The 53332-nt window shown below is 56.7% G+C and carries 48 protein-coding genes; 30 read left to right on the top strand and 18 right to left on the bottom strand.

The annotated features are described in order from the left end of the window. Positions 1 to 104: 104 nt before the first annotated feature. The 4 genes from NTD80_RS25305 to NTD80_RS25290 all read right to left on the bottom strand — a co-directional run bounded on the left by NTD80_RS25305 (position 105) and on the right by NTD80_RS25290 (position 3786). Positions 105 to 845 carry a YciK family oxidoreductase gene (locus tag NTD80_RS25305; protein WP_065901843.1) on the bottom strand — a complete coding sequence of 247 codons (741 nt, stop codon included), beginning with the start codon at positions 843 to 845 and terminating at the stop codon, positions 105 to 107. Positions 846 to 1015: 170 nt separating this feature from the next. Further along, entirely contained in the window at positions 1016 to 1687 is a 672-nt protein-coding gene (gene mupP / locus NTD80_RS25300) for an N-acetylmuramic acid 6-phosphate phosphatase MupP (RefSeq protein WP_201143765.1), read from the bottom strand. Between the two features lie 4 nt (positions 1688 to 1691). Beyond that, the gene (gene ubiG, locus NTD80_RS25295; RefSeq protein ID WP_003172645.1) at positions 1692 to 2390 is read right to left on the bottom strand and encodes a bifunctional 2-polyprenyl-6-hydroxyphenol methylase/3-demethylubiquinol 3-O-methyltransferase UbiG; all 699 of its coding nucleotides are present in this window, start codon (positions 2388 to 2390) and stop codon (positions 1692 to 1694) included. 64 nt (positions 2391 to 2454) lie between these two features. Next, positions 2455 to 3786, bottom strand: coding sequence for a TRZ/ATZ family hydrolase (locus tag NTD80_RS25290; protein ID WP_106804784.1), 1332 nt, complete (start codon positions 3784 to 3786; stop codon positions 2455 to 2457). A 109-nt stretch (positions 3787 to 3895) separates the two neighbouring features. On the opposite strand from NTD80_RS25290, the gene mtnA reads away from it, so the two are divergent. The 18 genes from mtnA (at position 3896) to NTD80_RS25200 (ending at position 26758) form a co-directional block, all read left to right on the top strand. Beyond that, positions 3896 to 4966, top strand: coding sequence for an S-methyl-5-thioribose-1-phosphate isomerase (gene mtnA, locus NTD80_RS25285; protein WP_262135379.1), 1071 nt, complete (start codon positions 3896 to 3898; stop codon positions 4964 to 4966). Between the two features lie 424 nt (positions 4967 to 5390). Then, positions 5391 to 8045, top strand: a complete 2655-nt coding sequence (gyrA, locus tag NTD80_RS25280; protein WP_201143768.1) for a DNA gyrase subunit A — start codon at positions 5391 to 5393, stop codon at positions 8043 to 8045. Between the two features lie 243 nt (positions 8046 to 8288). Further along, the gene (gene serC, locus NTD80_RS25275) at positions 8289 to 9374 is read left to right on the top strand and encodes a 3-phosphoserine/phosphohydroxythreonine transaminase (RefSeq protein ID WP_262135378.1); all 1086 of its coding nucleotides are present in this window, start codon (positions 8289 to 8291) and stop codon (positions 9372 to 9374) included. Beyond that, positions 9374 to 10468: a prephenate dehydratase gene (gene pheA / locus NTD80_RS25270; protein ID WP_034096534.1), complete on the top strand. Its 1095-nt coding sequence runs from the start codon at positions 9374 to 9376 to the stop codon at positions 10466 to 10468. Before serC ends, pheA begins: the two co-directional genes overlap by 1 nt. A 9-nt stretch (positions 10469 to 10477) precedes the next feature. Further along, positions 10478 to 11590 carry a histidinol-phosphate transaminase gene (gene hisC, locus NTD80_RS25265; protein WP_262135377.1) on the top strand — a complete coding sequence of 371 codons (1113 nt, stop codon included), beginning with the start codon at positions 10478 to 10480 and terminating at the stop codon, positions 11588 to 11590. 28 nt (positions 11591 to 11618) lie between these two features. Next, complete coding sequence (locus NTD80_RS25260; protein ID WP_262135376.1) at positions 11619 to 13829, top strand: bifunctional prephenate dehydrogenase/3-phosphoshikimate 1-carboxyvinyltransferase; 2211 nt, start codon at positions 11619 to 11621, stop codon at positions 13827 to 13829. Then, positions 13826 to 14515: a (d)CMP kinase gene (gene cmk / locus NTD80_RS25255; RefSeq protein ID WP_003172653.1), complete on the top strand. Its 690-nt coding sequence runs from the start codon at positions 13826 to 13828 to the stop codon at positions 14513 to 14515. Before NTD80_RS25260 ends, cmk begins: the two co-directional genes overlap by 4 nt. Before the next feature lie 119 nt (positions 14516 to 14634). Beyond that, positions 14635 to 16326 (top strand): 30S ribosomal protein S1, encoded by a 1692-nt coding sequence (gene rpsA / locus NTD80_RS25250; protein WP_065901832.1) that lies wholly within the window; start codon positions 14635 to 14637, stop codon positions 16324 to 16326. Positions 16327 to 16486: 160 nt separating this feature from the next. Then, complete coding sequence (locus tag NTD80_RS25245; protein WP_065901830.1) at positions 16487 to 16774, top strand: hypothetical protein; 288 nt, start codon at positions 16487 to 16489, stop codon at positions 16772 to 16774. 132 nt (positions 16775 to 16906) lie between these two features. Next, the gene (gene ihfB, locus NTD80_RS25240; RefSeq protein ID WP_262135375.1) at positions 16907 to 17203 is read left to right on the top strand and encodes an integration host factor subunit beta; all 297 of its coding nucleotides are present in this window, start codon (positions 16907 to 16909) and stop codon (positions 17201 to 17203) included. A gap of 24 nt (positions 17204 to 17227) precedes the next feature. Then, a complete protein-coding gene (locus NTD80_RS25235; protein ID WP_262135374.1) occupies positions 17228 to 17458 on the top strand; it encodes a lipopolysaccharide assembly protein LapA domain-containing protein in 231 nt (76 codons plus the stop codon). 517 nt (positions 17459 to 17975) lie between these two features. Further along, on the top strand, positions 17976 to 19010 hold the full coding sequence (locus NTD80_RS25230; protein WP_262135380.1) for a polysaccharide biosynthesis protein: 1035 nt from the start codon (positions 17976 to 17978) through the stop codon (positions 19008 to 19010). A 3-nt stretch (positions 19011 to 19013) separates the two neighbouring features. Next, positions 19014 to 20126, top strand: a complete 1113-nt coding sequence (gene wbjC, locus NTD80_RS25225; RefSeq protein WP_262135373.1) for a UDP-2-acetamido-2,6-beta-L-arabino-hexul-4-ose reductase — start codon at positions 19014 to 19016, stop codon at positions 20124 to 20126. 66 nt (positions 20127 to 20192) lie between these two features. Further along, positions 20193 to 21323, top strand: a complete 1131-nt coding sequence (gene wecB / locus NTD80_RS25220; RefSeq protein WP_262135372.1) for a non-hydrolyzing UDP-N-acetylglucosamine 2-epimerase — start codon at positions 20193 to 20195, stop codon at positions 21321 to 21323. Positions 21324 to 21392: 69 nt separating this feature from the next. Further along, positions 21393 to 22592: a glycosyltransferase family 4 protein gene (locus NTD80_RS25215; protein WP_410017436.1), complete on the top strand. Its 1200-nt coding sequence runs from the start codon at positions 21393 to 21395 to the stop codon at positions 22590 to 22592. Next, positions 22589 to 23551: a UDP-glucose 4-epimerase family protein gene (locus tag NTD80_RS25210; protein WP_262135369.1), complete on the top strand. Its 963-nt coding sequence runs from the start codon at positions 22589 to 22591 to the stop codon at positions 23549 to 23551. The genes NTD80_RS25215 and NTD80_RS25210 overlap by 4 nt, the downstream gene beginning before the upstream one ends. 113 nt (positions 23552 to 23664) lie before the next feature. After that, positions 23665 to 24681 carry an MraY family glycosyltransferase gene (locus NTD80_RS25205; protein ID WP_262135368.1) on the top strand — a complete coding sequence of 339 codons (1017 nt, stop codon included), beginning with the start codon at positions 23665 to 23667 and terminating at the stop codon, positions 24679 to 24681. 82 nt (positions 24682 to 24763) lie between these two features. Then, positions 24764 to 26758, top strand: a complete 1995-nt coding sequence (locus tag NTD80_RS25200; RefSeq protein ID WP_262135367.1) for a polysaccharide biosynthesis protein — start codon at positions 24764 to 24766, stop codon at positions 26756 to 26758. Between the two features lie 560 nt (positions 26759 to 27318). On the opposite strand, the gene NTD80_RS25195 is transcribed toward NTD80_RS25200, so the two are convergent. From NTD80_RS25195 to NTD80_RS25165, 7 genes are all read right to left on the bottom strand, one after another. After that, a complete protein-coding gene (locus tag NTD80_RS25195; protein WP_262135366.1) occupies positions 27319 to 28668 on the bottom strand; it encodes a hypothetical protein in 1350 nt (449 codons plus the stop codon). Positions 28669 to 28756: 88 nt separating this feature from the next. Next, positions 28757 to 29767 (bottom strand): glycosyltransferase family A protein, encoded by a 1011-nt coding sequence (locus NTD80_RS25190; RefSeq protein ID WP_262135365.1) that lies wholly within the window; start codon positions 29765 to 29767, stop codon positions 28757 to 28759. Then, positions 29764 to 30630, bottom strand: a complete 867-nt coding sequence (locus NTD80_RS25185) for a hypothetical protein (protein ID WP_262135364.1) — start codon at positions 30628 to 30630, stop codon at positions 29764 to 29766. The genes NTD80_RS25190 and NTD80_RS25185 overlap by 4 nt, the downstream gene beginning before the upstream one ends. A gap of 38 nt (positions 30631 to 30668) precedes the next feature. Beyond that, positions 30669 to 32429 (bottom strand): ABC transporter ATP-binding protein, encoded by a 1761-nt coding sequence (locus NTD80_RS25180; RefSeq protein ID WP_262135363.1) that lies wholly within the window; start codon positions 32427 to 32429, stop codon positions 30669 to 30671. Positions 32430 to 32433: 4 nt separating this feature from the next. Continuing rightward, positions 32434 to 33558 (bottom strand): DegT/DnrJ/EryC1/StrS family aminotransferase, encoded by a 1125-nt coding sequence (locus tag NTD80_RS25175; protein ID WP_262135362.1) that lies wholly within the window; start codon positions 33556 to 33558, stop codon positions 32434 to 32436. After that, positions 33555 to 34019: an acyltransferase gene (locus NTD80_RS25170; RefSeq protein WP_262135361.1), complete on the bottom strand. Its 465-nt coding sequence runs from the start codon at positions 34017 to 34019 to the stop codon at positions 33555 to 33557. The genes NTD80_RS25175 and NTD80_RS25170 overlap by 4 nt, the downstream gene beginning before the upstream one ends. Continuing rightward, the gene (locus NTD80_RS25165; protein ID WP_262135360.1) at positions 34012 to 34422 is read right to left on the bottom strand and encodes a sugar 3,4-ketoisomerase; all 411 of its coding nucleotides are present in this window, start codon (positions 34420 to 34422) and stop codon (positions 34012 to 34014) included. The genes NTD80_RS25170 and NTD80_RS25165 overlap by 8 nt, the downstream gene beginning before the upstream one ends. Before the next feature lie 724 nt (positions 34423 to 35146). Here NTD80_RS25165 and NTD80_RS25160 point away from each other — a divergent pair. Further along, complete coding sequence (locus NTD80_RS25160) at positions 35147 to 35479, top strand: ComEA family DNA-binding protein (protein WP_262135359.1); 333 nt, start codon at positions 35147 to 35149, stop codon at positions 35477 to 35479. Between the two features lie 18 nt (positions 35480 to 35497). Here NTD80_RS25160 and NTD80_RS25155 read toward each other — a convergent pair whose 3' ends face one another. Further along, positions 35498 to 35698, bottom strand: coding sequence for a hypothetical protein (locus NTD80_RS25155; protein ID WP_262135358.1), 201 nt, complete (start codon positions 35696 to 35698; stop codon positions 35498 to 35500). Between the two features lie 256 nt (positions 35699 to 35954). On the opposite strand from NTD80_RS25155, the gene NTD80_RS25150 reads away from it, so the two are divergent. Next, positions 35955 to 36599 (top strand): GntR family transcriptional regulator, encoded by a 645-nt coding sequence (locus tag NTD80_RS25150; protein WP_262135357.1) that lies wholly within the window; start codon positions 35955 to 35957, stop codon positions 36597 to 36599. Between the two features lie 15 nt (positions 36600 to 36614). After that, positions 36615 to 37463, top strand: a complete 849-nt coding sequence (locus NTD80_RS25145; RefSeq protein WP_201143790.1) for an urea carboxylase-associated family protein — start codon at positions 36615 to 36617, stop codon at positions 37461 to 37463. 9 nt (positions 37464 to 37472) lie between these two features. On the opposite strand, the gene NTD80_RS25140 is transcribed toward NTD80_RS25145, so the two are convergent. Both NTD80_RS25140 and eat read right to left on the bottom strand, forming a co-directional pair. After that, a complete protein-coding gene (locus NTD80_RS25140) occupies positions 37473 to 37640 on the bottom strand; it encodes a DUF2897 family protein (protein WP_012722955.1) in 168 nt (55 codons plus the stop codon). A 111-nt stretch (positions 37641 to 37751) separates the two neighbouring features. Next, positions 37752 to 39116, bottom strand: coding sequence for an ethanolamine permease (gene eat, locus NTD80_RS25135; RefSeq protein WP_065901771.1), 1365 nt, complete (start codon positions 39114 to 39116; stop codon positions 37752 to 37754). A gap of 442 nt (positions 39117 to 39558) precedes the next feature. On the opposite strand from eat, the gene kdpF reads away from it, so the two are divergent. From kdpF to NTD80_RS25105, 6 genes are all read left to right on the top strand, one after another. Then, positions 39559 to 39648, top strand: a complete 90-nt coding sequence (gene kdpF, locus NTD80_RS25130; protein WP_003218754.1) for a K(+)-transporting ATPase subunit F — start codon at positions 39559 to 39561, stop codon at positions 39646 to 39648. Between the two features lie 10 nt (positions 39649 to 39658). Then, a complete protein-coding gene (gene kdpA, locus NTD80_RS25125) occupies positions 39659 to 41353 on the top strand; it encodes a potassium-transporting ATPase subunit KdpA (RefSeq protein ID WP_262135356.1) in 1695 nt (564 codons plus the stop codon). Positions 41354 to 41365: 12 nt separating this feature from the next. Beyond that, the gene (gene kdpB / locus NTD80_RS25120; RefSeq protein ID WP_410017435.1) at positions 41366 to 43423 is read left to right on the top strand and encodes a potassium-transporting ATPase subunit KdpB; all 2058 of its coding nucleotides are present in this window, start codon (positions 41366 to 41368) and stop codon (positions 43421 to 43423) included. A gap of 133 nt (positions 43424 to 43556) precedes the next feature. After that, positions 43557 to 44102, top strand: coding sequence for a potassium-transporting ATPase subunit KdpC (kdpC, locus tag NTD80_RS25115; protein WP_065901764.1), 546 nt, complete (start codon positions 43557 to 43559; stop codon positions 44100 to 44102). A gap of 125 nt (positions 44103 to 44227) precedes the next feature. Further along, positions 44228 to 46879, top strand: coding sequence for a sensor histidine kinase (locus NTD80_RS25110; RefSeq protein WP_262135354.1), 2652 nt, complete (start codon positions 44228 to 44230; stop codon positions 46877 to 46879). Between the two features lie 37 nt (positions 46880 to 46916). Continuing rightward, positions 46917 to 47606, top strand: a complete 690-nt coding sequence (locus NTD80_RS25105) for a response regulator (protein ID WP_106805704.1) — start codon at positions 46917 to 46919, stop codon at positions 47604 to 47606. A 231-nt stretch (positions 47607 to 47837) separates the two neighbouring features. On the opposite strand, the gene NTD80_RS25100 is transcribed toward NTD80_RS25105, so the two are convergent. Then, complete coding sequence (locus NTD80_RS25100; protein ID WP_065901760.1) at positions 47838 to 48875, bottom strand: patatin-like phospholipase family protein; 1038 nt, start codon at positions 48873 to 48875, stop codon at positions 47838 to 47840. A 217-nt stretch (positions 48876 to 49092) separates the two neighbouring features. On the opposite strand from NTD80_RS25100, the gene NTD80_RS25095 reads away from it, so the two are divergent. The 3 genes from NTD80_RS25095 to NTD80_RS25085 all read left to right on the top strand — a co-directional run bounded on the left by NTD80_RS25095 (position 49093) and on the right by NTD80_RS25085 (position 51074). Further along, positions 49093 to 49371 (top strand): hypothetical protein, encoded by a 279-nt coding sequence (locus NTD80_RS25095; RefSeq protein ID WP_010176194.1) that lies wholly within the window; start codon positions 49093 to 49095, stop codon positions 49369 to 49371. Positions 49372 to 49424: 53 nt separating this feature from the next. Next, positions 49425 to 50186 carry a CHAD domain-containing protein gene (locus NTD80_RS25090; RefSeq protein WP_262135353.1) on the top strand — a complete coding sequence of 254 codons (762 nt, stop codon included), beginning with the start codon at positions 49425 to 49427 and terminating at the stop codon, positions 50184 to 50186. Positions 50187 to 50276: 90 nt separating this feature from the next. After that, positions 50277 to 51074: an acyl-CoA thioesterase gene (locus NTD80_RS25085; protein WP_262135352.1), complete on the top strand. Its 798-nt coding sequence runs from the start codon at positions 50277 to 50279 to the stop codon at positions 51072 to 51074. Positions 51075 to 51076: 2 nt separating this feature from the next. On the opposite strand, the gene NTD80_RS25080 is transcribed toward NTD80_RS25085, so the two are convergent. The 3 genes from NTD80_RS25080 to NTD80_RS25070 all read right to left on the bottom strand — a co-directional run. Next, positions 51077 to 51439, bottom strand: a complete 363-nt coding sequence (locus NTD80_RS25080) for an Mpo1-like protein (RefSeq protein WP_065901754.1) — start codon at positions 51437 to 51439, stop codon at positions 51077 to 51079. Positions 51440 to 51751: 312 nt separating this feature from the next. Next, on the bottom strand, positions 51752 to 52156 hold the full coding sequence (locus NTD80_RS25075) for an immunity 50 family protein (protein WP_262135351.1): 405 nt from the start codon (positions 52154 to 52156) through the stop codon (positions 51752 to 51754). Positions 52157 to 52158: 2 nt separating this feature from the next. Further along, a partial coding sequence (locus NTD80_RS25070) for an RHS repeat-associated core domain-containing protein (protein ID WP_262135350.1) occupies positions 52159 to 53332 on the bottom strand: 1174 nt, incomplete at its 5' end.

Genomic DNA, 53332 nt, shown 5'->3' with positions numbered 1-53332 from the left:
GCGCCCCCCCCCGCCCCCCCCCCCCCCCCCCCCCCCCCCCCCCCCCCCCCCCCCCCCCCCCCCCCCCCCCGCTCCCACATTAGGTTCTGCTGTGTTCCCGATATTTATTGCGCGTCAAACGCCTGCCCGTTGATCCCGGCACTGTCCGGCCCCATCAGGTACAGGTACACCGGCATGATCTCTTCCGGCGCCGGCCGCTCCATCGGGTTTTCACCCGGATACGCCTGGGCGCGCATGCTGGTGCGTGTGCCGCCGGGGTTGATGCTGTTGGAGCGTACCGCCGCCACATCCTCGAGTTCGTCGGCCAGGGTTTGCATCAAACCTTCGGTTGCAAACTTCGACACCCCATACGCCCCCCAATACGCCCGGCCCTTGCGCCCGACGCTGCTGGAGGTGAACACCACCGACGCATCCTGGGACAGCTTGAGCAGCGGCAGCAAGGTGCTGGTCAGCATGAACATCGCGTTGACGTTCACGTGCATCACGCGCATGAAGTTTTCACCGGACAACTGCTCGATCGGTGTCCGTGGGCCGATGATCGAGGCGTTGTGCAGCAACCCGTCGAGGTGGCCGAAGGCCTTTTCGATCATCGCCGCCAGCTCATCGTATTGATGCGGCAGGGCTGTCTCCAGGTTGAACGGGATCACCACCGGCTGCGGGTGGCCTGCGGCTTCGATCTCGTCGTAGACCTGGGCCAGGTTGGCTTCGGTCTTGCCCAGCAGCAGCACCGTGGCGCCATGGGCCGCGTAGGTTTTCGCCGCCGCCGCACCAATCCCGCGACCGGCACCGGTCACCAGGATGACGCGGTCTTTGAGCAGTTCTGGACGTGCGGAGTAATCAAACATAAATAGCCTCGACAAAATTCAACAGATTGCTAACACCACGCTTGAGAATAGTGAAGATCCCCTGTGGGAGCGGGCGTGCTCGCGAAGGCGGCGGGTCAGTTGACACGTTCATTGACTGACACGCTGCCTTCGCGAGCACGCCCGCTCCCACATTTATATCTCCATTGGCCTCAGCAGCTGCACAGCGCGTTATCCAACACCTTGCGCAGCTCCAGCGGGTGATCCACCACCACATCGGCGCCCCAGTGACGCGGGTTGTCATCCGGGTGGATGTAGCCGTAGGTCACCGCCGCCGTGCGCGTGCCGGCGTCGCGGCCGGACTCGATGTCGCGCAGGTCATCGCCCACGAACAGCACGCTGGCCGGGTCCAGGTCGAGCATCTTGCAGGCCAGGATCAGCGGCTCCGGGTCCGGCTTGCTGTTCTTCACATGGTCCGGGCAGATCAACAGCGCCGAACGTTCGGCCAGGCCCAGTTGCTGCATGATCGGCTCGGCAAAGCGCACCGGCTTGTTGGTGACCACGCCCCAGATCAGCTTGGCTTTCTCGATGTCTTCGAGCAGTTCTTCCATGCCATCGAACAGCTTGCTGTGGATCGCGCAGCCCTTGAGGTAGCGCTCCAGGAACTCCTGGCGCAACGCTTCAAAACCTGGCGATTCGGGGTCCATGGAAAAGGTCACGGCGACCATGGCGCGGGCGCCACCGGAGATTTCATCGCGGATGTGCTGGTCGTTGATCGGCGCCAGGCCGCGATCGGCACGCATCGCCTGGCAGATGGCGATAAAGTCCGGCGCGGTGTCCAGCAGGGTACCGTCCATATCGAAGAGAACCGCTCGCAACTTCACAGGCTTACTCCTCGCGCAGGGTCTGGATCATGTAGTTGACGTCAACGTCGCTGGCCAGCTTGTAGTGCTTGGTCAACGGGTTGTAGGTCAGGCCGATGATGTCCTTGACGGTCAGCCCGGCCTGGCGGCTCCAGGCACCCAGCTCGGAAGGGCGGATGAATTTCTTGAAGTCGTGGGTGCCGCGCGGCAGCAGCTTCATGATGTATTCGGCGCCGATGATCGCGAACAGGTAGGCCTTGGGGTTGCGGTTGATGGTGGAGAAGAACACCTGGCCGCCCGGCTTGACCATGCGGAAGCAGGCGCGGATCACCGAGGACGGGTCTGGCACGTGCTCGAGCATTTCCAGGCAGGTGACCACGTCGAACTGCTCGGGCATTTCCTCGGCCAGGGCTTCGGCGGTGATCTGGCGGTATTCCACGCTCACACCGGATTCCAGCTGGTGCAACTGGGCTACGGCGAGTGGCGCTTCGCCCATGTCGATCCCCATCACGGTGGCGCCGCGCTGGGCCATGGCTTCGCTGAGGATGCCGCCGCCGCAACCGACGTCCAGCACCTTCTTGCCGGCCAGGTTGACGCGTTCGTCAATCCAGTTGACCCGCAGCGGGTTGATGTCGTGCAGGGGCTTGAACTCGCTCTCGCGGTCCCACCAGCGGTGGGCGAGGGCTTCGAATTTGGCGATTTCGGCGTGGTCGACGTTGCTCATGGTGAATCCTCTAAACCTGATAAATCGTGTGGTCGGTGCCCGGCGCGCACGCCCGGCACCGGCGTTATTCGTGGTGTCCGCTGATGCGTTGGCCCCAGGCAATGGCCGTGGCGGTCAACTGTTGTTCATCCATGCGGGTCAATTGCCGGTCGTCGAGCAACTGCTTGCCGGCGACCCAAAGGTGTTTCACGCAATCGCGTCCGGTGGCATATATAAGCTGTGAGACCGGATCGTAGATCGGTTGTTGCGCCAGCCCGGAAAGATCGAAGGCCACCATGTCCGCGGCCTTGCCGACTTCCAGCGAGCCGATTTCGTTCTCCAGGCCCATGGCGCGCGCGCCGTTGAGCGTCGCCATGCGCAGTGCACGGTGGGCATCCAGGGCGGTGGCCGAGCCGGCGACAGCCTTGGCCAGCATCGCCGCTGTACGGGTTTCGCCCAGCAGGTCGAGGTCATTGTTGCTGGCGGCGCCGTCGGTGCCGATGGCCACATTGACCCCAGCCTGCCACAGGCGCTCCACCGGGCAGAAGCCACTGGCCAGTTTCAGGTTCGACTCCGGGCAATGGATGATGCTGGTGTTGCTTTCTACCAGCAAAGCCAGGTCGTCCTCGCTGATTTGGGTCATATGAACGGCCTGGAAGCGCGGGCCGAGCAGCCCGAGGCGGCCCAGGCGTGCCAGCGGCCGTTCGCCGGTCTGCTCGACGGCCTGTTGGACCTCGAAGGCGGTTTCGTGCACATGCATATGGATCGCGGCGTCCAGCTCCTCGGCGATCACGCGGATCTTTTCCAGGTTGGCATCGCACACGGTGTAGGGCGCGTGGGGGCCGAAGGTGATCTTGATGCGCGGGTGGTGCTTGAGGTCGCCGAACAGCTCGATGCCCTGGCGGATCGCCTCATCGGCGCTGCTGGCGCCGGGAATCGGGAAGTCGAGGATCGGAATAGCGATCTGCGCGCGCATGCCGCTGTTGTGCACGCAATCGCTGGCGACCTTGGGGTAGAAATACATGTCGGAGAAGCAGGTGATGCCGCCCTTGAGTTGCTCGGCGATCGCCAGGTCGGTGCCGTCCCGCACAAAGGCCTCATCGACCCATTTGGCTTCGGCGGGCCAGATGTGTTTTTCCAGCCACGTCATCAGCGGCAGGTCATCGGCCAGGCCGCGAAACAGGCTCATCGCCGCGTGCCCGTGGGCGTTGATCAGGCCCGGGCTGAGCAGCATGCCCGGCAGCTCGCGGACCTCGGTAGCCGCCAGTTTCAGCGCGGCAGCCCGTGGGCCGATAAAGGCAATGCGCCCATCGCGGATCCCCAGGGCATGCTCCTTGAGCACCACGCCGGCAGGTTCGACAGGCACCAGCCAGGTCGGCAGGAGTAATAAGTCGAGCGGGGCGGCAGTGGCGGTCATCGCAGGCTTCTTCCGGGGCAGCTATAAAAGAAGGGCGAAGTATACCCGAGCGTCCAGGCTGGCGGATCGCTATAATCGGCGGCTTTTGTTGATGAGTACGGGGTGAGGGATGCGCGATCGACTGTTGGCAGCGGAGAAAGTGAAGGCCATCGATTGGCGTGATGGCGCACTGCACCTGCTCGATCAGCGTGTTTTACCCTCCCGCGAAAGCTGGGTGGTGTGTTCGACGGTCGAAGACGTCGCCGCTGCCATCCGCTCGATGACCGTGCGTGGTGCGCCGGCCATCGGCATCAGCGCAGCCTACGGCCTGGTGCTCGCCGCCCGTCAACGCATTGCCGAAGGCGGTGACTGGCAGGCGGCATGGGAAGAGGACTACGCGTTGCTGGCCGATTCGCGTCCGACAGGGTCGAATCTGTTCTGGGCCCTCAAGCGCATGCGTGACCGCCTCGACCGTCTCAAGAAGCACGCCGACCCGGCGGCGGTGCTGGAAGCCGAAGCCATCGCGATCCACGAAAGTGACCGTGAAGCCAACCTGAGCATGGCGCAGCTGGGCCTTGAGCGGATTCGCAAGCACCAGGGCAATGCCCAGGCGATCCTCACCCATGGCAATGCTGGCGCCCTGGCCACCGGGGGTGTCGGCACGGCCCTCGGGGTGATCCGCGCTGCCTTCCTGGAGGGGTTGGTCGAGCATGTCTACGTCAACGAAACGCGCCCCTGGCTGCAGGGCTCGCGGTTGACGGCCTGGGAGCTGGCGGGCGAGGGGATTGCGACCACCGTCAATGCAGACTCGGCCGGCGCGCATATTCTCAAGACCAAAGGGGTGACCTGGGTGGTCGTCGGCGCCGACTGCATCGCGGCCAATGGCGATGTGATCGGCACGATCGGCACTTATCAGTTGGCAGTGTGTGCCATGCACCATGGCGTGCGCTTCATGGTGGTGGCGCCGAGTTCGACGCTGGACCTGATGATGGCCACTGGCGAGGACGTCGCTCTGGAAGAGCGCGACGCGGGCGAGTTGCTGGAAGTCGCCGAGCAGCGTTTGGACGTGGCGGCTTTCAACCCCGTGTTCGACGTGACTCCCGCCGACCTGATCGATGTGATCGTGACTGAGAAAGGCATCGTCGAACGGCCGGACACCGCCAAGCTGGCCAAGTTGATGTGCCGTAAACGATTGCATTGAGGGCGTTGCGGTCTTCGAGATTGCTATCGCTGGCAAGCCAGTTCCTGCAGTGGCGGTGCGCACTGTGCAACATTGTAGGAACTGGCTTGCCGGCGAACCCCCTCAAATGTCAACAAAACCATTGGATCCATACGCAAAAAATAGCACCAAGGCATCTCTGAGCCCCTCTCGTCGCCCTCAAGCCTGTCATCCGTCAACTTACTATGCTCCATGCGCATCAGGGGGATAGGTGCGTGGCGGCGATTGTGATAACATCCGGCGGTTTCCAGGGCTGCCCCGAGGGGTGGCCTATAACGTGCAGATCCGTGTCATAACTCGTTGATTTGTCGTAAGTCGTTGTCAGGCACTGTGCCGGCAGCGGCGAGCTTCGTTCGTCCCATATGGATGTGACGAAGTTTCACCCGAAAAAGGAATCAGGCTTCTCATGGGCGAACTGGCCAAAGAAATCCTCCCGGTCAATATCGAAGACGAGCTGAAACAGTCCTACCTCGACTACGCGATGAGCGTAATTGTCGGTCGGGCACTGCCTGATGCGCGCGATGGCTTGAAGCCCGTGCACCGGCGTGTGCTGTTCGCGATGAGCGAGCTGGGTAACGACTGGAACAAGCCGTACAAGAAATCTGCCCGTGTTGTCGGTGACGTGATCGGTAAGTATCACCCTCACGGCGACACTGCGGTGTACGACACCATCGTTCGGATGGCCCAGCCGTTTTCCCTGCGCTACCTGCTGGTAGACGGCCAGGGCAACTTCGGTTCGGTCGACGGCGACAATGCCGCGGCCATGCGATATACCGAAGTGCGCATGACCAAGCTGGCGCACGAGCTGCTGGCCGACCTGCATAAAGAAACCGTGGACTGGGTGCCGAACTACGACGGCACCGAAATGATCCCGGCCGTCATGCCGACCAAGATTCCAAACCTGCTGGTCAACGGCTCCAGCGGTATCGCCGTGGGCATGGCCACCAACATCCCGCCACACAACCTCGGTGAAGTCATCGACGGTTGCCTGGCCCTTATCGACAATCCTGAGCTGACTGTCGATGAGCTGATGCAATACATCCCCGGTCCGGACTTCCCGACCGCTGCGATCATCAACGGTCGCGCCGGTATCATCGAAGCCTACCGCACCGGTCGCGGGCGCATTTACATGCGCGCCCGCTCGATCATCGAAGACATCGACAAGGTCGGTGGCCGCCAGCAGATCGTCATCACCGAACTGCCGTACCAGCTGAACAAGGCGCGTCTGATCGAGAAGATCGCCGAGCTGGTCAAAGAGAAGAAGCTCGAAGGCATCACCGAGCTGCGCGACGAGTCCGACAAAGACGGTATGCGCGTGGTGATCGAGCTGCGTCGTGGCGAAGTGCCTGAGGTGATCCTCAACAATCTCTACGCCCAGACCCAGCTGCAAAGCGTGTTTGGTATCAACGTGGTAGCACTGATCGACGGCCGCCCGCGCATCCTGAACCTCAAGGATCTGCTCGAAGCCTTCGTTCGTCACCGCCGTGAAGTGGTCACCCGCCGCACCGTGTTCGAACTGCGCAAGGCCCGCGAGCGCGGCCACATCCTGGAAGGCCAGGCAGTTGCGCTGTCGAACATCGACCCGGTGATCGCCCTGATCAAGGCCTCGCCAACCCCGTCGGAAGCCAAGGAAGCGCTGATCAGCACCCCTTGGGAATCCAGCGCCGTGGTGGCCATGGTTGAACGCGCCGGCGCCGACTCGTGCCGTCCGGAGACCCTGGACCCGCAATACGGTCTGCGCGAAGGCAAGTACTTCCTGTCGCCGGAACAGGCCCAGGCCATCCTGGAGCTGCGCCTGCACCGCCTGACCGGCCTGGAGCACGAGAAGCTGCTGGCCGAGTACCAGGAGATCCTCAACCAGATCGGCGAGTTGATCCGCATCCTCAGCAGCGCCGTGCGCCTGATGGAAGTGATCCGCGAAGAACTGGAAGTGATCCGCGCCGAATACGGCGACGTGCGCCGCACCGAAATCCTCGATGCGCGTCTCGATCTGACCCTGGGTGACATGATCCCGGAAGAAGAGCGCGTCGTGACCATTTCCCACGGTGGTTATGCCAAGACCCAGCCCCTGGCTGCGTACCAGGCCCAGCGCCGTGGTGGTAAAGGTAAATCGGCTACCGGCGTGAAGGATGAGGACTACATCGCTCACCTGCTGGTCGCCAACAGCCACACCACGCTGCTGCTGTTCTCCAGCAAGGGCAAGGTGTACTGGCTCAAGACCTACGAGATCCCGGAAGCCTCGCGTGCCGCCCGTGGTCGTCCGTTGGTCAACCTGCTGCCGCTGGACAGTGATGAGTACATCACCACCATGCTGCCGGTCGAGGAATACACCGAAGGTCACTTCATCTTCATGGCGACCGCCAAAGGCACCGTGAAGAAGACCCCGCTGGAATCCTTCAGCCGTCAACGCAGCGTGGGCCTGATCGCGCTGGAGCTGGACGAAGGCGACGTGCTGATCTCCGCCGCCATTACTGATGGCGAGCGTGAAGTCATGCTGTTCTCCGACGGCGGCAAGGTCACGCGCTTCAAGGAATCCGACGTCCGCGCCATGGGCCGTACCGCCCGCGGTGTGCGTGGCATGCGTCTGCCGGAAGGGCAGAAGCTGATTTCGATGCTGATCCCGGAAGAAGGCAGCCAGATCCTCACGGCTTCCGAGCGTGGTTATGGCAAGCGCACCGCCATCAGCGAGTTCCCGGAGTACAAGCGTGGCGGCCAGGGCGTGATCGCCATGGTCAGCAACGATCGCAACGGCCGTCTGGTCGGCGCGGTCCAGGTGCTCGACGGCGAGGAGATCATGCTGATTTCCGACCAGGGCACGCTGGTACGTACCCGTGTGGCCGAAGTGTCGAGCCTGGGCCGTAACACCCAGGGCGTGACGCTGATCAAGCTGGCCAAAGACGAAAAACTGGTGGGCCTGGAGCGTGTGCAGGAGCCATCGGAAGTCGAAGGCGAAGAGTTGGAAGGTGAGGAATTCGACGGCGAGGTGATCCCGGCAGGCGATGACAACGTCGACGAGCCAACCCTCGACGCTGCCGCAGACGAAGAAGAACCGCAGGAATAAGCGGACACACAGGGGGCGGATGAAGATTCGCCCCCTTGTTGTTTGTCCCTTGTGAAATAACACGTCCTTTGGCTGGACGCGCTCAATGTGGGAGCTGGCTTGCCCGCGATGGCAGCGCCACGGTATCACTGCGCTACCGAGGTGCCCTTATCGCAGGCAAGCCAGCTCCCACAAGGGTTCGCCCCAGAGAAAGGTTGTTGCCGAACATGATTGCAGCCCCACCAGATCAGAGTGAGATTGGATGTGAGCAAGAGAGCCTATAACTTCTGTGCCGGTCCCGCGGCGCTTCCTGAAGCAGTCCTGCAGCGTGCGCAGGGTGAACTCCTCGACTGGCATGGAAAAGGCCTCTCCGTGATGGAAATGAGCCATCGCAGCGATGAGTTCGTGTCCATTGCCACCAAGGCCGAGCAGGATCTGCGCGACTTGCTGGACATCCCATCCAACTACAAAGTGTTGTTCCTGCAGGGCGGCGCCAGCCAGCAGTTCGCCCAGCTGCCCCTGAACCTGCTGCCGGAAGACGGCACCGCCGACTACATCGACACCGGTATCTGGGGTCAGAAGGCCATTGAAGAGGCTTCGCGCTACGGTCAGGTCAACGTTGCCGGTACCGCCAAGCCCTACGACTATTTCGCCATTCCCGGCCAGAACGAGTGGAAGCTGTCGAAGGACGCGGCCTACGTGCACTACGTAGCGAACGAGACCATCGGCGGCCTGGAATTCGACTGGGTACCGGAAGTAGGCGACGTCCCACTGGTGTGCGACATGTCCTCGGACATCCTCTCGCGCCCGATCGATGTCTCCAGGTACGGCATGATCTACGCCGGCGCGCAGAAGAACATCGGCCCGAGCGGCATCCTGGTCAACATCATCCGCGAAGACCTGCTGGGGCGTGCCCGTTCGCTGTGCCCGACCATGCTCAACTACAAGGTCGCGGCCGATAACGGCTCGATGTACAACACCCCGCCGGCGTTCGCCTGGTACCTGTCCGGCCTGGTCTTCGAGTGGCTCAAGGAGCAGGGCGGCGTGGCTGCCATGGGCAAGCTGAACGAAGAGAAGAAGCGCACCCTCTACGACTTCATCGACGCCAGCGGCCTGTACAGCAACCCGATCAACCTGACCGACCGCTCGTGGATGAACGTGCCGTTCCGCCTGGCCGATGACCGCCTGGACAAGCCGTTCCTGGCCGGTGCCGACGCGCGCGGCCTGCTGAACCTCAAGGGCCACCGTTCGGTCGGTGGCATGCGCGCCTCCATCTACAACGCTGTCGACATCCACGCCATCAACGCGTTGGTGGCCTACATGGCAGAGTTCGAAAAGGAACACGGCTAATGTCTGAGCAAGAACTCAAGGCCCTGCGCGTGCGCATTGACAGCCTGGACGAGAAAGTCCTGGAGCTGATCAGTGAGCGCGCGCGGTGCGCCCAGGAAGTGGCACGGGTAAAGATGGCCTCCCTGGCCGAAGGCGAAGTGCCAGTGTTCTACCGGCCTGAGCGTGAAGCCCAGGTGCTCAAGCGCGTGATGGAGCGCAACAAGGGCCCATTGGGCAATGAAGAGATGGCGCGGTTGTTCCGTGAAATCATGTCTTCCTGCCTGGCGCTGGAGCAGCCGCTGAAAGTGGCTTACCTCGGGCCTGAAGGCACCTTCACCCAGGCGGCGGCCATGAAGCACTTCGGCCACGCGGTGATCAGCAAGCCAATGGCGGCGATCGACGAAGTGTTTCGTGAAGTGGCGGCTGGTGCGGTGAACTTTGGCGTGGTGCCGGTGGAAAACTCCACCGAAGGCGCGGTCAACCACACGCTGGACAGCTTCCTCGAGCACGACATGGTGATCTGTGGCGAAGTCGAGCTGCGCATCCACCACCACCTGCTGGTGGGCGAGAACACCAAGACCGACAGCATCAGCCGTATCTACTCCCATGCCCAGTCGCTGGCCCAGTGCCGCAAGTGGCTGGACGCGCATTACCCGAATGTCGAGCGCGTGGCGGTGTCCAGCAACGCCGAGGCAGCCAAGCGGGTCAAGGGTGAGTGGAATTCGGCGGCCATTGCCGGTGACATGGCTGCAGGCCTGTATGGCCTGACGCGCCTGGCCGAGAAAATCGAGGATCGCCCGGACAACTCCACGCGGTTCCTGATGATCGGCAACCAGGAAGTACCGCCGACCGGCGACGACAAGACGTCGATCATCGTCTCCATGAGCAACAAGCCCGGCGCGCTGCATGAGCTGCTGGTGCCGTTCCACGACAACGGGATTGACCTGACGCGTATCGAGACTCGTCCTTCGCGCAGCGGTAAATGGACTTACGTGTTCTTTATCGACTTCGTCGGCCATCACCGCGACCCACTGGTCAAGGGTGTGCTCGAGAAAATCAGTCAGGAAGCCGTGGCACTCAAAGTGCTGGGCTCTTACCCGAAAGCGGTTTTGTGAGGCTTTAACATGAGTGGCAACTTCCTCGCCCTGGCTCAGCCGGGCGTGCAACAACTGTCGCCTTACGTTCCAGGCAAGCCTGTGGACGAGCTGGCGCGTGAGTTGAACCTGGATCCTTCGAAGATCGTCAAGTTGGCCAGTAACGAAAACCCGCTGGGCCCGAGCCCCAAGGTGTTGGCGGCCATTCGTGAGGAGCTGGCCGAGCTGACCCGTTACCCCGATGGCAACGGCTTTGCGCTCAAGTCCCTGCTGGCGCAAAAGTGCCGGGTCGAGCTGAGCCAGGTGACCTTGGGCAACGGTTCCAACGACATTCTCGAGCTGGTCGGCCGTGCCTACCTGGCGCCGGGCCTCAACGCGGTGTTCAGCGAACACGCGTTTGCGGTCTATCCGATCGTGACCCAGGCGGTCGGCGCTGATGCGCGCATCATTCCTGCGAAGGAGTGGGGCCACGACCTGCCGGCCATGCTGGCAGCCATCGACGCGCAGACCCGTGTGGTGTTCATCGCCAACCCGAACAACCCGACTGGCACCTGGTTCGACGCGCAGGCGCTGAACGACTTCCTGCAGGATGTGCCGGAGCACGTGCTGGTGGTGCTGGACGAGGCCTACATCGAGTACGCCGAAGGCAGCGACCTGCCGGACGGCCTCGACTTCCTGGCCGCCTACCCGAACCTGCTGGTCTCGCGCACCTTTTCCAAGGCCTATGGCCTGGCGTCGCTGCGAGTGGGCTACGGCCTGTCCACGGCGGTCGTCGCGGACGTGCTGAACCGCGTGCGCCAACCGTTCAACGTCAACAGCCTCGCGCTGGCGGCGGCCTGTGCTGCCGTGCAGGATGCCGAATACCTGCAAGAGGGTCGGCGCATCAACGAAAGCGGCATGCTGCAGTTGCAGGCAGGCTTTCGCGAACTGGGCCTGGGCTGGATTCCGTCCAAGGGCAACTTCATCTGTGTCGACCTCGGCCAAGTGGCTGCTCCGGTATTCCAGGGCCTGCTGCGCGAAGGTGTGATCGTGCGTCCGGTGGCTAACTACGGTATGCCGAACCACCTGCGTATCACCATTGGCTTGCCGGCAGAAAACAGCCGCTTCCTGGAGGCGTTGGCCAAGGTTCTGGCTCGTGGTTGATGTCACTGCATTGCAACCTGTTGTGCCTATGATCGGTCGCCTGGTGGTGGTCGGTCTGGGGTTGATCGGCGGCTCCTTCGCCAAAGGCCTGCGTGAGAGTGGGTTGTGTGGCGAAGTGGTCGGGGTGGACCTGGACCCGCAATCGCGCAAGCTGGCGGTCGAGTTGGGCGTGGTGGATCGCTGCGAAGCGGACCTGGCACTCGCATGCCAGGGCGCTGACGTGATCCAGTTGGCGGTGCCGATCCTGGCCATGGAGAAATTGCTGGCGGTATTGGCGGGCATGGACCTGGGGCAGGCGATCCTGACGGACGTCGGCAGTGCCAAGGGCAACGTAGTGCGCGCGGCGCAACAGGCGTTTGGCGGCATGCCCGCGCGCTTCGTGCCGGGGCATCCGATTGCTGGGTCCGAGCAGAGCGGGGTGGAGGCATCGAATGCGCAGCTGTTCCGGCGCCATAAGGTGATCCTGACGCCGCTTGAGCAGACCGATCCTGCGGCGTTGGCCGTGGTTGACCGGCTGTGGCGCGAACTGGGCGCTGACGTGGAGCATATGCAGGTCGAGCGCCACGACGAAGTGCTGGCGGCGACCAGTCATTTGCCGCACCTGCTCGCATTTGGCCTGGTGGACTCGCTGGCCAAGCGCAATGAAAACCTCGAGATTTTCCGTTACGCCGCCGGTGGCTTTCGCGATTTCACGCGGATTGCCGGCAGCGACCCCGTGATGTGGCACGACATCTTCCTCGCTAACCGCGAAGCGGTGTTGCGCACCCTGGACACCTTTCGCAGCGACCTCGACGCCCTGCGCGACGCGGTTGATGCCGGGGATGGCCACCAGTTGTTGGGCGTGTTCACCCGTGCGCGGGTGGCGCGTGAGCATTTCAGCAAGATCCTGGCGCGCCGGGCCTATATGGAAACTGCCGTGAACGCCGATGACCTGACCTTCCTCGCCAACCCGGGCGGCCGCTTGAGCGGACGTATCCGGGTGCCGGGTGACAAGTCGATCTCGCATCGCTCGATCATGCTCGGCTCGTTGGCCGAGGGTGTGACAGAGGTTGAAGGTTTCCTCGAGGGTGAAGACGCCCTGGCGACCTTGCAGGCTTTTCGCGACATGGGGGTCGTCATCGAAGGTCCGCACCATGGGCGCGTGACCATTCATGGCGTGGGCTTGCATGGCTTGAAAGCCGCGCCGGGGCCGATCTACCTGGGTAACTCCGGCACATCCATGCGGCTGCTGTCGGGGTTGCTGGCGGCGCAAAGCTTCGACAGCGTGTTGACCGGCGATGCGTCCTTGTCCAAGCGCCCGATGAGCCGCGTGGCCAAGCCGCTGCGGGAAATGGGCGCGGTAATCGAGACCGGTCCGGAAGGGCGTCCGCCATTGACCATCCGCGGCGGCCAGGTGTTGAAAGGCCTGGCCTATTCGATGCCGATGGCCAGTGCACAGGTCAAATCCTGCCTGTTACTGGCCGGGTTGTACGCCGAGGGCGAGACTTCGGTGACCGAGCCCGCGCCGACCCGTGACCATACCGAGCGCATGTTGCGCGGTTTTGGCTACCCGGTGGCGGTGAGTGGCGCGACCGCGTCGGTGCAATCGGGTCATGCACTGACCGCTACCCATATAGAAGTGCCGGGGGATATTTCCTCGTCGGCGTTTTTCCTGGTGGCGGCGTCGATTGCCGAGGGTTCCGAGTTGTTGCTGGAGCATGTCGGCGTCAACCCGACGCGGACCGGGGTGATCGATATCCTGCGGCTCATGGGCGCAGATATCACCTTGGAAAACCCGCGTGAAGTAGGCGGCGAGCCTGTCGCGGACTTGCGTGTGCGTGCTGCGGCCCTGAACGGTATCGAGATCCCCGAGGCTTTGGTGCCGTTGGCGATCGACGAGTTTCCGGTGCTGTTTGTTGCGGCGGCCTGTGCCAAGGGCCGCACTGTGTTGCGCGGGGCGCAGGAGCTGCGCGTGAAGGAATCCGACCGTATCCAGGTCATGGCCGACGGTCTGTTGGCGCTGGGCGTGAAGTGTGAACCGACTCCCGATGGGATTATCATTGACGGTGGCCTGATGGGCGGTGGCGAGGTGCACGCCCAGGGTGATCACCGGATTGCCATGGCGTTCAGTGTGGCTTCCCTGCGGGCGACGGCACCTATTCGTATCCGTGACTGCGCCAATGTTGCTACGTCTTTTCCGAACTTTCTTACACTGTGTGCCCACGTCGGCATCCGTGTTGCCCAAGAGGCTCAATTGTGAATATCAAAGCACCGGTGATTACCATCGACGGGCCAAGTGGCTCGGGCAAAGGCACGATCGCCGGCATCCTGGCCAAGCGCCTGGGCTGGTGTCTGCTCGATTCCGGCGCGCTGTACCGCCTGCTGGCGTTTGCCGCACGCAACCATGGCGTCGACCTGACCAACGAAGAATCGCTGAAGCTGCTGGCGGCGCATCTTGATGTGCAGTTTGTCGGGGCGACGGAAGGTCATCCCCAGCGCATCATCCTTGAAGGCGATGATGTGACCGATGACCTGCGCAATGAACAAGTCGGTTCGTGGGCCTCCCAGGTTGCCGCGCTGCCGGCCGTGCGCGATGCCTTGCTGCAGCGTCAGCGCGCGTTTCAGGAGCCGCCGGGCCTGGTCGCCGATGGTCGCGACATGGGCACGGTGGTGTTTCCGGAGGCGCCGCTGAAGATTTTCCTGACCGCCAGTGCCGAGGAGCGTGCGCGCCGCCGCTACTTGCAGTTGAAGGGCAAAGTCGATGGTGTTAGTCTGTCGAGTCTGCTAGATGAGATCCGTGCACGCGATGAGCGTGATACCCAGCGCGCAGTAGCCCCGCTAAAGCCGGCGGCTGATGCCATACAGCTGGATTCCACGGAGTTGTCCATCGAGCAGGTGCTGGAACGCATCTTGAGCGAAATCGCCATTCGCGATATCGCCGGGTGACCAAGAAGGCCGCAGGGGACCAGTCATAGTCCTGGGGCGCTTCTTCTAATTGAAACTAACCCACACCGTCTGGGGTGTGGAGATGGGCGTATTCTTCGCCCTTATCAACAGGAATTAAAATGAGCGAAAGCTTTGCGGAACTCTTTGAAGAAAGCCTAAAAACCCTGAACCTTCAGGCAGGCTCCATCATCACCGGTGTTATCGTTGATATCGATTACCAAGCTCGCTGGGTAACCGTTCACGCTGGTCTGAAGTCTGAAGCTCTGATCCCGCTGGAACAGTTCTACAACGATGCTGGCGACCTGACTATCAATGTCGGTGACGAAGTTCACGTTGCTCTGGACTCGGTTGAAGACGGTTTCGGTGAAACCAAGCTGTCCCGTGAAAAAGCCAAGCGCGCTGAATGCTGGATTGTTCTCGAAGCAGCCTTCGCAGCTGAAGAAGTGGTCAAGGGCGTTATCAACGGTAAGGTTAAAGGCGGCTTCACTGTCGACGTTAACGGCATCCGTGCGTTCCTGCCAGGTTCTTTGGTCGACGTTCGTCCAGTGCGCGACACCACGCACCTGGAAGGCAAAGAACTCGAATTCAAGGTCATCAAACTCGACCAGAAACGCAACAACGTTGTCGTTTCCCGTCGCAGCGTCCTGGAAGCAGAAAACTCCGCCGAGCGTGAAGCTCTGCTGGAATCCCTGCAGGAAGGCCAACAAGTCAAAGGTATCGTCAAGAACCTCACCGATTACGGCGCATTCGTCGATCTGGGTGGCGTCGATGGCCTGCTGCACATTACCGACATGGCTTGGAAGCGTATCAAGCATCCTTCCGAAATCGTCAACGTTGGCGACGAGATCGATGTCAAGGTTCTGAAATACGATCGCGAGCGCAACCGTGTTTCCCTGGGTCTGAAGCAACTGGGTGAAGATCCATGGGTTGCTATCAAAGCCCGTTACCCAGAAAGCACTCGCGTGACCGCGCGTGTTACCAACCTGACCGACTACGGCTGCTTCGCAGAGCTGGAAGAAGGCGTGGAAGGCCTGGTACACGTTTCCGAAATGGACTGGACCAACAAGAACATCCACCCTTCGAAAGTCGTACAAGTCGGCGACGAAGTGGAAGTTATGGTTCTGGACATCGACGAAGAGCGTCGTCGTATCTCCCTGGGCATCAAGCAGTGCAAATCTAACCCATGGGAAGATTTCTCTGGCCAGTTCAACAAGGGCGATAAAATCTCCGGCACCATCAAGTCGATCACCGATTTCGGTATCTTCATTGGTCTGGACGGCGGCATCGACGGCCTGGTTCACCTGTCCGACATCTCCTGGAACGAAGTGGGCGAAGAAGCTGTTCGTCGTTTCAAGAAGGGCGACGAGCTGGACACCGTTATCCTGTCGGTTGACCCAGAGCGCGAGCGTATTTCCCTGGGTATCAAGCAGCTGGAAAGCGATCCGTTCTCCGAGTACGTTCAAGAGAACGACAAAGGCGCAATCGTTAAGGGCACTGTGAAAGAAGTTGACGCTAAAGGCGCCATCATCACTCTGGCCGACGATATCGAAGCGACTCTGAAAGCCTCCGAAATCAGCCGTGACCGCGTTGAAGACGCGCGCAACGTTCTGAAAGAAGGTCAGGAAGTAGAAGCCAAGATCATCAGCGTTGACCGCAAGAGCCGCGTAATCCAGCTCTCCATCAAGTCGAAAGACGAGATCGAAGAGAAAGAAGCCATCCAGAGCCTGCGCGACAAGCCAGCCTCGTCGGATGCTCCAGTTGACACCACTCTTGGTGCTCTGCTGCGTGCGCAAATGGAAAAACAGAACTAAGTTCTGTCAGACCATAGAAAAAGGGCGACTTCGGTCGCCCTTTTTTGTGCCTGAAATTCGTTGAATCAACATCGAGAACCAAGACGCTCGGCTTACTGTCAGAACTGACTATAGTCTTCATGAAAGTTGTTCCAGCGTCGTTGTTTTGATAAGGATATAAATGAACAGGCTTATCGTGCTATTTGCAGTGCTAGTAGTGCTCGCAGGTTGCTCCAGTACCAGCGCCAAGACCCATGCCAAGCGTGGAGTGAGCGGCATTGAGATCGATTGCTCGGGCTTGGGCAACAAATGGGAGAAGTGCGAGAAGCGCGCCGCCCGCGAGTGCAAGATGCAGGGCTACAAGGTGATCACCCGCTCCAGTGATGCCAAGGACGAAGAGGGCGACTACCTGTTCGGCTGGAACCCTGCTGGCGCCGTAACCCGTACCATGCTGGTGATCTGCAATTGATGGCGTCGCGCCGGCCATACAGGCTTCCATCTATCCCGCAGATAAGTTGCCGCGCGGGCTGTTCAAATTCATCAAGTCATGCTAAAACCTTCGAAGCGCTTTTCCTAGCTGCTTGAAAAAGAAGGGAAAAATATGACGAAGTCGGAGTTGATCGAACGAATTGTCACCCATCAAGGGCTGCTGTCATCCAAGGATGTCGAGCTGGCCATCAAGACCATGCTCGAGCAAATGTCCCAGTGTCTGGCGACTGGTGATCGGATTGAGATCCGTGGGTTTGGCAGCTTCTCCTTGCACTACCGCGCGCCAAGGGTAGGGCGGAATCCCAAGACTGGGCAGTCAGTGAGTCTGGATGGGAAATTTGTGCCTCATTTCAAGCCGGGGAAGGAATTGCGGGATCGGGTGAATGAGGATGAAGATGAAGGCGGCTGAGTTGCTTCGGAGTGGGAGAAAATTATGCATAAGGCTAAGCGCTTTTTGTCGGGGGTAATAGTTTTATTCTTGGTGCTTGTGATTTTGGCGTTTGTCTTAGAGAATCAGGAGATTTTAGCGCTTTCGTTTTTTGGTTGGTCTACTGCTGAGGTTCCTGTTTCTGTGATTCTGGTGCTTACATTAATTGCCGGTATGATTGTCGGGGCGGCGCTAGGGTGGCTATTAAGCCGTAAAAACACTCATCCAAAACGCTAATCAACCTTCCTTGTCAAATTAATCATCTGATTGATATTTTGACAGCTCTTCGTTAGGTGCGTTGATTTTATTGCTATCTTCTCTTCTTGGGGGGGGGCTAATAAATTGCGCCTATGATGTCAGCGGGTGACCAAATTTTGAGCCTTTTATGCGCTCGCTCACGAAGCTTTCATACAGTGGTGACCTGAAGTCAATGCTGTCCGTGCGAGGTTTTGTGGTTGATTACTTTCCCACCTTAGCACGCTAAAAACTGTGCTTGCGCTTACCGTATCTGCGTTGGCTTTTGACATTGAGAATGCAGGCCTTAAAATAGCCAGCAATTCCAAATCATTCATCGTTCACCGCACCACACAATGCTAATTTTCTAGCTGTTGCTAGTGAATTTCGACGTTTCCCCTGAGTATCTTCTCCGCTGATCATTCCAGGGGGGCATGTTGGCCTTGCTGGTCAGCAGGTATAGAGGGTGAGTCGCCGGCTAGAAAGTTGTCGTGTAATGCGCGTTGCTTTAGGACTCATTATGTTCAGTGGAAAAACGCTTCTGATCACTGGTGGCACCGGCTCGTTCGGTAATGCGGTACTCAAACGTTTCCTTGGGAGCGATATTGCCGAAATCCGCATTTTCAGTCGTGACGAGAAGAAGCAGGATGACATGCGCAAGCGGTATGCCGACGCCAAGCTGAAATTTTACATCGGTGATGTGCGCGACTATCAGAGCGTGCTCAACGCTACTCGTGGCGTAGACTACATTTTTCACGCGGCGGCACTTAAACAAGTGCCTTCCTGTGAGTTTCATCCAATGGAAGCTGTAAAAACCAACGTTATCGGTACCGAAAACGTGCTGGAAGCTGCTATCCAGAACGACGTACAGCGTGTGGTTTGTCTCAGCACCGACAAGGCTGTGTATCCGATCAACGCCATGGGCATTTCCAAGGCGATGATGGAAAAGGTCATGGTAGCCAAATCCCGCAACCTGGACGATTCCGGGACGGTTATCTGCGGTACTCGCTACGGCAATGTGATGGCTTCTCGCGGCTCCGTGATTCCGTTGTTTATCGAACAGATCCGCGCCGGGCGGGCGTTGACTCTGACTGATCCGAATATGACGCGTTTCATGATGACGCTCGCGGATGCGGTCGATTTAGTGTTGTACGCCTTTGAGCACGGCAGGAATGGTGATCTTTTTGTTCAGAAGGCACCTGCCGCGACCGTTGAAACCCTGGCCAAGGCCCTCACCGCAATGGTCGGTAAACCAGATCATTCCATTCAGGTAATCGGTACTCGCCACGGTGAAAAGTTGTTTGAGGCACTGTTGAGCCGTGAAGAGATGGCATGTGCTGAAGATAAGGGCGACTACTACCGAATTCCTCCTGATCTGCGTGACTTGAATTACTCCAAATTTGTAGAACAGGGCGAGGAGAAGATCTCTCGTACTGAAGACTACAACTCCCATAATACCGAACGGCTGGATGTGGCTGGCATGCAGCGCTTACTGCTGAAGCTCGAATTTATGCAGGCTATTCAGCGTGGCGAGACCGCTACACCGGAGGAGTGAGGGATGAAGGTACTTATCACGGGCGCCAATGGTTTTGTCGGGAAAAACCTGATCGCTCACTTGAGCGAGCGCAAGGATGTCGAAATCGTCACCTTCACTCGGCACAACACCGTCGCCCAGTTACCTTCTCTATTGGCCGGTGTGGATTTTGTTTTTCATTTGGCGGGCGTCAATCGGCCCCAATCGCCGGAGGAGTTCAAAGAGGGTAATACTGACTTGACTCTGGCGCTTTGTGATGCGATTAAAGCGAGTGGCAAGCCCATTCCGGTGCTTTACACGTCATCGACTCAAGTCGACCGCGATAATCCCTATGGTGCCAGCAAGCTGGCAGCTGAGCAGGTGCTGCAGGCATTGCAGCTAAACCATGGCTCAAAGGTTCAAGTCTTGCGTTTGCCAAACGTATTTGGTAAGTGGGCGCGCCCCGATTACAACTCTGCGGTGGCGACTTTCTGCCATAACATCACGCGCGGACTTCCGATTCAGGTCAATGATCGTCAGGCCCTGATCAACCTTGTCTATATCGATGACGTGATCGAGTGTTTTATCCGGGCGATGGAGGTAGACTCCGACTCCCATGCTCAGGTGCATCCGGTATACAGCATCACAGTGGGGGCGCTGGCTGACCAGTTGCACGCCTTTCGCGACAGTCGTGAGACTATGATCAGCGAGGCCGTGGGTACGGGGTTAGTGCGCGCACTTTATTCTACTTATGTCAGTTATTTGCCTGTCGAGCAGTTCACGTACGAGCTCGTGAAGCACGGCGATCCGCGTGGCGTTTTCGTCGAGATGCTGAAAACCAAAGACAGTGGACAGTTTTCTTATTTTACCGCCCACCCTGGTGTCACGCGTGGCGGTCATTATCATCACAGCAAAACCGAAAAGTTTCTGGTGATCAAAGGCAAGGCCTGTTTTCGTTTTCGCCATATCGTATCTGGCGAGTTTTATGAACTCTTTACCGATGGCGAGCAACCTCGGGTAGTGGAAACGGTGCCGGGTTGGACCCACGACATCACCAATGTTGGCGGAGACGAGATGATTGTCATGCTCTGGGCTAACGAGATTTTTGACCGCGAGCGGCCGGATACTTTTGCGATGCCGGTTGGTACTCAAGCTTGAGCCTAGGGTGTCAGGCAATACACTGTGGGGCTATCTCAGTGTTAATGATTCTGGAAGAGTGTTGAGATGAAAAAACTGAAAGTTGTCACGGTTGTGGGCACACGTCCGGAAATTATCCGTTTGTCACGAGTGATCGCCAAGTTGGACGAGCATTGTGAACACGTTCTGGTGCATACCGGGCAAAACTACGATTACGAACTGAACGAGATTTTTTTCCAAGATCTCGGTATTCGCAAGCCAGATCACTTTCTCAACTCCGCAGGTGCCAGTGGAGCCCAGACAATCGGTAATGTGATCATCGCTGTAGATCGCGTTCTCGAAGAGGAAAACCCTGACGCGTTGTTGGTCCTGGGTGACACGAACAGCTGCATGGCGGTCATTCCCGCCAAGCGGCGCAAGATTCCCACATTCCATATGGAAGCCGGTAATCGCTGCTTTGACATGCGTGTGCCTGAAGAGATCAACCGGCGCATTGTCGACCACACCGCTGACATCAACCTGACCTATAGCAGCATTGCGCGCGATTATCTGTTGCGCGAAGGCCTGCCACCCGACATGGTGATCAAAACCGGCAGCCCGATGTTTGAAGTACTCAATTGCTATCGTGAGGGTATCGAGGCTTCAGACGTCTTGACACGTCTGGGGTTGAACGCAGGCGAGTTTTTTGTCGTGAGTGCACACCGCGAAGAAAACATCGACTCCGACAAGAATTTCCTCAAATTGGTCGAAGTTCTGAATACCGTGGCGGTTCACTATGATCTCCCCGTTATCGTCACGACGCACCCTCGTACACAAAAGCGTGTGGATGCCATGGGTGTTACCTTCCACTCAAATGTACAACTGCTCAAACCGCTAGGCTTCAAGGATTACAACAAGCTGCAGCTCACCGCAAAGGCAGTGCTGTCGGACAGTGGCACGGTCAACGAAGAATCATCAATCCTCAACTTTCCTGCGCTGAACCTGCGAGAGGCTCATGAGCGTCCGGAAGGAATGGAGGAAGCGGCGGTCATGATGGTCGGATTGGAGGCTCAGCGTGTCATGCAGGGCTTGCAGCTTCTGGAAAGCCAGGCTTCAGGGCAAGAGCGAACGTTGCGCCTCGTCGCGGATTACAGCATGCCCAATGTTGCCGAAAAGGTTGTGCGAATCATCCATAGCTACCGTGACTACGTCATGCGCACAGTATGGAAGCAATACTGATTGGAAAGTTTCAACCAGGATAAGCCACTCAGGATTTTGGTGGTGACCCAATATTTCTGGCCGGAAAACATGCGCATCAACAACCTCGTCGAAGGATTTGTTGCCAGAGGCCATGAGGTGACAGTGCTTACGGGGCAGCCCAACTATCCGGAGGGGCAGGTCTACGGTGATTACCTGCGTGATCCCGACCGGTTTTCGAATTATTACGGGGCAAAGGTAGTTAGGGTTCCGATGTTGGCACGGGGTAAGCGTAGCGCCACGCTTGCCTTGAACTACCTTTCATTTTTCACAAGTGCTTCAACTATTGGCAGCTGCAAGCTTCGCGGCCAGTCATTTGATTCAATCTTTGTATATGCCGTATCACCGATCATGGTGGCGATACCTGCATTGGTGCTTGGTCGATTGAAAAAGACACCGGTGTTTGTCTGGGTGCTGGACCTTTGGCCTGACACCCTCAGCGCAGTTGGCGTTATCAGGAATCCGAAATTACTCAGGCTTGTGGGTAAGGTTGTGTCGTGGATCTATAATCGCACCGACTATCTATTGTTGCAGTCGCTTTCCTTCGATGAGAACGTCAGGAAGTACTGTACCCAATCTATATCGTCGGAGCGGTTAGTGTACTTTCCCAGTTGGGCGGAAGACGACTTTTCCAGTGAAGTGCAGGCAGAGTCTGATCTTCTGCAGCGTGATGATTCGGTGTTTACGGTTCTGTTTGCCGGTAATTTGGGTGATGCGCAAGACTTCCCTTCCATCATGGCCGCAGCCAAAGCTGTTACCGTAGATCTTCCTGTACGTTGGGTAATTGTAGGGGATGGGCGAGCGAGCGAATGGTTGGCTCAGCATGTCGCGCATCAACAGATGGATAATGTCTTGTTGCTGGGAAGGCACCCTCTGGAAAAAATGCCAGCGTTGTTTGCCGCCGCAGATGCGCTATTAGTGTCCTTGAAGACGAATGAAGTTTTTGAGAAAACGATTCCGGGTAAGGTCCAGGCCTATTTAGCTTCGGGAAAACCCGTTATTGCGATGATCGACGGTGAGGCGGCCAAAGTTGTTATCGAGTCTGGGGCTGGCATGACTTGTTCTTCTGGCGATGTTGAGGGGCTGGCGCGCATCGTACGAGCAATGGGCTCGTTGTCCGCCTCCGAGCGCGACCAGATGGGGCTTGCCGGACGACGTTATTACCTAAAACATTTTTCCAAGGAGAATCTGTTCCAACGCCTTGAGTTGCTCTTCAGAAAAGCCACCTTTAGACGGACGGACAAGCGATGAGCAAGCTATTGCTGACCGGGGCTTCTGGGTTTGTCGGGAGAGCTGTACTGGATCGTTTGCTTGAGGACGGGCGTTTCGATACTACTATTGCTGTACGTCGGGGCCTGCCTGGCTTGTCGACTTTAGTCAATGTGACGCGCATGGGGACGATCGACGCCGAAAGTAACTGGAATAATGCCGTAGCCGACTGTGCAGTGGTCATTCATTGCGCCGCCCGTGTGCATGTAATGAGCGACGCCAGTGCCGACCCATTGGCAGACTTTCGTAAGGTGAATGTCGATGGCACACTGCAATTGGCCAGGCAGGCCGCACAGGCGGGTGTCAAGCGCTTCGTTTTTTTGAGTTCTATCAAGGTCAATGGAGAGAGCACCCTGGCCGGTGCACCTTACACCGCCGATGCGGAACCAGCGCCCGCTGATCCCTATGGTATTTCCAAGATGGAAGCTGAAGAGGCTTTGCGTTTGTTATCCGTGCAGACTGGCATGGAGGTAGTCATCATTCGCCCTACGTTGGTGTATGGGCCAGGGGTGAAAGCCAACTTTCTAGCGATGATGAAGTGGCTGAACAGGGGTATTCCGTTGCCTTTAGGCGCCATTGATAACCTGCGCAGCCTGGTCGCTTTGGATAATCTGGTAGATCTGATCCTGACGTGTGCTGAGCACCCTGCAGCGGCCAATGAGACATTTCTGGTCAGCGATGGCGAGGATCTTTCCACCACGCAGTTACTCCATAAAATGGCCAGTGCACTGGAGATATCTGCGCGGTTGATTCCGGTTCCAGTATGGATGATCACGTGTGGTGCGTCTTTGTTTGGGCGCCGGGCGTTGTCTCAGCGACTGTGCGGCTCGCTTCAAGTGGACATCGGTAAAACCCGTCAGTTATTGGATTGGACGCCTCCAGTCTGTGTCGACCAAGCGTTGTCCGCGACGGCCCGGCATTTTCTGCTTGGCGCACAGTAGTTACGTGAGAAGGTTGCTCAGGCGGGTTTTGAATAATTTACCGGTTTGAATGGATTGCGCGACGAGCAACGAACCGTTTCTTCCTGCATTCTGTTTCAGGGACTTACTCTTACATGGCCATCTGGTTAGTGTCCGCTGCGGTGCTTATCGCGTCGCTTCTAATGACTTGGGTTCTGCGTCGCTACGCGTTGTCGCGCAGTTTGATGGACATTCCCAACGTGCGCAGCTCGCATTCAGTGCCGACGCCACGTGGAGGTGGTGTAGCCATTGTGCTGACCTATCTGGTGGCATTGGTATTTGTCGCGATTAACGGATTGGTGAGTTGGAGCACTTCATGGCCGTTATTGGGGGCTGGCGTACTGGTTGCGATAGTTGGTTTTCTCGATGATCATGGACATATTGCCGCACGTTGGCGGTTGTTAGCTCATTTTTCTGCGGCAGCTTTGGCGTTGTTCTGTATTGGCGGTCTACCGACGATCAAACTTATTGGATTCGAGTTGAATCTTGGCTGGCTAGGGCACTTGTTAGCGATCCTCTATCTGGTCTGGATGCTTAACCTGTATAACTTCATGGATGGTATCGACGGCATTGCCAGTATTGAAGCTGTGTGTGCCTGTGCAGGGGCTTGCTTGGTGTATTGGTTGACAGGGCACCAAGATTTGATATTCGCTCCTATGCTATTAGCCGTCGCTGTTACAGGCTTCCTGTTCTGGAACTTCCCCCCTGCGCGTATTTTCATGGGCGACGCAGGTAGTGGCTTCCTTGGTATTGTGATCGGAGTGCTTTCATTGCAGGCTGCCTGGGCGGCAGCCGAAATGCTTTGGGCGTGGATGATTTTGCTCGGTGTATTTATCGTTGATGCGACTTTTACACTGGGACGCCGATTATTGCGCGGAGATAAGGTTTATGAGGCGCATCGCAGCCATGCTTATCAGTATGCTTCGCGACAGGCTGGCCGGCATCTGCCGGTAACCCTAGCCGTAGCGGCCATCAATCTGTTATGGCTGCTACCTATCGCTGTTGGTGTCGGCATGGGGCTTGATGGACTCTTAGGCTTGCTGCTGGCATACGCACCGTTGGTACTGCTGGCTATCAAGTTTCACGCGGGCGAACTCGAAAAAGCCGGATAATGAATTATTGAAACGAATACGAGATACTCATGCAACTGCCGTTTCTATTGGCAGTATTAGGGATTGAGGTATAAAAGGGTTTATGAATAGTTTACGCTCCCGATTAGTGGGCTTGTCGCGCAGGCAAAAACGTTTCTTGCAAGTTGTAACCGACATCGTGCTGGTATGGCTGGCATTATGGCTGTCATTTGTCGTTCGGTTAGGGTTTGACGATCTAAACAATCCGTTCATCGTTCATTTTTGGTTATTTCTCAGCGCCCCTGTAATAGCCATACCACTGTTTATTAATTTTGGCATGTACCGAGCAGTCATGCGCTATTTTGGCAACGATGCACTAATTGCCATCATCAAGGCTGTCAGCCTCTCCGCATTGCTGCTGGCGTTGGTTGTATATCTATATAGTAATCACCAGACTGTTGTGCCGCGCTCTATCGTTTTTAATTACTGGTGGTTGAGCATGGTCATTATCGGTGGCCTACGACTTGGGATGCGTCAGTATTTTCTCGGCGACTGGTTTGCCGCCGCCCAGCACGTTCCTTTTACTAATCGTGATGACGGCTTGATAAAAATCGCGATTTATGGGGCAGGGGCAGCCGGTAATCAATTGGCTGCGGCGTTGCGTCTGAGTCGAGTCATGCGTCCGGTCGCGTTTATTGACGATGATAGCAGCATATCGGATCGGGTCATATCCGGACTGCAGGTATACAAGCCTAAACGTATCCAGCAAATGATTGATGAGACAGGCGCAGAAGAACTTTTATTGGCGATTCCATCGTCCACAAGGGCGCGGCGCAGGGAGATACTTGGTTATCTGGAAGGCTATCCACTGCATGTTCGCAGTGTTCCCGGATTCATGGACTTGGCCAGTGGCCGGGTTAAGGTCGATGATATCCAGGAAGTCGACATCGCTGACCTATTGGGCCGGGACCCTGTGCCGGCAAAACCCGAGCTTCTGGAGCGATGCATCAAAAAGCGCGTGGTACTGGTCTCCGGGGCCGGTGGCTCGATTGGGTCTGAACTTTGCCGGCAGATAGTGGCACTTGAACCAACCAGTTTATTACTGTTCGATCACAGTGAATACAATCTTTACTGCATTCTCTCCGAACTTGAGGAGAGGGTTCAGTCGCAAGGGTTGAGCGTCAGATTATTGCCCATTCTCGGTTCGGTACGGCATCAGGAAAAGTTGCTGGATGTTCTCAGAACCTGGTCGGTCGATACGGTCTATCATGCGGCGGCTTACAAGCATGTGCCAATGGTGGAGCACAATATCGCCGAAGGCATTCTCAACAATGTGATGGGCACGCTGAACATTGCCCAAGCTGCCTTACAGGCGAATGTCGAAAATTTCGTCCTTATTTCGACCGACAAGGCTGTACGGCCTACCAATGTGATGGGGAGTACAAAGCGCTTAGCAGAGCTGGTATTGCAGGCTTTGAGCAAAGAGGTCGCCCCTGTCCTGTACGGAGACACTTCGAGTATTTCGCACGTCAACAAGACGCGCTTCACGATGGTTCGCTTCGGTAATGTATTGGGTTCGTCAGGCTCAGTGATTCCCTTGTTTCATAAACAGATCCAAGCGGGCGGCCCCTTGACGGTTACGCATCCGAAGATCACGCGTTATTTCATGACTATTCCTGAGGCTGCGCAATTGGTCATCCAAGCGGGTTCTCTGGGGCAGGGTGGTGATGTGTTCGTTCTGGACATGGGCGAGCCTGTGAAGATTGTAGAGCTTGCTGAAAAGATGATTCACCTATCTGGCTTGAGTATTCGCTCTGACAGCAACCCGCACGGGGACATTCTGATCAACTTCAGTGGATTGCGTCCTGGTGAAAAACTGTATGAGGAATTGCTGATTGGCGATGACGTCGTAGCCACCAGTCATCCAATGATTATGCGAGCAAATGAAGAGTTCTTTTCTTGGGATGTACTTAAAATTAGACTTTTCGCTTTGCTGGCCGCCGTTGAGAAGGACGATTACATATTGGTCAGGCAGCTTTTACAAGCGACCGTAAGCGGTTACAGTCCGGAAGGCGAAATTGTCGATTGGGTCTACACACAACAGCAGGGCGGAGGTTAGTCATGCGTACGTTGTGGTGCGGTTGCTCTAACTTCTAGCCCTCTTCCGGAAAAATATATATAACGCTAACTGGCCGATGGGCAGGGCATTTAGTCGTGAAGTAGTGTCATTGGCAATGATCAAGTGTGTCCCATAGTCACGCGTAGGGCTCTGAGCCATAACTTTGGCAGTCTCGACAAACCTGCGCATTTGGTGCAAATGTTGGATGTGCAACGGCTAGGAGCCCATAAGTTGCTGTCTGAAGCCTCAAGCTTCATCGCTTGAAGATTATGAGGCCTTGCTGCGGTGGAGCTGTTCGTCAGAAACGTCACAGTAAATCGTTAACCCACTGTTGGACAGCTCGATTGTATGGAGTACATGCCAGCACTCAGCCGTTAGCTATCCGTTTGGAATATGGAGTTCACGGAGCGGATACGTAGTTTCGCACGTACGGATCTGTGCGAGAGGCGGCAGGTAACAGCCATGCCCACAGCAACCGTTACAAATATCTGATTGTCATCGCCAAGAGCAGAGTCTCAATGTAGCGAATCATTGAGTATTTGCTATCGTCTGAATATATTTTAATATCGATCGCGCTTTCTGGATGCAAAAAATAATATCGTTAATATCCAAAAAGAAGTCATCGTCTCCAGAAATCCAAAAACCTGATTATTCGCAGGAATATAAAGAAAGAGTATTCCAAATAAAGGCAGTAACATCTTGGCGTACAGATTTTCCTCCATAACTGCTGAGAGATAAGCGCTCGAAAAATATATGCCTAGAACCAGCATCACGATAGTAACACCCAAAAAACCTACGTCATTTGCGATGTAACTATAAAAGGAGTGCCAGTACACGAACTGGTCCCATCTATCATTTATCTTGTGCTGGAATGTTTTGTCTCTTACATCAATGTGCAGATAGTCAGCAAAAGTTTTCTGCAGGAAAACCGAATGCCCAATACCAAATGAAGTATCAAATTCTTCCCCCAAGGCAATCGACATTCCATAGTAGCCCTGCACCATGTAAACAGTGATTTTTTCGTAAAAGTCCGTTGTATTAGATTTTTTGGTTACTTCATAGTCGCTTTTGAACTTTATTTCTTTTTCTTTCAGGAAGTCAAAGGACTGAGGTTTGCCGTGTTCAGCGACAGCTTGATAGAGTGACTGTTCCGATTTGACACTGTAAAATTGCCAAAATGAAAATAGAAACATAAGAGCCAGAGAAGTAATGAAGAACTTATTGTTTTTTATCGTGGAACGGACGCCTTCGCTTTTTTTGGACATAAGCAAAGTTCCTAGGCAAATCGAAATTATAAAAATGTAAGAAAAATTTATCGCACTTATACTTGCGACGATGCCCGCCAATATTGGGATGCTAACCACAAGAATACCAAGCAGTTTTTTAGCTGGATTTAAGGTGTGCCAAAAAAAAACAAGGCCTGGTAGTAGTATGTATTTGAAGGGGGCTATGAATAATAATAAGGCGGTTACAGCTGGTAGTTTTACAAATCCAACCTGTGCCGCATCAGAGGCATAGTAAGCGCGCGCCTCCCAAGGTGTGACTAATCCTCTATATAGATTGGGAAGGATATTGTCTGGAATGAATGAATGCGAGAGGGTCAGGTTACGATATCCGATCACATTCGCTATAAAGGCCAAAATGAGTATTGCCCAAAAGTATTTAGTAAAACTATTGCTCTCTGGCAATATCTGTTTAGTGGGGAAGTAGTTTGTCTGGTGCGGACGAAAGCGCACGGTCTGTAAAATATATCCAGCTATAAAGGCAATGTGATAAAGTGAGATATATCCTAAAAATATTTTTATATTTTCTAAAGGCCATATCAAAGGGCCGTAAAACAATAGCCATAATCCAAAAAATAGGTAACTCTCAATCAGAAGTAGAGGGATGTACAGCTTGGCAGTGTTCATTTTGCTGATTCCTGAAAAGGCATTGCTTTAAAATCTATAACGAATAAGGCTCGTCATTGAACCAGAATATTTACAGCTACGCTTAGAATCACGCAATGGAGAGGTTTTGCTTGTTGTTTATAAAGTCATGTGCGTTTTTTGTAATGTGATCGTAGTGCGCTTGGTGGACGGCTACGTTAGAAGGAACCTTAGAGTATGCTTTATAAATAGCAGGTGCGCGCGCAATAGTTTGAAAAGAGTAAATATAGTAGCCTAAATTCAGCATTTTTTTAAGGATCTTGTTGTCGAGGTTGTAGCAGTAGATTCTGTTCTTTAAAAGAAGGCGTTTTAGCCATTTGGTTTCGCGAGACAGCATATAATTAAAAACCTTCAACTTGTCTAAGTCGAAGTCAGACCCTCTCACAAGATAGGTGGAGCCGGCCGTGCGTCTGTAATAAACATAAATTTCGCTAGCTTGGTAAAAGCTGATGTTTTCATAAGAGTCTGAAATTTTTACCATCATCGGAAAATCTTCAGTCACGCTATGTTGCTGTATGAACTCAGAGAGTTCAGTATCCATCAGGAATTTTTTATTGCAAAATACGTTTGGAGTATTAATGCTGCTGATACCTTGCAAGCGCGTGATAAGTTTTTTTTCTTTGTATAATGTATCGGTTGCCAAAATATTAAAAATAGTACCCCGAGAGTTGTGTATCTCACCATCGATCAAAAGTAGGGGGAGACCCGAAAAAAAATCATTGTGCTTAAGGCGTTCAACTTCTTGGAAAAGATTGATGCAGGAATAGATGTCATCACCGGCCGTTATTTTGAAACGTTCTCCTTCAATTAAAGGCCAAATTCGCGTGTAGTTTGAGGCCGTGCCACGATTTATTCCATCACCGAGAATTTTTATCTTAGAAAATAGTTCCCCGTGGACAAGGAGCCACCGCTCTGCCAGTGCTACCGTCTGATCTCGCGAGCCATCATCAGCTAGAATTAAGTGGATATTATAGGCGCTGCCAAAATTCGCTATCAAAAAACGAATGCTTTCAAGATGTTCGATGATATAGGCTTCGTGATTAAATGTTAAAATCGCGAATGTAAATGTATTTTTTGTCACGCTGAAGTACCTTTGAATAGCTTTTTGATAAGTACTCGATATAGAAATATAAACGCTTTAAAACCAATCATTTTGAAGCCTAGAAGAAAAAAATCAACCTTCCACCTGAGGCTGTATTTACCATCTGAAAGAGATTCGCTGGCAATCCCGCGTTTATTTATATCCAGGGCGAGGTGATATTTTTTGATTGCAGGCGCAATTACCTTTAAAACCCACTTGCCCCTGCGTATTGCTCCTCCCATGGCATAATTATAGATAAATGTATCTTCCTTATCGGCTTGGGCGCAGTAAAAACGGTTATTACCAATAAAAGTCCTAGCGCTACCAAAAAATTCCCATGCCCACGGAGAGTCATATTCTCCAGTGAGCCTCACAAGCTCTCTGGTTCTCCATAAAGCGGGCGCAGAGTTAAGTCGGTAGTCATTCCTCTTGCCTATCAGCTCAAAGCCATCATGTAACCCGTCACGCTCATTGGCTCCAGGGATATAGTTGAAGTAGAAGGCAGTGATGTCAGGATTTTCTTTCATATCGTGAATGCAACGGGCCAGCCTATCGAGATTGACGGGCGCCTCGAGAATGAAATCGTCAAACAGGCTGACAACGAATTCTGTCTCAACGAGTGATAACGCCTTGCGTAGGCGCCATCCCCACGCTTTTTTGCCCTCGTCGGGAGTTAAATTTAACGTGACGATATCAAGTCCGTCGAATTTGAAATCCTTGTGCTCTGTGTTTAAAATTATTTTGCAATTACAGTTCGGCCACATGTCAATGAAGGCATGAAAAAAGGGCAACCAAACATCTTCATAGTTGTCGCATGAGTTCACTATAATAGTGCAGTTTTCTTTATTGGCGTGATCACTCATAAGTCTTTGGCCTTTTACCTTGATTACAAATATGGCCGCTAGCGTGCGGAGCCGCAAATTGACTCATAAGAGCCACAATTTATAATTTCGCCGTTTTCAACTTCAATTATTGTATCGCAACCTTTCAGAGTATTGAGGCGGTGTGCAATTACTATGAGGGTCACGTCCTCACTCAAGCTTTCTACAGCACGCATAATTTCCAGCTCGGTTTTGCTGTCGAGGGCGCTGGTCGCCTCGTCCAAAATGATGATTTTTGCTTCTTTATAAAATGCTCTGGCTATCGCAATCCGTTGACGCTGCCCGCCAGACAGGAAAACACCTCGTTCCCCAACCTTTGTATCGTAGCCGCTCGCCCAAGACTCAATGACACTTGACATTTGGGCTTTCTCGGCGGCTCGTCGGACTCGTTCAAAATCAATGTCTTGAATGGGCACCCCAAAAGCTATGTTCTCAGCTACAGAGGCGTCTGATAAAAATATGAGTTGAGGTACGTGCGCAATATTGGCTTGCCACTCGCTACTGTTGGATGCCGTTACTTCTACACCGTCGACTGAAAACACGCCTTCAGTTGGCGTTAGCAGCCCCATCAAGATGTCGAGCAACGTACTCTTTCCACTTCCTGTCGAACCCACCAACCCAACTCGACTTCCTTTCGGTATATCTAGGTTTATATTTTTCAGCACGCAAGTGGCGTCCTTACCATATCGGAAGAAAATAGAGTTCAGCGATAGCCTCTGCTGGAAAGGCATAGGTTTCCTTAATACATCAATTTCTATCTGCTGCTCTACTTCGGGAAGCAGATTCAATACATCCTGAAGCGAATCGCGGGCACCCTTTATGCATGCCCATGCTGCATAAGACTGTTGCAATACTGGTAAGAGGCGCTGTGCTGCAAGTGCCAATGCGCCGAGCATGGGGATGGAGGAGAGTAATCCTCCTGGCTCTTGGGCAAGCCAGTAGGCAAACACAGCGACCATCAGCATACCGAACGATTCAATAGTGTATCGAGGAGCGTTAGCTATGATTTGTATGTTGCCCTTGGATCGGCGCAACTTGTAGTCCGCAGCATAAAAATCCTTTCGGTAGGTTTTTTGAGACGAGTCAATGATAACATCGCGAATACCTTCCAAGCTTTCACTCAAGATTTTAAGAAGTTTGTCTGTACTTGAGCTTACTTCGATGCTGTCTTTTTCGAGTTGATTCTTTGTTGATAATATGACCAATAAGTAAACGCTGCCGAAGCTGGCAAACGCTAATAAGGCAACTAATGGTTCAATGGCCAGAACAATGATAAGGATTGCAAGTATCATCAAAAAAGAGCTGGCAATTGTTAACACTGGAAATAGAAACTCACGGACTACCGTGTCAACTTTGTTGAAAATTGCGGTAATCACTTCGCTACTGTTTCTCGCTAGGTGCATGCTATAGGGTTGATATAGGACGGCCTTGTAAATGCCTCCTGATAAGTCGCTGCCTACGGCAGAGCTGAAACGGTTTTGTACCCACATTAGAATGAAACGGCTGGCACCTGAAAAAATGGCAGCCAGGGCAAAAATTACCGTTAAAGGTAACAATAGTTCTTGCTCCGTCGTGATATCTAGGGCCGTGAGCAGCTTATTCGCAAGTGGCTGCTCCAGAACTTTTCCAGGATTGACCAATACAGTTAAAAACGGAATTATCGCGCCAATACTCAGTACTTCGGCAAAGGATGCCACGACCATAAGAGTAAGAATTATAACAAGCTGTACCTTTCTTTTGAATGTCAGGCATTTCCAAAGCCGGATCAATGACGCAATCATCAGTTCACTCTTTACACGTAAAATTATTAATGGCCATGATAACGGCCTCGACGTCCTGGGTGGACATGACAGGGCTCATTGGTAAGCTCAATACTTGCTGATGTATGGTTTCAGTCAGAGGGTAGCTTTCGTAATTCCAGTCCTTGTAGGCTTGTTGCCGATGCACTGGAACCGGATAGTGAATGATTGTCTGGATTCCCTGTTCAGCTAGATATTGCTGAAGTTCATCGCGCTGTTTGCACCGAATCACGAACACGTGCCACACATGGCTTTCCAGTGTTCGGGCACACGTGCCGACTGTTAGCGGCAGTGTAACAGACGGGTGAGTAATTCCGTCCAGGTACATCTGCGCCACGTTCCTGCGCTGTTTTGTTTGCTCATCCAAGAACTTGAGCTTCACACTCAGCATCGCCGCCTGCAGCTCATCTAAGCGACTGTTCACACCTTGGTAGAGATTTTTGTACTTTTCGTGCGAACCGTAATTGCGTAGCGCTCTTATCGTATCAGCCAGCTCACCATCGTTGGTGGTAATGGCGCCCGCGTCGCCCAAAGCCCCAAGATTTTTCCCAGGGTAAAAACTGAACCCAGATGCATCTCCCCAATTACCAGCCCTGCGATTGTCAATGCTGGCGCCATGGGCTTGGGCTGAATCCTCGAGTACTAGCAACCTATTACGTTTAGCCAGTGCCATCATGGCCGGCATTTCGCACAGTTGACCGTATAGATGAACCGCCATAATCACACGTGTTTTTCGTGTGATGGCTGCTTCTACGTTCGGGATATCCAGGTTGTAAGTAATTGGGTCCGGCTCGACTAAAATGGGTACCAGTCGGTTTTCTGTAATGGCGAGTATGCTTGCAATATACGTATTTGCAGGCACGATAACTTCGTCCCTTTCTTTAAGCCTACCCATCTCTTTCCAAGCGCGCAAAGTGAGATTTAGTGCGTCCAGACCATTTGCAACACCAATGCAGTGGCGACTTCCCGTGTATTCTGCAAACTTTTTCTCGAAATCAGAAAGTTCGTTACCAGCGATATACCAGCCCGAATCAATGACTCGTGTGCACGATTCAATTAGCTCCTCGCGGATCTTGGCGTTGATTTTTTTTAAATCGAGAAAACTGATCATTTATCCATATACCTGATGATTGTTGCGGGGTTGCCCACTACGACGGCACGTTCGGGTACATCTCTCGTCACCACCGCACCAGCTCCGATCATTGCGTAGCGACCAATAGTAATGCCTGGTAGCAGTGTTGCATTTGCCCCGATGCTAGCTCCTTGCTTGACGGTTATTCCCGAAAAGTAATCAGGGTAGACCTTTGATCTTGGCATCAAATCGTTGGTGAATGTGGCGTTCGGACCAATGAAAACATTATCTTCGATACGGGTGCCATCCCATAGGAATACACCTGACTTTACCGTTACATTATTGCCGAGCCTCACATCACTCTCGATCAATGTATGAGCACATATATTGCAGTTTTCGCCGATTACTGCGCCTTCAAACACTATGCTGAATTGCCAGATGCGCGTATCTTTACCTATAGTCTTACTTTTGACATCGGCTAAGGCATGTATACTAGGCATCTTTCACTGCCTCTAGAAAACTTTCATAACTCCGGATGTAATCCGATTCGTCATAATGTTCACTGGCCAATACTAGTAATATGCAGTCATCACTGAAGTCGTGCATTTCGCGCCAGACCATACTTTCAATCAGTATTCCTTGCGTTGGGTTTTCCATCCAGCACTCTTCGCGCATCTGCCCATTATTTAGGACCATACGAACTTTTCCCATAACGCAGATAGCTACTTGTTTTAAGTTACGGTGGGCATGAAAACCACGACTGACGCCCTCTGCTGTTCGGTAGATATAGTAAACGCGCTTGATATCAAACGGAATTGCTTTCTCCATACCGATTTCAAGAGCTACCAGCCCACCCCTGGCATCACCTAAACTCGGAAAGTCAATCCATTTTATCAAGCTCATCTTCCCACTCCACTATCTGCAGTACATTTGAAAAGGGTAAATCCAATAGTTGTCATCGGCCGCTGAACGGCCTTTAATCTAATGCTCCATACACATTTCAGGATACGCGATGCTGCTCCTGACATACACTAAAAGTTTCTTGGTGCACCCCCTTGAGCCAGCCCTGGCAGGCCCTGAGCGAGCTATCGGGAGAGGCCTGCCTTGACTCTGGCGCGTAGCTGCCAAAGTCAATATAAATACCTCTCGCACCACCGGTATAGGTCTTTGCGCCGCCTGTCGTTGGCTTGGTTAGGTTGGTAAAGGCGCTGCACAAAACCCTTCCGGGGCCGTGCGACTGTAAGGCGTTCTACGTGCAAGAGAGGCAGGGTGCGATCATGTGCTGTCTTCAACACCGGCTGCTACGTTATTTTGCCCATTGATGATCTTGAATTCAACCTGTCGCAGTAATGTAGACGGTCTTCTTAAGAGTACGTAGCAGAGAGCGTTCTAGGACTCTCTGGTCAATGGTGACTTCATACCGGAGTGTGGTTCGTTGACAGTACGAAATCGAATCACGATTACGTGCTCACATTTTTATAATATTTCCTGATTGGCGAACGAAATCATGTCTCCTGCCGATTCATAATTTGCAATAAGAGAGTTTTTGACTTGTTTCTCGTTTCATCTAACGTGCAGAGGCAGCTTCGGAAAAGCTGCTTTCCTCACCAAAATCATGGAGCGTCAAATGCAAAACACCTATTTCACCTCTCTCATCTTCGCCTTCCTCACCACTCTCTCCGTCACTACCACCGCAGCCCCGTCCATCAAGCCCGAGGCCCCAACCCCGATCACCGCGCAGATGTCTAAGGCCGAGCAGCCCGCCAAGGTCAATCTCAACGCGGCTGACGCCGAAACCCTGCGTCGTGACCTGTTTGGCATCGGTGCCGCGAAAGCCAAGGCGATCGTGGCCTACCGCGAAAGCAATGGCCCGTTCACGGCGGTGGATGAGTTGTTGGAAGTGAAGGGAATCGGCAAGGCGTTGCTGGAGAAGAACCGCGAGAGGCTGGTGATCAATTAAATAACCTGAGGAGGCCGGTCATTGACTGGCCTTTTTTTGGCGATCAACGCTGAGCTTCTTCCATCTTGCCGCTATAACCGGATCCAGATATTCCCCGTCGTCGTCTCGCTCAAGGCGCTCAGCGGGAATGCGCGATTCAAAAGACGGGCGGCACTCTTCGTGAGGGTCTTCTGAATAGGTGACGAATTCTGAAATGACGATGGTCAGCTTTTTGAGCATTTTTATCATACCTGCTACCTCTCTTAATCATCCCTGAATGTGGCGCAAATCTCGTTGCAGTTAGTTGGACACTCCAGCCAAGCCGTTCACTTGAGTCTTACACACATTGATAAGGTTGTTGGTGAACCTTAAGAAGCTTTATCGGCAATAAGGTTGTTCGCATGAAAATTTAATCCGACAACGCGAAGCAAAGGTTCCTTGGCATGAAACGTGATTACCTCAACCACACAGATTGTTCAACAATCCCAAGGTAACCATGACCCTCACCCTATCCCTAGCCGACCAAATCGCCCTGGAACTACGCGCCGACATCATCGGCGGGCGGCTGTTACCAGGCATGCCATTGATCGAAGCCGAACTGGTAACCGCCTACAACGCATCACGCAATACCATCCGCGAAGCGTTGCACCGTCTCGGCCAGGAAGGGCTGACGCGCTATGTGCGCAACAAGGGCGTAATGGTTCGGCGGCTGGAGCGGGAGGAGGTGTGTGATTTGTTTGTGGTCCGCCGCACTCTGGAGTTGCAGGCTATCGCTCAGAGTGGCCCTCTCACCGACGATCAATCCGAGCGCATGCAGGATGCAATCGACGCGACAACCTTGGCCCGCGAACGCGAGGATTGGCGTGCGGTGGCGACCCACAGCCTAGTGTTCCATCAGCAGATCGTCGGGTTGATGCGCAGCCCGTTGTTCGATGAGTTTTTTGCCCAGGTGATTGCCCAGTTGCGCCTGGTGTTTTGCGCGGCGCCGGATGAGCAGCGTTTCCAGTCGCCCTGGCTGGAGCGCGATCGTGAGATTTACACCTTATTGGCCCGAGGAGACAAGCCGGCGGCAGGGGAGGCGATGAGTCTTTACCTGGATGATTCGGAGCGTCTGTCCCTGGCCCTGTTCGATCACTCCTGATTGAGGATCCGCATCATGTACAAAGACTATCCGGCCGCTTATCAGGTCAGCAAAGGTTCTGCACTGCAGGTCGACACTGCATTCTATGAGCGGATTCGCGATAAGGTGAGCCAGCGTACGCTGGTCGAGCAGTTCGAGGTGCCGATCCGAACGGGCAGGGCGTGGAAAGTACCGGCCGGGCATGTGTTTCGGGTGACTACGCCGGTCGGCCCGCAGGTTGGCGACTTCAACGTGTGGAACGCCAACGACCCTCGCGAGCGCCTATGGGCGGCGCGCACTCGTCAATTGCAGGGCGCCCATGTCAGCACCCATGACCGCCTGTGGTCGAACCTGCCATTTTTGAGACCTTTGGTGACAATCACAGACGACAGCCTCGCCAGTTACGGCATCGATGAACACGGCGGGCGCCTGCACGATTTGCTTGGTACGCGATGCGATCCCTACGTCAACCGCATGCTCACTGGTGAGGACTTTCACCACCATTGCCATTCGAACCTGACCCGCGCGGTTTTACCCCACGGTCTTACGGAGTTCGATGTGCATGACGTGCTGAATATTTTCCAGTGTACGGGCCTGAATCATGACGACATGTATTTCATGAAGGCGTGCCCGGCGCAGAAGGGCGACTACCTGGAGTTCTTTGCCGAGATTGATTTGCTGTGTGCGCTGTCGACGTGCCCGGGCGGGGATTTATCGCTGCCGATGTGGGGCCCGCAGGCACAGGATCCGCTGACGGTGTGCCGTCCGCTGGGGGTGGAGATCTATAAGCTGGAGGATGAGCTGCTCAACGGCTGGAGCCAGCCGGAGCGTGCTGCCTATAAGGGGCAGCACGGTTTGCATATTGCCAAGGCGCCTTGGGAGTAACCCCAAGGTTCAGCGATCCTGCGCGTCCTTGGCATCCGCCTGGGCGTTGCGTTCGGCGACGCGCTTGCGTTGTTCGTCGGTGAGTTCCACCTTGTTGGCGCTGTCACGCAGCATCATCAATCCACCGACGATCGACCCGATCGCTACCACTAAAATCAACCATGCATACCACGGCATAAGGCTCTCCTTGAGGCAGATTGCCGTGGGAGAGTTTTCCCACGGTAATAACTGCTTTGAGTGACGGGCTTTCTTACTAGTTCAGTGTAGGCCCGTTCTGCCTCCAGTAGATCAGAGCCCGGTCAACATCGCATCCGCCGGTGCATCCGCGCGGTCCTGCGCGGTCAGTTGGAAGTAGATGAAGCCCGCCAGCATGAAGCCCAGGAAAATCAGGCCGATCAGCGCGTTGAACCAGGCCATGGCCACCAGGCAGACCACCGCCAGCACCAATGCAATACCCGGCACGATCGGGTAGCCCGGCGCGCGGAAGGTGCGTTCCAGTAGCGGTTCGGTCTTACGCAGTTTGAACAGGCTGAGCATGCTCATGATGTACATCACGATGGCGCCGAACACGGCCATGGTGATCATCGCTGCGGTCAGCGTCATGCCACCGAGGTTGATCAGGCCGTCGCTGTAGATTGCGGCGATGCCCACCACGCCACCGGCGATGATTGCCCGGTGCGGTGTCTGGAAGCGCGACAGTTTGGCGAGGAAAGACGGCAGGTATCCGGCGCGGGCGAGGGCAAAGAACTGGCGCGAGTAGCCGAGGATGATCCCGTGGAAACTGGCTACCAGACCAAACAGGCCGATCCACACCAACATGTGCAGCCAGCCGGAGCTGTCGCCCACCACGGTTTTCATCGCCTGCGGCAACGGATCGTTGATGTTCGACAGGGTGCGCCAGTCGCCCACGCCGCCCGCAAAGAACATCACGCCCATGGCCAGGATCACCAGGGTGAGGATGCCGCTGATGTAGGCTTTTGGAATGGTGCGCTTCGGATCTTTCGCTTCCTCGGCTGCCATGGCCGCGCCTTCGATGGCTAGGAAGAACCAGATGGCGAACGGAATCGCCGCAAACATCCCGGCAATCGCCGGGGCGCCGAAGGTGTCGGAACCGGCCCAGCCGTTCAGGGCGAAGTTGCTGAAACTGAAAGCGGGGGCGACCACGCCCATGAACACCAGCAGTTCGGCGACGGCGAGTACGCACACCACCAGCTCGAAGGTGGCGGCGAGTTTCACGCCGAGGATATTCAGGCCCATGAACACGATATAGGCGCCGACGGCGGCGTGTTTCGGGTCGAGTGCGGGAAACTGTACGTTGAGGTAGGCGCCGATGGCCAAGGCGATGGCGGGTGGCGCAAAAACAAACTCGATCAAGGTAGCGAGGCCGGCGATTAATCCGCCTTTCTCACCAAAGGCACGACGGCTGTAGGCAAATGGGCCACCGGCGTGAGGAATTGCGGTAGTCAGCTCGGTGAAACTGAAGATGAAGCAGGTGTACATCGCCGCGACCATCAATGAGGTCACCAGGAAGCCCAGGGTCCCGGCAACACCCCAGCCATAGCTCCAGCCGAAGTACTCGCCGGAAATCACCAGCCCGACCGCGATGCCCCATAAGTGCAGGGTGCCCAAGGTGGGTTTGAGTTGTGTGTTCATGATGTTGCTCTCCCTGAACCATTTGGAATGATTCAAGGTGTTGCAGCGGCCATGCCAGCCTGAGGATCGTTGTCGTAAAGCCACGTTACTGTCGCGTGGGGGATGGTTTGGCGTTTGAATTTTGCCGGTGTCGCACCAGATAAGTGCGGTGGTGCTTGAGCTGCCGCCATCGCGGGCAAGCCCGCTCCCACGGGGGACCGCGTCTTTTTCTACTTAAACACGGGGGACCGAGTCTTTCCAGATCAAGCGCGGTCGAGTGTGGGAGTGGGCTTGCCCGCGATGAGGCCCTCAAATTCCCCACAAATCCCCCTGTAAACCCCGCATAAACCCACTCTTTACGCCGTCTTTACGCCCCAGCCACACCCTCGCTCTCGTTCCTTTACGCCCCTCCTGCCGACAATTGCCTCACACGCGGCACTCGCCGCTAAACGGAGAGACTTCCATGAGCGTTCTGGACGGGGTGTCACTGCTATTGGCCGTGGCGCTGTTCATTTATCTGCTGGTTGCGCTGTTACGCGCGGATCGGAACTAGGAGCAGGGCTATGCACAGTTATGACTATTGGCTGATCATCGCCTTCTTTGCCGTGGTGCTGGTGCCGGCACCGTTCCTGGGGCGGTTCTACTACAAGGTGATGGAAGGCCAGCGCACCTGGCTCACGCCGGTGTTCGGCCCCGTCGAGCGCGCGTGTTATCGCCTGTCGGGCGTTGACGAGCATCAGGAACAGAGCTGGCAGAAATACACGCTGGCCTTGCTCGCGTTCAACCTCGCAGGTTTCTTGCTGTTGTTCGCGATCCTGTTGTTCCAGGACTATCTCCCGCTGAACCCGCAGAAATTGCCGGGTCAGGAATGGACCCTGGCCTTCAACACCGCGGTCAGTTTCATGACCAACACCAACTGGCAGTCCTACAGCGGTGAGGCGTCTCTGAGTTACCTCAGCCAAATGGTGGGCCTGACCGTGCAGAACTTCGTCAGTGCGGCCACCGGTTTGGCAGTTCTGGTCGCTCTGTGCCGTGGGATCGGTCGCAAATCCACCAAGACATTGGGTAACTTCTGGGTCGATATGACTCGGGCGACCCTCTACGGCCTGCTGCCGCTGTGCCTGGTGCTGGCGTTGTTCCTGGTGTGGCAGGGCGTGCCGCAAACCTTCGCGCATTATGTGGATGCCGTGACCATGCAAGGCGTGGATCAAGTGATCCCCCTGGGTCCGGCCGCCAGCCAGATTGCGATCAAGCAATTGGGTACCAACGGTGGCGGCTTCTTCGGCGTCAACTCGGCGCATCCGTTTGAAGACCCGACTGCCTGGACCAACCTGTTCGAGTTGGCGTCAATCATCCTGATCCCGGTGGCGCTGGTCTTCACCTTCGGCCATTACGTGAAGGACCTGCGTCAGAGCCGCGCGATTCTCGGCTGCATGCTGGCGTTGTTCATCATCGGCGGCGCGACCTCGCTGTGGGCCGAATACCAGCCTAACCCAACCCTCAACAACCCGGCCGTGGAGCAAACCGCACCACTGGAAGGTAAAGAGGCACGTTTCGGTACCACCGGTACCGTGCTGTGGTCGGTGACGACGACGGCGGCGTCCAATGGCTCGGTCAACGGCATGCAGGACAGCCTCAACCCTCTCAGTGGGATGGTGGCGCTGGTCAACATGATGGTCGGCGAGGTGATCTTCGGTGGCGTCGGTGCCGGCATGTACGGCATGTTGCTCAACGTCTTGATCGCGGTGTTCCTGGCCGGCCTGATGATCGGCCGCACTCCGGAATACCTTGGCAAGAAACTCCAGGCCAAGGAAGTGCAATTGCTGGTGGTGACCCTGCTGGTGATGCCGGTCGGCGTGCTTGTGCTGGGCGCTATCGCCGCCAGCCTGCCGGGTCCGGCCGGTGCCATCAGCAACCCCGGGCCCCACGGTTTCAGTCAGTTGCTCTACGCCTACACCTCGGCCAGCGCCAACAACGGCTCGGCATTTGGCGGCTTCAGCGCCAACACCGCGTTCCATAACTTGATGCTGGGCCTGGGCATGTTGATCGGCCGCTTCGGCTACATCCTCCCGGTACTGGCCCTGGCCGGCAGCCTGGCGATGAAGAAGACCGCACCGATCGGCCAGAACAGCTTCCCGACCCATGGCCCGCTGTTCGTGACCCTGTTGACCGTGACCATTTTGCTGGTGGGCGGCCTGACCTTCCTGCCGACGCTGGCACTGGGCCCTATCGCTGAACACTTGAGCATGGGCTTCTAAGGGGATATGAAAATGAATATGCCTGCAAAAAACGCGGCTCCGGTGAACACCCAGGAACCGCCAAAAACCGCGATGTCCGCCCTGTGGCGCCCGGCGCTGGTCCAGGCCTTCGTCAAGCTGGACCCGCGCCAGCTGCAACGCTCGCCAGTGATGCTGGTGGTCGAGTTGACGGCCATCCTCACCACCGTGCTGTGCTTTGTGCCCGACACGGTAGTGCCGACCTTCGTCGCCGTGCAGATTGCCGTGTGGCTGTGGTTCACCGTGCTGTTCGCCAACTTCGCCGAGGCCTTGGCCGAAGGTCGTGGCAAGGCCCGCGCTGACAGCCTGAAGGCCGGCAGCGAAGGCCTCAGCGCACGCCGCAAGGAGGCCGATGGCAGCTTCAAGGTCGTGCCGGCCGCCAGCCTGCGCAAAGGCGATGTAGTGCGCGTCACCGCCGGAGAAATGATCCCCGGTGACGGTGAGGTGATCGAAGGCATCGCCGCGGTCAACGAGGCGGCGATCACCGGCGAATCCGCACCGGTGATCCGCGAGTCCGGCGGCGACCGCTCGGCCGTTACCGGCAATACGCGCCTGGTGTCGGACTGGCTGCTGATCCGCATCACTGTCAACCCTGGCGAGTCGACCCTGGACCGCATGATTGCGTTGGTGGAAGGCGCCAAACGCCAGAAAACCCCCAACGAAGTCGCGCTGGATATCCTGCTGATCGGCCTGACCTTGATCTTCCTGTTGGTGGTGGTGACCCTGCAGCCGTTCGCCCATTTTGCCAATGGCAGCTTGCCGCTGGTGTTCTTGGTCGCACTGCTGGTGACTCTGATTCCTACCACCATCGGCGGCTTGTTGTCGGCCATCGGCATCGCCGGCATGGACCGCCTGGTGCGCCTCAACGTGATCGCCAAGTCTGGCCGCGCGGTGGAAGCGGCGGGCGACGTGCATGTGTTGCTGCTCGACAAGACCGGCACCATCACCTTCGGTAACCGTCGCTGTGCTGCGGTGGTCGCGGCGCCTGGCGTCAGCGGCCGGGACTTGGCCGAAGGCGCGCTGCTGGCGTCACTTGCGGACGACACGGCAGAAGGTAAATCCATCGTCGAATACCTGCGTGCCTTGCACCCCCAGGCCGAGCCGTCCCTGGATGAGCTGACCGCCGTACCGTTCAGTGCTGAAACCCGCTTGTCCGGTGTCGACTACCAGGGCCGCGTGTTCCGCAAAGGCGCAGTGGACTCGCTGCTCGCGTTTATCGGCCAGCAACGTCGCGACCTTGCTCCTGCGCTGTCGCGGGAAATCGACAAGATCGCCCAGAGCGGCGGCACCCCGTTGCTGGTGTGTGCCGATGGCAAGCTGCTGGGCGCGATCCACCTCAAGGACGTGGTCAAGCCCGGCATTCGCGAGCGTTTCGCCGAGCTGCGCAAGCTGGGCATCCGCACCGTGATGGTCACCGGTGACAACCCGCTGACCGCCGCCGCGATTGCCGCCGAAGCGGGCGTGGATGACGTGCTGGCCGAGGCTACTCCGGAGAAAAAACTCGCGCGCATCCGCCACGAACAGAATGACGGTCGCCTGGTCGCGATGTGCGGCGACGGTGCCAACGATGCCCCGGCGCTGGCCCAGGCTGACGTCGGCATGGCGATGAACGACGGCACCCAGGCCGCACGCGAGGCGGCCAACATGGTCGACCTCGACAGCGACCCGACCAAGCTGCTCGACGTGGTGCAGATCGGCAAAGAGTTGCTGGTGACGCGCGGTGCGCTGACCACGTTCTCTATCGCCAACGACGTGGCCAAGTACTTCGCGATCCTGCCGGCGCTGTTCGCCTCGATCTACCCGCAACTGGGCGTGCTCAACGTGATGCACCTGCAGAGCCCGCAGAGCGCGATTCTGTCGGCGATTGTGTTCAACGCCTTGATCATCGTGGTGCTGATTCCCCTGGCCCTGCGAGGTGTGCGTGTGCAGGCGGCGAGTGCCGCGGCGTTGCTGCGCCGCAACCTGTTGATCTATGGGCTGGGCGGGATCCTGGTGCCGTTCGTGGGCATCAAGGCGATCGACATGCTGCTGACTGCGCTGCACCTGGTGTAACCCCAACCCTGGTAGGAGCCGGCTTGCCGGCGATGGGTCCGATGCGGTCCGACTGACCCTTCATCATCACCGGCAAGGACCAAGCGTCCTCCGGCTCCTACAGGTCGTGATGATTCAATGTGAGGAATGTGCAATGTCTAACATGATCCGTCCGGCCCTGAGCCTGCTGGTGCTCATGACCCTGATCACTGGCGTCGCTTACCCGCTGGTAGTGACTGGCGTCGCCCAAGTGGCGTTCCCGGACCAGGCCAATGGCAGCCTGGTGCGCGACGACAGCGGCAAAGTGCGTGGTTCCAGTCTGATCGCCCAGGATTTTACCGGCGACAACTGGTTCCACCCACGTCCATCGGCCGGCGCGTTCGCCACGGTTTCCAGCAGCGCCAGTAACCTGGGCCCAAGCAACCCGGCATTGGCCACCCGTGTGTTCGACGACGCGAATAAACAGTTGGTGCCAGCCCAGGGCCCGGTGCCTCTGGCTTCGCTGACTACCTCTGGCAGCGGTCTTGATCCACACTTGCCACCTGCGGCAATTGCCTATCAACTGGCGCGAGTGGCGGCGGCGCGGAATGTGCCGGTATCGACCTTGCAGCGCTTGCTCGATGAACACATCGAAAGCCCGCTGGTAGGCCCGCCGGTAGTGAATGTGCTGGCGCTGAACATGGCCTTGGAAAAATTGTAAGCGGTGGTGCCGTCATCGCGGACAAGCCTGCTCCCACAGGGGTATGCACTCCAAATGTGGGAGCGGGCTTGCCCGCGATGACGGCGTGACAGACTCCCTATGAATACCTGAAGGAACCCTCGCGCATGAGCGACTCCGGCCGCGCCGACGCCCTCTTAGCCGATCTGCCCCGGGATGGCCGTGGCCGGCTCAAAGTCTTCCTCGGCGCCGCGCCGGGAGTGGGCAAGACCTACGCCATGCTCCAGGCGGCGCACACGCAGTTGCGCCAGGGGGTGCGGCTGATCGCCGGCGTGGTCGAAACCCACGGGCGCGCCGAGACTGAAGCCTTGCTCAGCGGCCTGCCGCAGCAACCATTGTTGCGCACGGAATACCGCGGCGTGATGCTCGAGGAAATGGACCTCGATGGCCTGCTCGCTGCCAAGCCCAAGCTGGTGCTGGTCGACGAACTGGCCCACAGCAATGCCCCCGGCAGCCGGCATGAAAAGCGCTGGCAAGACATTCAGGAACTACTCGCCGCGGGCATCAACGTATTTACCACGGTCAACGTCCAGCACCTGGAAAGCCTGAACGATCAGGTGCGTGGCATCACCGGCGTGCAGGTGCGCGAAACCCTGCCGGACTGGGTGCTGCAAGAGGCGGATGAACTGCTGCTGATCGACCTGCCATCGCGCGAACTGCTGGAGCGGCTGCGCGATGGCAAAGTCTATGTGCCGGAGCAGGCACGTGCGGCCATCGATGCGTTTTTTACCCAGACCAACCTGATGGCGTTGCGCGAGCTGGCGATGCAAACCGCCGCCGCCCACGTCGATGACGATTTGGCCCAGGGCTATCGCCAACTGGGCCAGGCTGCGCCAGCGGTGCGCGGTCGTTTGCTGGTCGGCGTGGATGGCGATGCGCAGGCCGAGCGCCTGGTGCGTCATGCCAGTCGCGTGGCCCAGCGCCGGCATTTGCCGTGGAGCCTGGTGCATATCGATAACGGCCGCGCGCGCGATGAGCAGTCGCGCCTGCGTCTGCAAAATGCCCAGCAACTGGCCGAGCGCCTGGGCGGGGAAGTGGTGCTGCTGCGGGCGGGGGAGGTGGCCAAGACCTTGATCCAGCATGCCGCCGAACGCCGTGCCAGCCTGGTATTGGTTGGGCAATCGCGGATGCGCTGGCGCCGCCGCGTGTTCGGTGGTGGCCTGGCCGCACGGCTGTTGCGCAATGCGCGGGGCCTGGAAATCAACGTGCTCGACAGCGATGACATCCCCGCACCGCCGCGTCTGCCGGATGTGCGCGGCTTGGTGTGGTTCGACTACGCCTTGGCGGTGCTCGCCACCGTGGTGGCTGCAGCTGTGGCCTGGGCGGTGTCCAGTGTGTTGCCGCTGCCGAATATTTCCCTGGTGTTTCTCGCCGCCGTGTTGCTGGTGGCGGTGCGCAGCAGTCTCGGGCCGTCGCTGGTGTGTGCCGCGTTGTCATTCCTGACATACGATTTTCTGTTTATCCCGCCGAATTTTTCCTTCGCCATCCAGCGCGAAGAGGACGTGCTGACCCTGCTGTTCTTCCTGCTCATGGCCGCGCTGACCGGTAACCTGGCTGCCCGCCAGCGCCGGCAATTGCAGGCGTTGCGCGATACCCAGGAAGAAACCAGCGAATTGCTCGACCTGTCGCGCAAACTCACGGCCGCCACCGATCGGCAGGCGGTGATCAGTGCGGCGGCGCATCATCTGGAAGGTTGGAGCGACCTGGACCTGTGCCTGGTCAATCGCGATGGCCAGGGCGGCTGGAAGGTCGAGACCGGTGGTCCATTGACCCTCACCGAAGCCGAACGCGCTGCCGCGGACTGGGCCTGGCAGCATGACCAGCCAGCGGGCATGGGCACCGGCACCTTGCCGTTCGGTCGTTGGTGGTGGTGGCCGCTGTCGAGTGAGGAGGGGCCCTTGGGCTTGCTCGGGGTGAGTGCCAAGCCCGGCCGGGAATTGAGTGGCCAGCGCCGCCGCTTGCTCACTGCGCTGAGCCAGCCGCTGGCCCAGGCGCTGGCGCGGGCGCAATTGGCGCAGGAGCTGGAGTCGGCGCGCCTGCACGGCGAAACCGAGCAACTGCGCAGCGCGTTGCTGGCCTCGGTGTCGCATGATTTGCGCACGCCGTTGACGTCCATGCGCGGCAGTATCGACAGCCTGCTGGCGCTCGGTGAGGCGATCCCGCTGGAGGATCGCCGCGAATTGCTCGAAGGTACCCGCGATGAGGCCGAGCGCCTCGACCGTTACATCCAGAACCTGCTCGACATGACGCGCCTCGGCCACGGCGCCCTGAAGCTGGCACGCGATTGGGTGTCGCCGGGCGACATCGTCGGCAGCGCACTCGGGCGTCTGCGTGCCGTGTTGGCGCCGCTGCAGGTCAGCACCCAGGTGCCGACGGAGTTGCCGTTGCTGTATGTGCATGCCGCGTTGATCGAGCAGGCGCTGGTCAATGTGCTGGAAAACGCCGCGCGCTTTTCGCCGCCCCAGGGCCGTTTGCAGCTCAGCGCCGGTGTCTCTGACAACCAGCTGTTTTTTGCGGTGGCCGATGAGGGGCCGGGGATTCCCGAGGAGGAGCGTGCGAAGATTTTCGATATGTTCTACACCGCCGCTCGAGGTGATCGCGGCGGGCAGGGCACGGGTCTTGGCCTGGCGATCTGCCAGGGCATGGTTGGTGCCCATGGTGGTCATATCAGCGTGGCCGATGGCATCGACGGGCGCGGCACCTGCATCACTTTATTCCTGCCGTTGCCGACCCAGCCTGGCCTGGAAGGCGAGCCGTGAGCTACCCTCTTTTCTCCACGGATTTTGATTGGACACCATGAGCCAGACCGCGACGATTTTGGTCATTGATGACGAACCGCAGATCCGCAAGTTCTTGCGCATCAGCCTGGCCTCCCAGGGCTACAAAGTGATCGAGGCCGGCACCGGCAACGAGGGCTTGGCCCAGGCGGCGTTGAGCAAGCCGGACTTGCTGGTGCTTGACCTCGGCCTGCCTGACATGGACGGCCAGCAGGTGCTGCGCGAGTTTCGCGAATGGTCGATGGTGCCGGTGCTGGTGTTGTCGGTGCGGGCCAGCGAAGGGCAAAAGGTCGAGGCCCTCGACGGTGGCGCCAATGACTACGTGACCAAACCCTTCGGTATCCAGGAATTCCTCGCCCGCGTGCGCGCGCTACTGCGCCAGGCCCCGGCAGGGGAAGCCCAGGAAGCGGCGTTGCGGTTTGGCCCCTTGACCGTCGACCTGGCCTACCGCCGCGTGCTGCTGGACGGCGTCGAAGTGGCGCTGACCCGCAAGGAATACGCGGTGCTCGCACAACTGGCGCGGCATCCGGGGCGGGTGATTACCCAGCAGCAACTGCTCAAGGACATCTGGGGCCCGACCCACACCGATGACAGCCACTACCTGCGCATCGTGGTGGGCCATCTGCGCCAGAAACTGGCGGATGACCCGACCCAGCCGCGATTTATCGTGACCGAGGCGGGGGTGGGTTACCGGTTGTTGAATGCTTGAGTTTATCGGCGCCTGAACGGGCGTCATCGCAGGCAAGCCAGCTCCTGCATTCGTCCGCATTGCAGAGCCGAACTCGATTGAATGTGGGGCCTGGGCTTGCCTGGTTTTTGTGACGGGGGACGACATTTTTGCAGGCCAGCGCCTGCATTCGTCCGCATTCCAGAGGGCGAACTCGATCGAATGTGGGAGCCGGGCTTGCCCGCGATGAGGCCCTCAGCTACCACCCACCTGTCAGCGCTGCTCACTCTCATACCGATCCAGCGTGTCACTGGCAATTTCCCGCCCCAGCGCGATCAACTCCGGCGCCTTGTAGAACTCGAAAAACCGGCACACCCGCTTCGGCACGTTGATCAGGATATCCGGCGGGTAGCCCGCGATCTTGTACTGCGCCAGCGACGTCTGCATCACCTCGAAGCTTTGGTTGATCAGGTCCAGCAAGGACGCCGGGCCGACGTTGTCGATGATGAACGAGCCAGTCGCCGACTTCGGTGCCCCGGCCTTTTCCGGCGCGGCGGCAGGTTGCTGGGATTCCGGCTCGGCCGACTCCAGCCACGGGTTGATCTCGGCCGCCTGGGCCTGCAGGGCTTCCTGTTCCAGCTTCAACAACTGCTCGGCCTGTTTGCGGCGAAACGGCAAGTGCGAGCCGAGGGACTTCACCAGGCTGTCGAAACGGCTCTTGAACGCCGGCGGACGCTGGATCACCGGCAACTGGTAGTGCTTCTGATTGGTGGCGTTGAGGTTGACCGCAATGATCAAGTCGCAATGGCTCGACACCACCGGCACGATAGGCAGCGGGTTAAGCAGGCCGCCGTCCACCAGCATGCGGTTGCCTTGCATCACCGGGGTGAACAGGCTGGGGATCGCCGCCGAGGCACGCATGGCCTGGTGCAGGCAGCCCTCCTGGAACCAGATCTCCTGCTGGTTGGTCAGGTCAGTGGCGACAGCGGTGTAAGGGATGCGCAGCGCTTCGATATTGATCTCGCCGACGATCTTGCGAATCTGCCCGAAGACTTTCTCGCCGCGAATCGCGCCGAGGCGAAAGCTCACGTCCACCAGGCGCAATACATCGAGGTAGTCGAGGCTCTCAATCCAGTTGCGATATTCGTCCAGCTTGCCGGCGGCGTAGATCCCGCCGACCACGGCGCCCATGGAGCAGCCGGCGATACAGGCAATGTCGTAGCCGCGCCGTTCGATTTCCTCGATCACCCCGATATGGGCGTAGCCCCGCGCCCCACCGGAGCCCAGCACCAAGGCAACACGCTTTTTCATGGTCGATGTCCTCCCCTAGGCAAGCACCCACAATGCACCTTTTGAGGGGGTGGCTTCAATCTTCGTGCGGGCATGCAGTATTTTTCCAGGAAAGCCATGCAGCTCGGGTATGCTCTGGCAATAGGCGAGTTCGATTTCAGGTTGACTGATAAGGCACTTTTCCTTGCAGGAAACGTCTACAGCGTACGACTGTTTTTCTTTATTTGAGGTGTCATCAATGAAAGCCTGGATGTGTGTGCCTGTGATCGTGTTGGCCCTGGCCGGTTGTGCCGGGAAAACCGCGTACCGCGACAGCTGCGGCACGCAACTGGATGCAGCGTGGCACGAACTGGACTTGGCCAAGGCCGAAGGTTTTGCCGGCACCGTGAGCTACTCCAAGGCCCTGTCTTTGTTGACCGGCGCCAAGACCCAACAGCAATTCGAAGCGTTTGAAGGCTGCTCCAACAAGGCCGAGAAAGCGCGGTTCTATATTCGTGAATCGCGCGCCGGCCGCTAAGCCGTCTACGCTGGCGTGAGCCAGCCGGGATTTTCATCGTCAAGGGGGAAGGGATGTCAGCTTTGGTCGATCAGTTAGTCGCTCAGGTCATTGGCCTGGAAGTAGGGTTACTGAGCTGCCAGGCTCGCCTCGCTGCCGTTACCGACGATGAAGCCCTGCACGACCTGCGCACTACTGTGCGCCGCCTGCGCAGCCTGTTGCGCCCCTTGCGCGGGCTGCCCGGGGTGGAGCAGGTTGAGGCGGCCGCCCGCGCGGTCGGCCAATTGACTACGCCGCTGCGTGACCGTGAGGTGCTGGCGGCGTATTTGCACGCACATGGCCACCACGAGGCAGCTGATCGGCGCATGCGCCTGCAACCCGATGCGTATCGCCATGTGGCGCAAGGCGCAGAACTTGCGCATTTGCTGCTGATCCTCGATGCGTTCCCACGGTTTATCCGCGCCAGCGAACATCAGAAATTGCTCAAGGGCCTGCGTCGGCGAATCCAGAAACGACTGGCCAAGCAATGGCACCAACTTGATCAGGCATTGAAGGATCCTGAGCACGACCGCCACCGCCTGCGCTTGTTGATCAAGCGCGTGCGTTACGCCGCCGAGGCCTATCCCGAGTTGGACAAGCTGCCCGCCAACGCTATGTCGCGCCTGAAAAAGGCCCAAGGCGCCCTGGGCGACTGGCATGACTGCTGGCAGTGGCTGGCCCAGGCTGAACACCAGGCGGATTTGCAGCCGTGTGTTGCCGTGTGGCATCGCACCATGGCCAAGGCGCAAGGGCAGGCGGATCGCGTGCTGGACAAGCTCAGCGCCGATTGTTTCTAAAACGGTCCGGGTTTTGGCCGGAATAAGCGCTGTACCTTGCTGGCTCGATGGTTAAGATCCTTCATCTGTTTCTTTTGATGTGAGGTCGCCATGCGCTTTAGTGATTTGCTCGACGCCGCCCGTAGCCACCCGCTGGACGTCACCATTCCCGCCGAGTGGGCCCAGGGCCGCGCCACGTTTGGCGGCCTGGTCGCCGCCTTGCAGTACGAAGCGTTACGCGCCAAGGTGCCGGCGGATCGCCCATTACGCTCGCTGGCAATCACTTTCGTCGGCCCGGTAGCGCCTGACGTAGCGGCCAGTTATGAAGTCGAAGTCTTGCGCGAAGGCAAAGCGGTCAGCCAATTGCTTGGCCGTGTGGTGCAGAACGGTGAAGTGGCGACACTGGTCCAGGCCAGTTTCGGCGGGTCTCGCGCGTCGGAAATCGATGTGGCGAGCGAGCCACCGCCGGTGTTCAAACACTGGGATGAGTGCCAGGAGTTGCCCTATATCAAGGGGGTCACCCCTGAATTCATGCGCCACCTGGCGATGCGCTGGAGTGTTGGTGGCTTGCCGTTCACCGGTAACAAGTCCCGCGACATGGGCGGTTGGGTGCGATTGCGTGGGGATGTCAAAGAAGAACCGCTGACCGAGGCGCATATTCTCGCCCTGGTCGATGCCTGGCCGCCGGCCTTGCTGCCGCACCTCAAGAAGCCAGCGCCAGGCAGCACCCTGACGTGGACCATCGAATTTATCCAGCCGCTGCAGGACCTGACGACCCTGGACTGGTGCCAATATCACGTCAACATCGAACACGCCCGTGACGGCTATGGCCATGCCGCTGCTGCACTGTGGAGCCCGACCGGCGAGCTGATCGCCCTGAGCCGCCAGACCGTGGTGGTCTTCGCCTGACCTCAATGCCGGTGGCGCTGGCGCCAGGCACGCCACCAGCCGCCGCTCAGCACAAAGCGCGGGAAGGTCACGAACTGCTCGACCACCAGGCGTTGCACGGCGTCTTTACGATCACTGAATGGCTCACTGGCCTGGGCTTCCAGGCTATGCCCATGACGCTGCAGCGCTAAGCCCGCGAGAATGCCGACAACGCCAATGGCGAAGCTGGCCAGGCTCAGGCTGAACACTCCGGACACAATCAACAGAAACCCGATGATGAACAGCGGCACCGCAATCAGGTGCAACGCCAGGTTGGTCGGGTGTTGATGGTTCTGCGGGTAGTTACGCCATTGCCAGGCGGGGAGATTGGGATGACGTTTGCCCATGGTGGTGAATCCTCTGTCCGTTGAAACAACATGCAGAGAGTCTAGGTGGGGTTGCGTGAGGGGGCGAATTGGGGCTGGCTATGGGGGTCATAGAGGGCCATTTTTGACAGGTTACCCTCATGTCAAAATAACGTAGTCAGGGTCGTCCCTGTGCATCAGATATGTAAGGTTGTTTATCGGTTATTCAGAATAGGTATGCGGCCGTAGGACTGCTGCAATACCTTGTGCATCGTGAGTTCATTCCCTGTACGCCGAGTCGAACACCAATAAAACCAGATTTTCTTCACTAATGCGATACGACATTTGAATTATCTAAAAGTAGTAGTCGTCCGGGCCGTTGATGTAAACACTGGGTCCGCTAAGTGAAATAAATTTTGCGTTAAACTCTATAGAAGCCCTGTCGCTAGTAGCTTCAAAAGTAAAGTAGTCCGCTTCTTTATTGATTTTTACGGTGAATACCTCATGTGCGGGGATGTTGAAGACTTTCAGATTTTTAATGTCGTTGCAGGTGATCCCAAGTCGGCACATGTTATACCCTTTGTTTTTCCATTTTTCTGGTAGGTTGTCTGGGAACTCGGGTATGTCGAAACCCATTCCAATACTAGGTTGATCATTTTCTATCCTTAATGAGAAAAGAGCTATTTTTCCAATTTTAATAGGGTGGCTGAAGATCTTGCTGAAAAATATACTTCCGTCTAATTCGTTCCAGTGCTTCATGTTTACTTCCTAAATGGATAATGTTTTTTTGCGCCTTCTAAATAACCTTTTCGAGGTTTATCGATTGGGCGCAAATTAAAATGTGATGAGTGGTCTCCAATACTATCTGCTCCGCCGAATTTGTGGCCTGCTGAGTGATCTTGAATAAGAATTTTCGATCCGTCTGATCTGGTAAATTGATAAACTTTTGTGACTATGGGTTTTCCTTTGTCATCCAGAATTGTATTCCTGTTCTTGTCTGTCATTTTTTCAGTCATGTATTGTTTATTCCCTCCTGTGTCTGGGTCTACCACAATATCTGGGTTTTGAACCATCGGTATCCCGGCGTCTCTCTTCGCTTGTCTGAAGGCACCTTTGCGAGAAACATCCGGTGTTTCCGGTTCATTCGGTGTTCTACAGGCTGGCTGTTGTATCCCTTTCGGCGGACAGTTGGCGCTTAACCCTGTCGGATCCACCCACCCCGTAGGGTTAGGTGCGTATTGATATCCGTTGATCCCACCCGCCAGCTTCACCGGGTCCGGCGTCAGGTAGCGACCAATATCCGGATTGTAGTAGCGATGGCGGTTGTAGTGCAGCCCGCTTTCCTGGTCAAAGTACTGGCCTTGGAAACGCAGCGGGTTGTCGACTTTTCCGATGTCTAGGCGGCTGATTTCTCCGTAGGCACGGTAACGCGCGGACCAGACGATTTCGCCATCCGGGGCGGTGAGTTCCTGCGGGGTGCCCAGGTGGTCGAGTTGGTAGTGGTAGGGCTTGGTGTCCTTCGGGCCGAAGCCTTCCAGCAGGGCCAGCGGGCGGAAGCTGTCAGGTTCGTAGAGGTAGCTGCGGTGACGGTTCGCGTGGTGTTCAGCAATCAGCTTGTCGCCTTGCCAGAAAAACTCCGTGGTTGTGTCATCGACGGTTTTGCTGATCCGCCGTCCAAACGGGTCATAGCGGTAGCTCGCGGTTTGGCCGTTGGGCTGAGTGATACCGATCAACCGATGCTGGCAGTCGTAGCGGTATTCGGTGATCAGCGCGTGCGCACGGCCACGTCGTTCGCGGATCAAGTTGCCGAAGGCGTCATAGTCGTAATGGCGATCGCCCTGGATCATCAGCCGGTTGCCGGCGACGATGTCCGGACCGGGACGGTCTTGCATCAGCAGGTTGCCGGCCGGGTCGTGGCCGAAGCGTTCTTGCACG

The sequence above is a fragment of the Pseudomonas sp. 13B_2.1_Bac1 genome (assembly GCF_025466155.1).
In the GTDB taxonomy this organism is placed as follows: Bacteria; Pseudomonadota; Gammaproteobacteria; order Pseudomonadales; family Pseudomonadaceae; genus Aquipseudomonas; species Aquipseudomonas aylmerensis.
Note: the sequence above shows the minus strand (reverse complement) of the source record. Positions and strands in the feature narration are given on the sequence as shown.

Excerpts from the sequence above, each read along its gene's own strand:
- NTD80_RS25140 (WP_012722955.1), bottom strand. The coding sequence starts at position 37,640 with ATGCCGTGGTATGCATGGTTGATTTTAGTGGTAGCGATCGGGTCGATC.
- NTD80_RS25145 (WP_201143790.1), top strand. The coding sequence starts at position 36,615 with ATGTACAAAGACTATCCGGCCGCTTATCAGGTCAGCAAAGGTTCTGCA.
- wbjC (WP_262135373.1), top strand. The coding sequence starts at position 19,014 with ATGAAGGTACTTATCACGGGCGCCAATGGTTTTGTCGGGAAAAACCTG.
- kdpA (WP_262135356.1), top strand. The coding sequence starts at position 39,659 with ATGCACAGTTATGACTATTGGCTGATCATCGCCTTCTTTGCCGTGGTG.
- NTD80_RS25260 (WP_262135376.1), top strand. The coding sequence starts at position 11,619 with ATGATCGGTCGCCTGGTGGTGGTCGGTCTGGGGTTGATCGGCGGCTCC.
- NTD80_RS25195 (WP_262135366.1), bottom strand. The coding sequence starts at position 28,668 with ATGAACACTGCCAAGCTGTACATCCCTCTACTTCTGATTGAGAGTTAC.
- NTD80_RS25200 (WP_262135367.1), top strand. The coding sequence starts at position 24,764 with ATGAATAGTTTACGCTCCCGATTAGTGGGCTTGTCGCGCAGGCAAAAA.
- NTD80_RS25100 (WP_065901760.1), bottom strand. The coding sequence starts at position 48,875 with ATGAAAAAGCGTGTTGCCTTGGTGCTGGGCTCCGGTGGGGCGCGGGGC.
- NTD80_RS25230 (WP_262135380.1), top strand. The coding sequence starts at position 17,976 with ATGTTCAGTGGAAAAACGCTTCTGATCACTGGTGGCACCGGCTCGTTC.
- NTD80_RS25075 (WP_262135351.1), bottom strand. The coding sequence starts at position 52,156 with ATGAAGCACTGGAACGAATTAGACGGAAGTATATTTTTCAGCAAGATC.
- NTD80_RS25150 (WP_262135357.1), top strand. The coding sequence starts at position 35,955 with ATGACCCTCACCCTATCCCTAGCCGACCAAATCGCCCTGGAACTACGC.
- NTD80_RS25080 (WP_065901754.1), bottom strand. The coding sequence starts at position 51,439 with ATGGGCAAACGTCATCCCAATCTCCCCGCCTGGCAATGGCGTAACTAC.
- hisC (WP_262135377.1), top strand. The coding sequence starts at position 10,478 with ATGAGTGGCAACTTCCTCGCCCTGGCTCAGCCGGGCGTGCAACAACTG.
- NTD80_RS25085 (WP_262135352.1), top strand. The coding sequence starts at position 50,277 with ATGCGCTTTAGTGATTTGCTCGACGCCGCCCGTAGCCACCCGCTGGAC.
- NTD80_RS25155 (WP_262135358.1), bottom strand. The coding sequence starts at position 35,698 with ATGCTCAAAAAGCTGACCATCGTCATTTCAGAATTCGTCACCTATTCA.
- NTD80_RS25170 (WP_262135361.1), bottom strand. The coding sequence starts at position 34,019 with ATGCCTAGTATACATGCCTTAGCCGATGTCAAAAGTAAGACTATAGGT.
- eat (WP_065901771.1), bottom strand. The coding sequence starts at position 39,116 with ATGAACACACAACTCAAACCCACCTTGGGCACCCTGCACTTATGGGGC.
- NTD80_RS25185 (WP_262135364.1), bottom strand. The coding sequence starts at position 30,630 with ATGAGTGATCACGCCAATAAAGAAAACTGCACTATTATAGTGAACTCA.
- wecB (WP_262135372.1), top strand. The coding sequence starts at position 20,193 with ATGAAAAAACTGAAAGTTGTCACGGTTGTGGGCACACGTCCGGAAATT.
- NTD80_RS25105 (WP_106805704.1), top strand. The coding sequence starts at position 46,917 with ATGAGCCAGACCGCGACGATTTTGGTCATTGATGACGAACCGCAGATC.
- NTD80_RS25215 (WP_410017436.1), top strand. The coding sequence starts at position 21,393 with ATGCGCATCAACAACCTCGTCGAAGGATTTGTTGCCAGAGGCCATGAG.
- ihfB (WP_262135375.1), top strand. The coding sequence starts at position 16,907 with ATGACGAAGTCGGAGTTGATCGAACGAATTGTCACCCATCAAGGGCTG.
- gyrA (WP_201143768.1), top strand. The coding sequence starts at position 5,391 with ATGGGCGAACTGGCCAAAGAAATCCTCCCGGTCAATATCGAAGACGAG.
- kdpC (WP_065901764.1), top strand. The coding sequence starts at position 43,557 with ATGTCTAACATGATCCGTCCGGCCCTGAGCCTGCTGGTGCTCATGACC.
- NTD80_RS25210 (WP_262135369.1), top strand. The coding sequence starts at position 22,589 with ATGAGCAAGCTATTGCTGACCGGGGCTTCTGGGTTTGTCGGGAGAGCT.
- ubiG (WP_003172645.1), bottom strand. The coding sequence starts at position 2,390 with ATGAGCAACGTCGACCACGCCGAAATCGCCAAATTCGAAGCCCTCGCC.
- NTD80_RS25165 (WP_262135360.1), bottom strand. The coding sequence starts at position 34,422 with ATGAGCTTGATAAAATGGATTGACTTTCCGAGTTTAGGTGATGCCAGG.
- NTD80_RS25235 (WP_262135374.1), top strand. The coding sequence starts at position 17,228 with ATGCATAAGGCTAAGCGCTTTTTGTCGGGGGTAATAGTTTTATTCTTG.
- mtnA (WP_262135379.1), top strand. The coding sequence starts at position 3,896 with ATGCGCGATCGACTGTTGGCAGCGGAGAAAGTGAAGGCCATCGATTGG.
- NTD80_RS25305 (WP_065901843.1), bottom strand. The coding sequence starts at position 845 with ATGTTTGATTACTCCGCACGTCCAGAACTGCTCAAAGACCGCGTCATC.
- NTD80_RS25095 (WP_010176194.1), top strand. The coding sequence starts at position 49,093 with ATGAAAGCCTGGATGTGTGTGCCTGTGATCGTGTTGGCCCTGGCCGGT.
- NTD80_RS25110 (WP_262135354.1), top strand. The coding sequence starts at position 44,228 with ATGAGCGACTCCGGCCGCGCCGACGCCCTCTTAGCCGATCTGCCCCGG.
- NTD80_RS25090 (WP_262135353.1), top strand. The coding sequence starts at position 49,425 with ATGTCAGCTTTGGTCGATCAGTTAGTCGCTCAGGTCATTGGCCTGGAA.
- NTD80_RS25160 (WP_262135359.1), top strand. The coding sequence starts at position 35,147 with ATGCAAAACACCTATTTCACCTCTCTCATCTTCGCCTTCCTCACCACT.
- NTD80_RS25245 (WP_065901830.1), top strand. The coding sequence starts at position 16,487 with ATGAACAGGCTTATCGTGCTATTTGCAGTGCTAGTAGTGCTCGCAGGT.
- NTD80_RS25205 (WP_262135368.1), top strand. The coding sequence starts at position 23,665 with ATGGCCATCTGGTTAGTGTCCGCTGCGGTGCTTATCGCGTCGCTTCTA.
- NTD80_RS25180 (WP_262135363.1), bottom strand. The coding sequence starts at position 32,429 with ATGATTGCGTCATTGATCCGGCTTTGGAAATGCCTGACATTCAAAAGA.
- kdpF (WP_003218754.1), top strand. The coding sequence starts at position 39,559 with ATGAGCGTTCTGGACGGGGTGTCACTGCTATTGGCCGTGGCGCTGTTC.
- pheA (WP_034096534.1), top strand. The coding sequence starts at position 9,374 with ATGTCTGAGCAAGAACTCAAGGCCCTGCGCGTGCGCATTGACAGCCTG.
- NTD80_RS25290 (WP_106804784.1), bottom strand. The coding sequence starts at position 3,786 with ATGACCGCCACTGCCGCCCCGCTCGACTTATTACTCCTGCCGACCTGG.
- rpsA (WP_065901832.1), top strand. The coding sequence starts at position 14,635 with ATGAGCGAAAGCTTTGCGGAACTCTTTGAAGAAAGCCTAAAAACCCTG.
- NTD80_RS25175 (WP_262135362.1), bottom strand. The coding sequence starts at position 33,558 with ATGATCAGTTTTCTCGATTTAAAAAAAATCAACGCCAAGATCCGCGAG.
- kdpB (WP_410017435.1), top strand. The coding sequence starts at position 41,366 with ATGAATATGCCTGCAAAAAACGCGGCTCCGGTGAACACCCAGGAACCG.